Here is a 57,671-nt window from a genome sequence, read left to right on the forward strand (position 1 = left end):
AAAATCCCCCGTGTTTGGGGGTTTCCCTTCTATCCACCCCGGGGGGGGGCCGTTTGTGTTGCGGGGGGGTGGTCTTTTTTTGTGGTTGGGTTTGTTGGTTTGCCGGGCCCCCCCCCCGGGGGGGGCCCGGAGTTCTCAGTCAGGGGAGGTAAACCTAGTTCATCGGGCCCTTGTCTCCGGGCCTGCCGGGAAGCTCTTCGGGGAACAGTTCGTATTTGGCCTGCTTGTCGGCAGCGACAAAGACCCGCTCGCGGACGATCGAATCCTCGGCCCAGTTGAACATGAAGATCGGCGTGCCCTGCGGGATGTTGGAGAAGCGTTTGTTGATGATCAGCGCGCCGGGATATTCCGTCAGGCCGACATTGTAGACGTGCTCGGTCGAGATCTTCTGGAAATCTCTCATCAGGCTGGCGCGCTCGTCATTGTCCGCGGACGAGACAAATTTGTTGACGATGTCGACGAGGTCCTTCTCGAAAGGCAACATATCGACCTCGCCGTTTTCCGGCGCACGATGGTCCCAGCTGGTTCGTGGACCGACCGGGGCCAGTTGATCGGTATTCTGGACGACGGAAGTCAGCTCCTGATCGTTGCGCCGTACCAGCCAGTCGAAGCGGCCGGAGTATTGCGAGGCATCGCGCTGGGTGCCGTTGAGTCCGTTCAGCACGATCCGCAGCCCTAGCTTTTCCATCTGGGCGACTACACCTTCGGCAAGGCTCTTGTCGGTGGTGTAGTCGTTGTTGACGAGCATCACGATCTCGACATTCTTGCCGCCGGCGGTACCTGCAGGAAAATTGACGAAGCCGTCGCCGTCCGTGTCCTTCAGGCCTGCCTTGGCGAGTTCCGCCTTGGCGCCTTCGAGATCGAAGGGGTAGTAGACCGTCGACTTCCGGTCGTAGAAGCTCGTGCCCGAGGATAAGCCGCCCGGATAGATGGCAGTGAACGGACCCTTGACCAGCGAGTCGCCGAGCGCCTTGCGGTTGAGCGCCATGGTGACGCCTTTGCGGAAGTCCTCGTTGCGGTTCAGCTCGCGTATCGCCTGTCCGCGCTCGTCGGGGTTGCCCCAGCCATTGGCTGAGAAATTCATGCGCAGATTATAGCCGATCAGCCGCGCGCCGAACGCAAGCCGTGCCGGTGCGTCCTTTTGCGCCGCGCGCTTCAGCGAGGCGACGAAGTTCTCCGGCTGCTCCAGATTGGAGAAGTCGCCGGCTCCCGCGACGGCCTGAACGTCGCGGTCGGCCCAGGTCGACAATTTGTAGTGCAGTTCATTGAGATACGGCAGTTGGTTGCCCTTCTCGTCGACCTTCCAATAGTACGGATTGCGACGCATGACGATGATGTCGTCGGGGCGGTATGCCACCGGCACCCAGGCGCCCATCACCGGCATGTTCATATATTCCGGCGGGAACGCGTTCTTGAACTGCTCGTAGGTGTTCTTCGAATATTTCGGATGCTGCGGCTTGAGGATATGCGACGGGCCCGGACAGAAGGTGCCGTAAGCCATGGCGTAAAGGTATTGTTTCGGAAAGGCGTCCTTGAACGTCCACTCGACGGTGTAGTCGTCGATTTTCTTCAACGTCGTGCCGACGCCGAAGGTCTCCTGCGTCGCGCCGTTCAGCGGCGACACATTAGGGTCGATCACCTCGTCGTCCCAGTAGAACATCACATCGTCGGCGTTGAACGGAACGCCGTCCGACCATTTCGCGCCCTCGACCAGATGCATCGTCAGCGTGTGGCCGTCCTTGGACCAGTCCCAGCTCCTGGCGAGGTTAGGCAGCGGCTCCGTGTCCTTGGCCTCGACCTGGAACAGCGGCGCGGTGCGCGTCAGGCATTCGGAAAGGCCGATGTCGATACCGCCCCAGCCTTGCGTCTGGCCCGCGCCGTAGTTCCAGCCCTCCGGCCGGCCGCCGATGACATGACGCATCGTATCGCCGTAGACACCGGCGCCGTCCGGCATATTGCCGGTCTTGAAGACCAGCGGCTCCTTCGGCAGCCGGTCCTTGACCGGCGGCAGCTTGCCTGCCTTGACGTATTTGTCGGTGACCCAATCGGGTTCGTGGTATTCCGGAAGTGCCTTGAACTCCAGGATGGAGTCGCGCGCGACGTATTTGATCTTTCCCTCGGCGGGAAATTGCGCGGGCACCGGCGGCACGGTCGGCTCGGATGCATACGCATTCAGCGCCGAGGCTGAGACGCTAAGCGCCAGCCCGGCGAGAATGCCAATGTTTCGAAAATTCCTCATCGTCTCTCCTCCCTGTTGTTCAGGAGCGCGTTGACGCCGCTCCATTTCTCCTCGAACAATGTACAGACGGGTGCGGAAAATCCTCCCGAAAGCTCGCCGCGATCCGTCCTGGCGAAATTCAGACGGCCTGCTTGAGAGCCGTTTTTTCCGCACGCAATTCCTCGATCGAACGGACGTCGCGCCTTGCCGCACCGGCCCATTCGCGGGTCTTGATCCTGGATTTCGAAAGCCGTTCCTTCGCGGCCGGCACCGCATCGGCATATTGCGGCAGCCAGCGAGCCTGGGCGACGACCATTTCGTCCACCATTTGCCAAACCTCTTCCGGCGTCGAAACCGCGCCGACCAGCGGGTCGTGCAGGACCGCGAGCTTCAGCAGGTCGATATCGCCGGAGATCGCCGCATGAACCGACATGCGCTGGACGTTGATGGAGGAAATGCAAGTGGCGGCGCAGGCCTCCGGCAGCGTGATGCCAGAGGCCATGTTGATGCCGAAGCGGTCGACGAAGCCGGGCGACTCGACGATCGCGTCCTGCGGCAGGTTGGTGATGATGCCGTTGTTCTTGACGTTGAAATGGCCGCGATAAACGCGGTTCGTCTCCAGCGCCTCGAGAATGTGGCTGGCGTGCTCGTTGGAGCGCTTGGCGGGGTCGATCGGCCTCGCGGCGGACTCCAGAAATTGCGGGAATTCTGTTTCGAACCAGTTGCGTGTTTCGGTCGAATAACGAAGGTAGCCGCCGGTCTCGCCGTGGATCCAGTCGGACATGTCGATCCAGCGGGTGATTTCGTCCGGCCGCTTGCGATACCAGGGCAGGTATTCGGAAAGATGGCCGTTGCTTTCGGTCGAATAGACGCCGAAGCGCTTCAGGACATCGATGCGCAGCTTTTCCTGCTGCGAATAGACCGGATGCGCCTCGAAGGCGGCAACCAGCTCGTCCTTACCGATCTTGCGGCCGTTGAGACGCAGGTCGATGAACCAGGTCTGGTGATTGATGCCGGAGCAGACGTAGTCGAGCTCGGTGCGCGACTTGGCGCCGAGCACTTCGGCGATCTGGTCGGCGCCATGCTGGACGCCGTGGCAGAGGCCGACGGTATCGACCCTGCCATATTCGATCGCCGCCCAGGTGTTCATAGCCATCGGATTGGCGTAGTTCAGGAATTTCGCCCCAGGCTCGGCGACTTCGAGAATATCCTTGCAGAAATCGAGGATTACCGGAATGTTGCGCTGGCCATAGAGGATGCCGCCGGCGCAGATCGTGTCGCCGACGCACTGGTCGATGCCATACTTCAAGGGAATTCGGATGTCGTCCGCATAGGCTTCGAGACCGCCGACGCGAACGCAGCTGATGATGTAGCGGGCGCCCTCGAGGGCAGCACGGCGGTCTGTCGTTGCCGTAACCTTGGTCGGCAGCCTGTTGAATTCGACGACCCTGTCGAGGATCGACTTGATCATCTGGAGGTTGCGCTCGCTGAGATCGGTCAATGCGAATTCGACATCCCTGAATTCAGGAACGCACAAAATGTCGGTGAAGAGCTTCTTGGTGAACCCGACGCTTCCCGCACCGATGATAGCGATCTTGAAACTCATCAGCCTCACCTCGACCTGATCGAACGCTAGGGCAAAGGCGGCGAAAAGAGGCCTGGCCCGCCTGCCACGCTATGCAGGCTGGAATCCAGCACTTCCTCCCATCCGCTCTTTGACCGCGGTTTCTTTTGCTTTTCTCGAGGGATTATGCGCCTTATTCGGCACGCGACCAGAGAAGGATTATGCTTTTAGGGGTAATTTTGTGCTGCGGAACTTGATCGACATCGGGCCGGCGGGCAGGACGGTATCGCTGCCGCGCGGGCGCCAGCGCCTACACACCATGCCGACAAGCACCGGCTATGAAGTGCGCGAGAACGAGGTCTACGACTGGGATGGGCGCAAGCGCGGCCTGACGCCGTTTACCGTGCTCCAGCATACCATCAGCGGCACTGGCCGATTGCGCTACGAGAACCGGAACTACCGCCTGCAAAAGGGCGACACTTTGCTGGTTCTCGTGCCGCACAACCACCGTTACTGGCTGGCCAAGGGCGAACGCTGGGAGTTCTTCTGGATATCGATGAACGGCGAGGAGGCACTGCGCATCCACAAGTCGATCCTTGCCGCCGTCGGTCCGGTGCTGCGGCTGCAGCCCTCGACGATCGATCATCTGGCTGATTGCAGTGTGCGCCTGATCACGGGCGCGGTCTCGCCGGGAGCCGCCTCGGCCGTCGCCTATGAAGCAGCCATGGCGCTCTACGACGATGTCTTCGGCTCGCATGCCGTCACCGACGACAAGAGCGCCATGCAGCCGGTCATCGATCACATCAGGGCCAATCTCGACAGGCCGCTCCGCGTTGCCGATCTCGCTGAGATCAGCGGCCTGAGCCGCGCGCATTTCTCGCGCTGCTTCGCCGAGAGTGAAGGTCTTCCGCCCGCCGAATTCGTGCTGCAGCAGCGACTGCAGCGCGCGGCGAAGTTGCTGACGAAGGCCGATTTCCTGCCGGTCAAGGAAGTCGCCATCATGTGCGGCTTTGAGGATGCCAATTATTTTTCGAAGGTCTTCCGCCGCCTCTACGGCATCAACCCGACGCAGTTCCGCACCAACGGGATGTATGCCAGCCTTGGAACCGCCCGATAGCCCGATAGATTGCACCGCGCTTGGCATCGGGTGCGGGAACGCTTTTGCTTCCCCTCGGTTTAGGACAAGAGAGCCTGCTCGCCGCTCCCGCACCCCCGCTCCGGCGGAGATCAGGCCACAAATGTTAGGGGAGTGATCGATGAACAACCCCGATCCGAACAACCCGAATCCACTGCCGGACAATCCCAATCCGGAGCCGGCCCGGCCGCCTGCCCCGCCGGAGACTCCGCCGGGAGAACCTCCAGGCGTACCCCCGCCCTCGCCGGATCCAATTCCGACGCCGGACCAGGAGCCGATCGGAGTTCCTCCCGGCACGCCTTCCGAAATTCCTTCGGAACCGACCTTTCCCGGGCCGACCGCCTGAAGGGCGGTCGGGTGGAGGATGGCAAGGGTGATTTCGGCGAAGCGCTCGAAACGGGTCTTGCCATGGAACGTTTTGCGCTGGCGCTCATTCACCCTTCCATCATGGAACCGGCGGCGGGCCCTGCAACCAAGGGAGGTTAAAATGAAAGTTGGCAACTGCATGACAAAGGACGTCGAGATCGCCAGTCCGCAGCAAACCCTGCGCGATGCGGCAGAAATGATGGGTCGCCTCGACGCCGGCGCAATGCCGGTGGGCGAGAACGATCGGCTTGTCGGCATGGTAACCGATCGCGACATCGCAATCCGCGGCGTCGCCCAAGGCAAGACACCTGACGCCAAGGTACGGGAAGTGATGAGCACCGAGGTCAGGTATTGCTTCGAAGACGAAGACGCGGAGGATGTTCTGCGCAACATGGCTGACCTGAAAGTGCGCCGCTTGCCGGTGCTGAACCGCGACAAGCGCCTGGTCGGCATCGTTTCGCTGGGCGACCTCGCCACCAACAGCGAGACGGCGACAGCAGGTGAAGCGCTGAGCGGCATCTCGCAACCCGGCGGCGAGCATTCGCAAACGATACACTGACGGCGCACCACCGGCCGGCCTTTGCTACGACCGAACCGCCGGCTGGATAGACGCCGGCCTGCCGGCGAAACTGTTCAGAGCGAACTGGACTGCAACCCGACGAGGAGCAAGCCATGATTACGATGAAGGCCGTCCGTATCCACGATTTTGGTGGACCGGAGGTTCTTTCGCTGGACGCGGTTCCGTTGCCTCAGCCGCATGACGACGAGGTCACGCTCAAGGTCTACGCGGCAAGCGTCAATCCCGTCGACTACAAGGTTCGCGAGGGCTCTTCGGGCGCGGATCTGCCCGTCACGCTCGGCCGCGACGTATCCGGCGTGGTGGAACTGTGCGGCACGCGGGCCCATACGCTGAAGAAGGGCGATCCGCTATATGCCATGCTCGGCAACGACCGCGGCGGCAACGCCGAATATGTCGTCGTCAAGGCAACGGAGGCGGCGGCGAAGCCGCAACGCTTAAGCCACGCCGAAGCCGCCGCCGTGCCACTTGCGGGCCTTACCGCGTGGCAAGGCCTTTTCGATCACGGCGGCCTCAAATCCGGGCAGCGGGTCCTTATCCATGGCGGCGCCGGCGGCGTCGGTCATCTGGCGGTGCAGTTCGCAAAGGCCGCGGGCGCGTTTGTCGCGACGACCGTGTCCGCGCAGGATTTCGATTTCGTCCGCGCGCTTGGCGCCGACCAGGCGGTCGATTACAAGAACCAGCGCTTCGAGGAGCTTGTCGAGGACGTCGACCTCGTCTTCGACCTGGTAGCGGGTGAAACACAGGACCGCTCGTGGGACGTGCTCAAGCCCGGCGGGACGCTCGTCTCAACGCTTTCCGAACCGTCGGCGGAGAAGGCCCGCCTGCATCGGGCTCGCGGCGTTTCCTATTTGACCAAGCCGAACGCGGCGCAGCTTGCCGAGATCAGCCGCCTCATCGACGCCGGGAAGGTCAGGCCATTCGTGCAGACAATCTATCCTCTTGAGGAAGTCGCCAGGGCCGAGGAACAGCTCGAGAAGCAGCACACGCGCGGCAAGATTGTGCTTCAGGTAGCTGCCTGAGCACCCGCCGAACAACAGGCCGCAGGGCAGTTTGCGGAGTGCTCGGACAGGCCGTTTTCTGCTGTCCAGAAGCCCGGCGGCCGAGAGTTTGACACAGGACGGCCCGCCGGGCCTGGCCGGCTTAGGCAGGTGCCGGCTGAAGCAGCATGCGCCGGGTTTGCCGGGATGCGCAAATCAAACAAATCAAGGAGATGCAACGGATTGTGAGGCACGTCGCGACGACACCGTCGCACGGCCGCCGTCAGTTAACTGCGAAGCGAAGGGCACAGCGTTTACCGACAGGCGGGCTAGCTTCCTACCGGCCGCAAGCCGCAAAAACCGCTTCAAACTGTCGGAAACCGGCGATAGGTTCGAACCATGTCCCAACCCGCCAATCCGATCTCCATTGCCCGTCGCGATCAGATGTTTCCAGTGCTGGCTGAGGCGGACCTGGACCGCATGGGCCGTTTCGGCGAAGCCGTGTCCTATGCTGCAGGCGAACAGATCGTCAAAGCCGGCGAGCTGGCGCCCGGTTTGATCGTGGTCCTGTCCGGCAAGGTGGATATCATCCAGGGCGGCAGCTTCGGCCGGCGCGAAACCATCGTCACGCACGGTGCAGGCAATTTCGTCGGCGAGTTGGCGCAGCTTTCAGCCCGACCCTCGCTGGTGGATGTGGAGGCGGTCGAGCCGGTCGAGGCGCTCGTCATCCCCTCGCAAAGGCTGCGGGACCTGATGGTGCAGGAAGCAAACCTCGGCGAGCGCATCATGCGGGCGCTGATCCTGCGCCGTGTCGGCCTGCTCGAGAGCGGCACAGCCGGCCCGATCATTGTCGGACCGGTCGACAGCGGCGACGTTTTGAGGCTGCAAGGTTTTCTGGCTCGCAGCGGTCAGCCGCATCGCGTTCTCGATTCGGCTGCCGATCCCTGCGCCAGGACCCTGATCGAACGCTTCCATGTCGATATCCACCATTTGCCGATCGTGCTCTGTCCGAACGGCAAGCTGCTGCTCAATCCTGGAGAGAACGAGCTTGCCCGCTGCATCGGCCTGGTGAGGCCGATCGACGCCGGCAAGCTGTACGACGTGGCCATTGTCGGCGCCGGACCGGCCGGCCTCGCGGCGGCCGTCTACGCGGCTTCCGAAGGGTTGTCGACGATCGTGCTCGATTGCCGTGCCTTCGGCGGACAGGCGGGTGCCTCCTCGCGCATCGAGAACTACCTCGGTTTTCCGACCGGCATTTCGGGAATGGCGCTGATGGCGCGCGCTTACAACCAGGCGCAGAAATTCGGCGTCGAGATGGTGATACCGGACGAGGCGAAGCTGCTGGGCAGCGCAAGCGACACGTCCGGTGCCCACTACACGCTCGCCGTCGGCGGCGGGGAGACCGTGCGGGCACGGTCGGTGGTGATCGCCGGCGGAGCGCGCTATCGCCGCCTCGACATGGCAAACCTGGCGCAATTCGAGGGAACCTCCGTGCATTACTGGGCTTCGCCGATCGAAGCGCGGCTTTGCGCCGGGCAAGAGGTAGCCCTGGTCGGCGCCGGCAATTCGGCTGGTCAGGCTGCCGTCTACCTGGCGGCGCATGTGAAGAAGGTATGGCTGCTGGCGCGCGGCAGCAGCCTCGATGCGAGCATGTCGCGCTATCTGGTGGAGCGCGTCAGGGCACAGCCGAACATCGAAGTGCTGGCTGAGACGCAGATTGCGGCACTGGAAGGCGACGACGGCAATCTTGGCAAAGTGCGCTGGCGCAACCGCGACACCGAGACAGCACGTCCGATCCGCCACCTCTTCCTGTTCATCGGCGCCGATCCGAACACCGACTGGCTGGCGCAATGCGGCGTGGCGTTGGACGCGAAGGGCTTCGTTCGCACCGGGCCTGACATTGGCCAGGAACGTGGTGCGCTGGAGACGAACCGCGGCGGGGTGTTCGCCATCGGCGACGTGCGCTCCGGCTCGATCAAGCGCGTCGCCGCTGCCGTCGGCGAAGGCGCCCAGGTGGTTGCAGCGCTGCATGCATATCTCGCGCGAAACGGCAGTCTCGCCGTGGCGCCACAACTGGTCAGGAGCGTATGATGGCAGACGAATGCAGGCACGCCGGGGACATTCGCGACGTGACACCGAGCGCGCTCGGCTGCGAGGAATGCCTGAAGAGCGGTTCGCAGTGGGTGCATCTGCGGCTCTGCCGCACATGCGGCCATGTCGGCTGCTGCGACGACTCGCCCAACCGTCATGCCACCAAGCATTTTCGGGCAACCGGCCATCCTGTCATCGAAGGCTACGATCCGCCGGAAGGTTGGGGATGGTGCTACATCGACGAAATCTTCCTCGACCTCGGCGACCGCACCACGCCGCAAAACGGTCCGATACCGCGCTTCATTTGAGCTTTTTGCGAGCGGGCCGTTTCCGTGAAACGATGAACCGTTCTAAAGCATGTCGCGCAAAAGTGTGCAGCGGTTTTGCGATAACGACATGTATAAAACAAGAATCTAAAGCGCGTTGCATGAGGCCGATCGAACGCGACGCGCTTTAGTCCAAGGCTGCTTCGGCTTGAGCGGGCGCATCGCGTCCCTCTGGTGGTGCCGATGACCGCTCGCGCATATGCCTGACCGTCTGGAGGACACGATCGGCAAGAAATGCAAGCGCGCCCTGTGCCGTGCGCGTCCCGATGACGGATTCCAGCGTAACCGCCTGCGTTGAGAATTTGTGTTTGAACGACTCTGCGCCACAGAGGAAATCGACCATGCTCAAACCGTGATCGATCGACCACTGCACGTAATCCATCAACAGGATCACACCCGGCGACGCCCGGCCGAAATCCGGATCGAACGTCGTCACGAAGGCCATCATCACGTCGTGCTGGACGAAATTGATCGACACCGCGACCATCACGCCATTGCATTCGAGGACGAAGATATGCAGCACGCCGGCGCGCGCCAACGCATCGACGAGCGCGGCGAGTACCGGCACGCCCTCTTCGAACAGGTCTGACTCACGCATGCGCTCGGTCAGCCATTTCCGCTTCAAGGCCGCGAGGCGCTCCAGTACCGGTTGCAGCGGCTCGTCGGGGGCAAGCAGGCGAAATCTCACCTCTCCGGTTTCTTCCAGCGCTTTGATGCCGCGCCGATAGTTCTGGCGCGTCTTTTTCGACTGGCCCGCGAACCATGCCGCTCCGCTTTCCCATTGTCCGGCAACGCGATAGCTGACTTCCGTTCGGTGAAACGGACGAAGCCTGATGCCGCCGGAAGCTCCCGGCGTGAAAATTTTGCGGGCCGCCGCATCCGGTGAGAGACGATTGATCAAGGCAAGGTCGAAGCCGCCGGCGTCGCACAGTTGGGCCCATAGCTCCTGCAGCGCCGATATCGAGCATTCCGGAGCAACGAGAATATCCCCATAGTCGGTATAGCTGCCGGCCGCCCATTCGAGAAACCGCAGCCCCCTGCGCCTGCCGATCGCCAGCGGAACGACAGCAACGAGTCTCTCGCCCTTCCAGACCAGGCCGATCCGCAACGCGCGCTGGTCACGGCGTTGTACGGTACTCCACCATGCCGAAATCCAGGCATGGCTTTGAAAGATCAGCCCGTCGGTACGATGCCAAAGCTCCATCCAAGCGGCTTCGACCGCAACCAGGCGATCCGCCGAACGGACGATTTCCAGGCGCTCCGCGCCTAGGACGTCGATGGAAACAGCGGTGTTCATGAAGGAGAACTGTCCTGTGGCTGCGCGACCACATTGGGCCGTCTGTGAAACAGTCGCATGACATGCCTTGCCATCTTCTTGAGCGGCAGGATGTAGAGCCCAAAGAGCGACTGGTAATCGCGCACATCGCGATCGACCAGGCCAAATTTCAGGTCTTCATCCGGCTCCGGGACAAATTGCGTTCCGAACAGACGATCCCAGAACGAAAAAAGCAGGCCGAAATTCTTGTCATAATGACGAGGGTCGATGCTGTGATGCACCTGGTGCCAGTGCGGACACAGGATGATGTTGTTCAACGGGCCGAACGATATCTTGAGATGCGTATGGCGAACAAAGTCCATCATCAGGATGTTGCGGATGACGTAGACGTTGATGCCGAAGATAGCGACCTCTACCGGATCGAGTGCGATCAGGCTCCAGATCCCGAAGCAGATGCCCGGGATGACGCCATCCCACATACGGTTCATCAGATCGTCCAGCGGATGAACCCGGTCCTTGGTGATCCCCACCATCACCTCGGCCGAATGATGTACCTTGTGCAATTCCCACAGGAACGGGAAACGGTGCTGGGCGACGTGGTAGAGGTAGTATGAAATATCATAGGCGACCAGCATGGTTGCGGTGAAGATGACGATCGTCACCGGTCCCGCCGGGCCGCCGAGAAGCGGCGCGTGGATGTTAAGGAGCCAGCCAATTGCCTCGCGTGTGCCATAGCCCACCGCGACGACGAAGGTGACGCCGGCAGGAATAAGCAGGAAAGGCATCATCGCCCGTTTCGTGATCCAGAACAGGGCGTCGGCTCGCGCCGACGGGTGCAGGATGACTTCCTGTGGGAAGGCGAAGTCGAAAAAGTCCCTGAGGGACTTATGTTCGGCAGTTCGCCAGTAGGCGATCACCGCGCTGCCCAGTGCGGTGAGGAGAAGCAGGCCGAGCGTGGTCAGATTGACGTTCGAAAGCTTTTCCACAATCGCTCTGGCAAATTCGGAAAACATTAATGCAGCGGCTCCTGGTCGTAAGAAGGCAGTCTGGGGTCGTAAGAAGGCGATCTGGCGAATAGCAAAGCACAAAATTCCCGCCAAACTCGCTACGCCGCCTGCAACCAGTGGCTGTTGCGGGCGCAGCGGGCAAAGCAGGCTGGATGGTGCGAGACTAGCAGATCAACGGTAACGAAACCGCTAAATGTCCAAACGTAATTAATGTCGAATACGGCTGGAACTCGCCCGGCAACTCTACGTTGGCACCGGTTTTTGCTGTTGCGGCGGGTGAATTGGGGCAAGATGGATATCGATCCCGGCTTCGCCCACTTCACCGTGCCAGGCGAGGCGTTCGGCTTGCTGCCTGCTGCCAAAACGCAGTGAAACCCAACCGCCTTGGCCCGGCATGTCACCGCCGGCGCCGATATCGAGAGCAGCATCAGGAAAGCGGATGGCCAACAGTACCTCGTCGCCGCGCAATACCGTGACCGTATCTTCGTGCCGGTCGGCATGGAGGCCGGCGGCCAGTTGGAAGACGATCTCGGACTGGCGCCTGCCGCCGAGCAGTTGGTCGGTGATGAGGATGCCATCGGCCTGGCGCGCCAAAGTGCGCTGATGCACGACGCCGAAGCGGCTTCTATAGCCGTCATGCCGGGCGCTCAGCCTCCAGTGCGGTCCCGGCTCGCTCTCCACCAGCGCTGCGACTGCCTTGTGCGACCAGTTGAAATTTCCAGCGATGGTGCTTTGGCTCTCGCCCTCGATGTTGAGCGTGTTGTGTGCCGGTGTGGAGCGGAACCAGTCGCGCCATGCGCCTCCCGAACCGTAGAGCCAGGTGCCGGGATCGACCAGCACCGGCTCACCGTCGATGCACAGGGTGAGCGACAGCGCGTCGGCATGGCCGTGCGCCGCTATCGAGAGATAGCCGAGCGGTCCATGGTCGAACGTCAGTTCGACATTGCGGCCATTCATTGCTCCGCGCCAGACGGAGAGCCCGCCTTGCGTGAATGTCTGCAAGCCATGCACCGCGGGCGCCGGGCCTGACGGTGCACCAAAGAAAAGCGAACGAAAATCGTCAGGCTCCGGCGCGTTGCCCGGCGTCCCCAGTAAGCCGTGGATGGCGGCCGCGACGGATCGGATATAGTTCGGCTCGTCGCCCAGCTTCAGCACATGGCCCTCATCGTCGTCGCCGAAGCGGGCGGCTTTCTGTGGCAGCCAGCCGACGAAATTGGCGAAGGCGCCCAGACGCGCTTCGACGGCCGAGGGAAACGGCGTTCCCGCCTGGCGCGCCGCGGTGGCGCACAGCAAGATGAGTTCGGCGCTGAAGGCTGCATAGGTCGGCGTTTGCTCGGCACCGGCGCCGTCGGCAAGAATCTGCTTGTGCGTCTCATTTAAGAGGGCGCTGCGGGCAATTTCGGATTCGGCCCCGAGCGCCAGGCCAACCAGATATTCGCCAGCCAACTCTGCGACGAGATGGTTGTTGGCGGAGGAATATCGCGACGGAAACCGCGGCAGCCAATAGGCGCTTGCCGCGAGTATCTCACCAGCTTTCCGCAGCGTCGCCGGGTCAAGCCGGTCACCGATAAGGTCCAGGGTGACGATCACGCTGATGGCTCGCAGCGCTACTTCGATGCCGGAAGCCCAGCCAATGCCTCGGAACGGCGGATTGGCGGAATGCCAACTGCCGATTGCCGCCTCAATGGCACTCCGGGATCGATTGTCCTCGCTGAGGAGCAGGTGTGCAGCCAGTACTGGCAATTGCTGCAGCCGGTTGACCTCCCAGACACATTTTATATCGCCAAGGTCGCCGCCATCGCGAAAATCGATATCGAAAGTATGAGCCTCGGCGCCAGGCCAAAGCCTGCCGGTTACCGGATCAAGACGCCAAAGCTCAGCAGGAAACAAAAGATCGGGCTCACGCTTTGGCCATGTCCGCCCGAGTGCCGAAAACCGGCCATGAAGTGCCTCTTGCGCGGCCGCCGCTATGGCCTGCCGTTGAGCGTCGGTCGCTGCCAGCGCAGCATGGCGAAATCCGGGCAGCACTGGGTGCAACTGCGGCGATGGATAGCGCTCCCACCCATCATCGCGGCGGCGCGACGCGATCCTTCGACGTTGCTCGCCCAGCCGGTGCAACACCTCGGCCGGTCCCATGCTGCGCAATCGGTTGATGTACCAGCCGATTCTCATGCACGCCCCGTCAACGTTTCGGTCCTTGTATACCATGCCGTCGAAAAGCTGCGGGCCGGCAATCTTCTTTCCCGTTCGTTGCGGTTAATATCTCCCGCGAGCATGCGGAGGGAGCGATGCGAAAAGCGGTGTATGTTGTTGCCTGGGTGCTCGCCTTGCTTGTGGCGGCCGAGGCAGAGCCCATCCCTCTCAAGCGCGGCGTTGGCGTGCATCAGTGGCTCAACTGGTCGCCGGTGGCGAAAGACGGAACCTACGTTTGGCCGCCCTATCGCAGCGAAAAGGAGTGGCTTGCGGAAAGCAGGCCGCTCACCGACTGGCCGGCCGGGGAGGTGTTTGCCCACATCCGATCGATGGGCTTCGACTTCGTCCGGCTGAGCGTCGATCCCGGCCCGCTGCTTGCCAGCGGGGACGCCAAGCGGCAGCAGGCGCTGGACATACTTGCCGCCGCCGTCGAGCGGATCACGTCGACCGGCCTCAAGGTGGTTTTCGACCTGCATGGCGTCACTCAGGTTCCCGACTACAGCATGGAGATGATCTATGGCGGCGCCGACAGCGAGGGCGTTGCCCGCTATCGTCAAATGGTTGTGGCGGTCGCCGTCATGCTGGTCAAGATAGGCACCGACAAAGTCGCCCTCGAACCTTACAACGAGCCCGCATACTACCCTTGCGATGCGAGCGGCAGCGATCACTGGCAGCGGATCATGGCAGGGACCGTCCACGACATTCGAGCGGTCAGCAGCGAACTTACCATCGTTGCAACCGGCGCCTGCGGCGGCAGCATTGCCGGATTGGTCAACCTCAGCCCCAGCTTTGATGACCCAAACCTCTATTACAGCTTCCATATGTATGAGCCGCACAGCTTCACCCACCAGCGGCCCGATGACACGATCAGCTTTGCTTCGGGACTTCCCTGGCCGGCCGACAGCAGTACACCCGAAGTGGTGACCGAAACCCTTAGAGCGCGGATGGAAGCTGCCGGCTTGAGCAGGGTCGAGCAGGTCATGAACATGGCCACCGCGCGCCAAGCAATCGCGAACTATTTCGAGCAGAACTCGGGCCAGAGCCAACTGGAGGCGAGCTTTCGCCAGGCTGTCGACTGGGCTGAAGGCCATGGCATTCCCAGCCGGCGGCTCTTCATGGGCGAATTCGGCGCTATCCTCATGTCCGCGGACGGCCGCATGGGCGCCTTTGAGGCCGACCGTTCGCGCTATCTCAAGGCAGTGCGCCGAGAGGCCGAACGCTTCGCGATCCCATGGTCTGTCTGGGAGTTCTCCAATCCCTATGGGATGAGCCTCATCCCGCCCGATGGTCCCCCGGTTCCCGACCCGGAGATGCTGCAGGCATTGGGCCTGCCATAGGTGCCGTCACTCGCCCTCACCAGCGAACAACCGGTGGCAACCCCTGACCGCCAGGCTCGATCGAGGAACGGCCCGTGGCAGCTTTCTCCCGGTTGGGTTGTATTGGCACGAAGTGTTTAACACATTTGTTGTACTGAAGTGAGGAATGCGCGCGCCTAGGGGGAACAATGTGTGGAATTGCCGGATGGATCGGTCGAAGGGCTAAAAATCCACAAGAGCGGGCCGCCAGAATGTCAAACGCATTGCGGCATCGCGGTCCCGATGCCGAAGGCACCGAGATATTGGACCTGAATACCGGCGAACAGCAATTGGCATTGGTCCATCGCCGCCTGGCGATCATTGACTTGGCGCCTGAGTCAAATCAGCCGATGCAGATTGAGGACGGCCGTCTCAAAATAATTTTCAACGGAGAGATATATAACTACATCGAGTTGCGCCAGGAACTGATCGGCCTTGGCCATCATTTTCGAACGCGCTCCGACACCGAGGTGCTGCTCCGAGCCTACGATCAGTGGCACTTGTCCATGTTCGACCGGCTGAGCGGCATGTTCGCCTTTGCACTCTGGGATGCTCAGAGGCAGGAATTGATCCTCGGCCGGGATTCCTTCGGGGAAAAGCCGCTTTATCTCATGCAAAGCGAAAGATTGCTGCTGTTTGCCTCGGAGATCAACGCATTGTTGTCGGCGCAGCAAGATGCGCAGCAACTCGATCTGGATGCGGTGGACGAGTATCTGAACTGGCGTTATGTGCCGGGACCACGCACGCTTTTTAAACAGATCCGCAAGCTCAATCCCGGAAGCTATGCTGTCTGGTCGCAAGGGGTGGTCAAGGAAACGCGCTACTATACGCCTCCGGATCAGGCGGCCCTGACCGAGCGGATCGACGGAAAAACCGCCAAGAAGCGATTTCTGGAACTGCTCGACCATTCCGTCGAGATCAGGATGCGCAGCGATGCACCTTTTGGGGCCTTTCTCTCCGGAGGACTCGACTCCTCGGCTATCGTCGCCCTGATGGCCAGGCATAGCGCCACGCCCATTCGCACGTTTTCCGTCGGGTTCGACGACGCAGCCTATAGCGAACTTGGATTCGCCCGGCGCGTTGCCGATCATTTCAAGACCGATCATTGCGAACTTGTCATCCAGCCAGGCGATCTGATGGATCACCTGCCCGCGATGGTTCGCCAACGCGGGGGACCTGTTTCGCAAAGCAGCGATATTCCAATTTACCTGATGTCGGAGCGCGCCTCGCAGGACGTCAAGATGGTGCTCACCGGAGAAGGAGCCGACGAGATTCTCGGCGGCTATCCCAAGCATCGCGCGGAATCACTGGCCGGGATCTACCAGTCGCTTGTTCCAGCCTCGCTGCACGATAACGTCCTTTCCCCTTTGGTACGCGCCATGCCGGGCGCGTCGGCCAAGGTCGATACGTTTGCCCGCACCGCGGGCGAAAGGGACTTTGCCGCCCGGATGGTCTCCTGGTTTGGAGCCGTTTCGGCGCAGCAGCGCGCTTGCCTGATCGGCGCGTCCGCAAATCGCCGTTATGAGCGCAACGACTTTCCGTTCTCGTCAAGCGCTGCGGCTTCCCATCTTCGCCGCGTGCTGTTTTTCGATCAGACATCGTGGCTGCCTGACAATCTCCTGGAACGAGGCGACCACATGATGATGGCCGGTTCAATCGAAGGAAGAATGCCGTTCCTCGATCGAGACCTGGTTTCATTCGTCAGCAAATTGCCCGATCGCCACAGGCTGGGTTGGTTGCACAGCAAGCAGATCCTGCGCGACAGCATGGCCAATATCCTCCCGGAGGAAATTCTCCGCCGCCGCAAGGTCGGGTTCAAGGTACCGGTCGCCGAATGGTTTCGCGGATCGATGAGGAACTACGTGCATGACCATCTTTGCTCGCCTCACTCCGTCATCCGCAGCTATTTGAGCCCGAAACAGCTTGATAAAATCGTCTCCGAACACACCACGCGCGCCGCCGACCACGAAAAGCTGATATGGGCGCTGTTGAATTTGGAGATATTCCACCGCGAATTCAGGCTCGACGCGCCGCCGCGATCGTCGGCCTCAGCGCTTGACCGGTTGACGGCTTGACGCGGCCGACCGCCAGACATCGCAGATTGCGCCGACAAACGGGGCGAGCTCAAGCCGTTCCCGATGCACGGCCATGGCACCGGCACCAAGCTTTGCCCGCAGTGCCGGGTTCTCCACGAGGCGGCTCAGCGCCTCGGTCAACGCTGTAACATCGCCTGGCGGCACCAGCAGCCCGGATTGCCCGTCGGTGATTATGTCTTCGACGGCGCCAACCGGGGTCGCCACCACCGCCAAACCGGCTGCCATGCCTTCGATCACCGACATCGGCAGATTTTCGGCGAAGGATGGAAGAACCAGAATATCGGCCGAAGAAATCAGCGATGCGACATCGTCCGGTCCCACCCAACCCGGAAAGGCGATCCGGTCTGCAATCCCCAGCGCGGCCGATTTTGCCCGTGCCGCCTCGACTTCGCCATCGCCGGCAATCGTGGCGCGCCAATTCTTGACAGGGCTCATGCGGTGCAGTGCCTCGAGCAATTGCGGTACGCCCTTGCGGTCGCCGATGCGGCCCAGGAACAGGATATGCACATGGTCGCCGCCGCCGACATGCGCCAGCGACGGGACTTCGGTCGCATTGGGCACGATCACGATATTGCCGGCTGCGCCCGGCGCCCGGCTGGCGACGAAATCGCGCCAAAGCCTGCCCAAAACGATCACCCGATCGGCATGCTCGAACAGAGCTTTGATATGGCGGCTTATGAAACCGCGGTCGGCTTTCCAGAATGTCTGATACTGCGCCCCGTGCAAATGCAGGACATAGGGTATCGACAGCAGCCGTGCGCAGGCGGCGATCACCATCTTGCGGTAGGTGCTGCCGGAAACTGAGATGTTGATATGAATGACATCGGCGCGTCCAGCCAGACGCGCTTTAAGCATCCGTAAGCAAAAACCGAGCATATAGAAGATCGAAAGTCCGACATGCCCCGGGCCACGACTGGCAAGGAAGCACACATCGATGTCGGCGATTTCTTGCCGTTCGAACTCCTGCTTCAGCGCCCCCATGATGCGGTCGATGCCGCCCTGCCCCGAAACGCCCGAGGGCGTCGCGACCAGGACATGTATTTTTCGATCGGATATGAGGCGCTGCAACATGATGGTACTCTAAATAACACAGACCAGGTAACTGCAAAGCAAACGTTCCCGATAAGGTTTACGGCAAATCTTTTAGTTCAAACTGAATCTGTTCACCCTTCGGCGCCATCGGGCTGGATTTTCCGCCAGTCGGCGGCTAGTCGAAGGTGAGTTTTCCAGGGACACGCCCTTGCTGCTCCGTTCCACGCTCATTTATGCTCCGGCGATCCTGCTGACGCGAATTTCGGCGCTGCTCCTGCTGGTCGTCGTGACGCGTTTGATCGACCAGACCGAGTATGGCCTGCTCACCCTGGTGGTGACCGTCGGCGAAATGACCGACATTGCCGTCACCAACTGGCTGCGCATCGCCTTGCTCAGGCTTGGCGGCAAGGGCGAAGTCAGCCGCGGCAGCCTGATGCTGGCCGGGCAGGTGTTGCTTGCCACCACGGCACTGGCGCTGGTCATATCGATAGGCGCGTCGGCGGTGATCGTGCCTGAACGCTGGGTCGAGTTCGCGATCGCAGTCTGCGGCTATCTGGTCGCCGGGTCCATCAGCCGCTTCGCGTTGACGGTGCTGCAGATGCAGCAGCGCCATTCGGTCTATTCGATGCTCGAAGCCCTGCGTGCCCTGCTGCAACTCGCACTGCCGATCGGCGCCATCCTTATCTTCCAGGATAGCTTTCTGACGGTATCGCTCGGCTCGAGTTTCGGCGCCTTGATTGCCGGCATCGTGGCGGGCATCATGGCATCGCGACGGCTCGTTGCCGGTCCGCCGCGCTTCACCCACAGGGACTTCTTTGCGCTCGGTGTGCCGCTGATCATCATGGCGCTGGTTGGCTTCGGGCTCAACAGCGCGGAGCGTCTTTTCCTCAAGTTCTATTACGATGCCAGCGCCGTGGCGATCTTCGCGGCAGCCTATGCGCTGGCCCGCCAGCCGATCGATATGGTCGCCAACGCCATCAACATGGGCGCCTTTCCCGAGGTGGTTAGCCGGTTCGACGAGGATGGGCCCGCGGCATCGGGTCGGTTGCTGTCGCAGTTAATGGCCTTGATGATGCGGCTTTGCCTGCCGATTGCAGCGATGCTGGTCGCGCTCAGCAGCGATATCACCGAGCTCATGCTGCCCTCGCAATATCACGGCCGCTTCGGCCTGCTGTTTCCGATCATTGCCTTCAGCGTGCTGTGCGCCAACCTCACCAGCTTCGTCTATGGCGTCGTGGTGCACGCGCACAAGCGGCCGTGGCTGCTGATCATCGCCAATCTCTTCGGCTCTGTGGCAACAATCGCATTGTCTCTGCTGTTGATCCCTCCGATGGCAGAGATCGGCGCTGCTTTGGCGCTGGCGGGGGGCTCGGTGGTGGGCTCCATAACCTGCATTATCATCAGCGAGCGGCTCACGCCGGTGCCGGTGCCGTGGCGCGACATCGGTGTTTCGGTAGTCATCTCGCTCAGCACAGGGGTGGCCGCCAAACTTGCCAGCATGGTTGCCGGCGACGTGCCGGCGATCTTCTCGCTTGTCGCCGGCGGCACTGCCGGTGCTGCGGTTTTCTTCGGGCTGACCTCGTTGTTCCACCCTGTGGCAGCGACGCAATTCGTCGCGCAGCTGCGGGCGCGGCTGCGGATCGCGTAAAGCGAAGTCCAGGGTCAACGCCTGTTTTGTGGGGGAACGCGAAACTATAAACCGGCGCTTCGGCGCCAGCGACGCTCCCAGAACTCCCGGCACAGCAGTCCCGCATAGGCAGTGTTGGTGTCGTAGTAGCGGCGCCACAAGCGTCGCGGCTCCTGGACGACGCGGAACAGCCACTCCAGGCCGGCCGCCTGTATCAGCTTCGGCGCGCGGGCAACCTTGCCCCCATAGACGTCGAAACTGCCGCCCACGCCCATCACGAAGCTTGAGGCGAGTTCATCGCGGTAGCGTTTGAGAAAGCGTTCCTTGCGCGGTGTCGGCATGGCCACCAGCAGGCAGTCGGCGCCCGAGGCGTTGATCGCCGCGACGATCCCAGCCTCGTCCTCCGGCTTGAAATAACCGTTGCGCATCCCCGCTATGACCAGGCTCGGATGGTCCTTGGCAAGTCTCGCTACAACCGCGTCGAGAACGTGCTGTTCGGCCCCCAGCAGATACGGCCTGAATCCACGCTTCGCGCAGAGGCTCAGCAGATTGATCATGATGTCGACGCCCGCCACCCGCTCGGGCAGCGCGACGCCGCACAGACGTGCACCCCAAAGCACGCCGATGCCGTCGACATTGACCACGTCCGCCCCGGCCACGTCCTCGCGCAGCTCGGCATTCTGGCGCATGGTAACCAGCTTGGCGACGTTCACGACCACATGATGCAGCGGCCGCCCCAGGGTCATCGCCTCGTCGGCGATGGCCAGTGTCTCGGCCATGGTCAGCGCATGGATCGGTGCGCCAAGGAACTCCCGGCGCCGTGATGCCAACAGGGAATGCTGCGCCCATGCCGGGGCGTGCGCGTTCATGCGGCCTGCTCCCTTGCAAGCGTCACTTGTGCGACCTCTGGTTTCTTGCCTTCGATGCGGGCGTCGGGCTTGCGTGCCTTGCGCCACGTCCACAGACCCCTCGTATCGACGAGCTTCTTGTCCTTGAGCGCTTCGGGATCGACCAGATTGAACTGCCGATGGTCGACCAGGAGGACGACGATATCGGACTTGTCGATGGCCGAAAGTGCGTCGGTGAACACGATGCCCCTGCCTTCGAGCTCATGCGGCAGCGCATTTGTGTTGGGTTCAGCCGCAATGATCTTCACATTGGGGATATCGGACAGAAGTTTCACCACCTCGACGGCCGGGCTCTCGCGCAAATCGTCGATGTTGGCTTTGAAGCTGAGGCCAAGACAGGCGATCGTCTGTTTGCGTGAGGGGTCGAGCAAGGCCTCGATATCCCTGACCACCGACATGGGCCGTTCGGAATTGATCCGGCGTGCCGAAGCCATCAGCCGCGTGCTGTTGGGTGCGGCGTCGATGATAAAATATGGATCGACCGCAATGCAGTGACCGCCGACGCCCGGGCTCGGCTGGAGGATGTTCACGCGAGGGTGTCGATTGGCGAGATCGATCACTTCCCATACATTGAGCGACAGATCCTGACACACGGCGGCAAGCTCGTTGGCAAAGGCGATGTTGACGTCGCGGAACGCGTTCTCCGTCAGTTTCACCAGCTCAGCACTTTCGGCCGTTGTCATGAACAGGTCGCCGGTGACGAAGGTCGAATAGAGTGCCGCGGTCCGCTCCGACGATTTGCGGGACAATCCGCCGATCGAGCGATCGTTGTTGATCAGCTCGGTCAGCACCTTTCCCGGCAGCACACGCTCGGGCGAATAGGCGACCAGCACATCGGCGTCTTCGCCATGCTGGACAGGAAATTTGAGATCAGGCCGCAACTCGGCAAGCAGCCCGGTCATGATACGCGTGGTTCCAACCGGCGATGTCGATTCCAATACCACAAGGTCTCCCCGCTTCAGCACGGGGGCGATGCTTCGTGCCGCCGCGAGCACGTAGGTCACGTCCGGCTTATGATCGTGGGTCATCGGGGTCGGCACGGCGATGATATAGGCGTCCGCCGGCTGCGGCGTGCTGTAGGCCATGAGCTTGCCGTTCGCCACGACCTTCTGGATCAGACCGTCAAGGTCCGGCTCGACGATGTGGATTTCGCCGCGATTGACCTTCTCGACCACCGCTCCGTTGACATCGACGCCAATGACGTTGAGCCCGCGGCTGGCGAAAATGGCGCAGGTCGGCAGGCCGATATATCCCATGCCGATTACGGAAACGGTTTTGATTTCAGCCATGATGCAGCAGTTCCTCAACAATCCGGTTACTGGCCCGGCCATCGCCATATGGGTTGTGTCGTTCCGCCATGCCGCGATAGGCAGCCTGATCGTCGAGCAGGCGATTGGCGTTGAACAGGATTTTCTCGACATCGGTGCCGACAAGGCGGGCGGTGCCGGCCACGATCCCCTCGGGTCGCTCGGTATTTTCGCGCATCACCAGTACCGGCTTGCCGAGCGAAGGCGCTTCTTCCTGCACGCCGCCGCTATCGGTAAGCACCAGATAGCTCTGCTTCTGCAGGTACAGGAACGGCAGATAGTCCTGCGGCTCGACCAGATGGATGTTCGGCACGCCTTCCAGCTCTGCGTTGACCACCGAGCGCACATTGGGGTTTGGATGGACAGGGTAGACGATCTGCACGTCTCCGCGCGCCGCCAATCCCTTCAACGCCGTACAGATGCGCTGGATGCCGCCGTCGAAATTCTCGCGGCGATGTCCGGTGACGAGGATCATCTTCTTGGAAGGGTCGAGGAAGGGGAAGCTGGCAGCGAGCTTCGCGTTCATCAGCCTGTCGGCATCGATCGCGCTTGAAAAATGCAACAGCGTGTCGATCACCGTGTTGCCGGTCACGAAGATGGTGCTTTCGGCCTTTCCTTCGGCGATGAGATTGTCGCGCGCTTGAACGGTCGGCGCAAAATGCCAGGTGGCGATGTCGCCGGCAATCTTGCGGTTCAGTTCTTCAGGAAACGGCGAGTTGATGTTGTGGCTGCGCAATCCTGCTTCGACATGAGCGACGGGGATACGCTTGTAGAAGGCAGCCAGAGCTGCGGCCATTGCCGTGGTGGTGTCGCCCTGTACCATGACGATATCGGGCTTCGCCTTGTCCAGCACCTCGGCCATGCCCAGGAGCACGCGCGAGGTCACATCGAACAGCGACTGGCCGGGTTGCATGATGTTGAGATCGTGGTGCACAGGCAAGCCGGTCAGCTCGACAACCTGGTCGACCATTTCACGATGCTGGGCGGTTATGCATATTTCGGTGATGAAGCCTGGATGAGCGAGGGCGGCACGCGCCACTGGAAAGCATTTGAGTGCCTCCGGCCTAGTGCCGAACACGATCAACAGTTTCTGCCTGGATGGCAGTTTTGGACGTGAAAGGACGTTCATCGCTGATCCTGGTCGCCTGCAGCCTTCGGGACATGCCGACTATTGCCCGCAAGAGTCATAATAGCGCCGGAAAGCGCCTTCGTGATCTCAATTCTTAATATATGATTAACAACCAAGGCCGCGTTCTCCCGGTTTAACTCTTGTGAAAGGTTGGGCTGACAAGTAGTCTATGGCAGTAGTCTTGAAAAAGAATATATTGGATTGACTAATATTTTAATCATCGGCCACGCCGACACATCCCGGCGCTGGGAAAATGAGCTTCTGGCGCGGTTGAGTGCGGCTGGACATGCGGTTTCGAGTTGCCGCGCGCCGACGCCTGAACCCAATGCGCGCACGATGGATAATGTGCTGGCGCTCGAGGGCCGGCGCTTCGGCCCCTCACTGGCAAGCCGTTCCCGGCCGTTGCCGTCCGGCGACACCGGCCCAGTCGATCTTATAGTCGATCTCACGGCTACCGCCGCACGACGCGGCACGCCTGTCCTGACGCTCGAATTTTGCGGCCAAAGCAGCTTTGCCGCAGGCATGACCGAGATGCTGGCGAGCGGGCGGCTGCCCGAACTCACCGCGCGCCTCGACGGCGTTGCCGTCGCCAGGGCGCGGCCGATGATCAGCGACCGGTTGTGGCTGTCCCGAACCAGCAACGACCTGCTCGCCGGCGCCATCTCCCTGATTGCCCAATGTGTCGCCCGCTTTTCCGCGGGCAAACTTGCGCCGATTGCCGAGAGCCCGGCGCCGCCCCTGCAGAAAGGCGGATTTATCGGGCACTATCTGCCCTTTTTCGGCAGGGGGTTAGTCGACCGCGCCGTGCAAAAACTGCGACGTGGTCGGCGCCCCTTCTATTGGCAGGTTGCTTATCGGCTGATCGACGGTCCAGGCGTCGCCGAAACCGGACAGCTGGATGGTAAGCCCTTCACCGTGCTTGCCGATGACGGGCAGCGCTTCTACGCCGATCCGTTCGTTCTCGAGCGCGACGGCTGTCATTTTCTGTTTGTCGAGGAGTTTCCCTACTCCACCGGCCGCGGGGTGATTTCTGTCGCTGAACTTGGCACCGATGGCACTTTCGGCGTGCCGAAAGTGGTGCTGGAGGAAGCGCATCACCTGTCATATCCGCAGGTGTTCGCTCACTCCGGCGAGATTTTCATGATCCCTGAAAGCGCTACGGCGCGAGAACTGGTGCTCTACCGTGCCGTGCAGTTTCCGGATCGCTGGGTACGCGACACCGTGCTGATGACGGACAGGGACTTCAACGACGCCACGCTGCTCGAATCCGACGGCCGCTTCTGGCTGTTGGGGACTGAGCGGTTCGGTCACGGTAGCGCGTCCGACACGATGGCGGTCTACTCCGCCCCTGCGCTGCGTGGGCCTTGGGTCGCGCATGCGCTCAATCCCATCGCCGTCGATCACTCGGCCACTCGGCCGGGCGGCGCTTTCATCCGCCAGGGCGACGCTTTGCTGCTGCCCGTGCAAAACGGGTCTAGAGCCTATGGCGGCGGCCTGGGGTTGATGCGGTTGGATCGCCTTGACGACTTCGATGTCCTGTTTGCGCCGCCCCACCCGATCGGCCCAGGACCGGCATGGGCGCGGGCGGGCATCCACACGCTCAATCGCGCAGGCAATGTCGAGGTTGTGGATAGCGCCGGCTGATGCGTCTGGAGCCTGCGCTTATCCAAGCCGATCCAGTTTCGGCTCGGATGCGACAGCGGTCGAAGACGTGCTCTTCGGCTGGTCTCTATACGGCACGTTTCTATAAGCAAGCAGCAACACCACGATAGTCGTAATATCCGGCGCTTTTGACGAGAGCGCGTTGTTTGACAGCGCAGCAAGCAGGAATGTCATGGTGCCGATCCATGCCGGCAGCGGCGCCGCGCGCAGCAGCCGAAAAATGAACCAGAATACCAGCACTATGAAGAGCACGGCTATCGGCAAGCCGAAGAGCATGGTGATGACCACCGGAGCGCTCTCGATATAGGGCAGATGCAGCTTCTCTTTGACGATCGCCAGGAGGTCGTCGACGTTCATGCCAAACAGGATGTCTTTCCAGCTAACAAGTCCGAATATCTGGTAGATCGTCACCCGCGCCATGAAATTCTCGTCAAAGATCGTGTTGCCGAATCGATTCAGCAGCCCGCCCGAGAATAGTATGGCCACCAGCACTGCGCCGCTCACCAGGGCGAACAGCAGCACCACGGACTTGGCCTGCCGCTGGTGCTTGAGAGTCAGGCGCGGCCAAGGCACGAACAGCAGCAGAATGAGGGTTTCTCCCGCAGCGAGCATCAGGGCGGCGCGGGCGCCTGACGCAGCACAACCGACGAGCAACACGAGAATCGATGCCACCCGCACCCATATGCGCCAGCGCGTCAGCGGCACGAATCCGATGGCTGTGGCGCAGAGCGCGCCTAGCGCCAGCGGGTGCGCCGATAGGCCAATTGGCCTGAACTGCAGTTCGTTGAGACCGTAAGGCATAAATCGATGTTGAGTCACCGCTTCGATCGTGCCGAGCACAGCGCTGAGGATCACCATTCCAAGCACGACGTCGCCCAACGCCCGCCGCACTTCCGCGTTCAAGGCCAGCATCAACAGGCCTGCGGCGCCGGCCACCAGATAAGAATCGATGATGAACCCGGAGGAGCCCGCACGGCCGGTGACGAACAGATAGGGCACCAGCGCGAACATCAGCACCGAAAAGCGAATCAACGCTTTGAATATCCCAATTTCGTCGCCCTGCAGCAGAAACGGTCGGCTGAAAAGAACGACGGCAAGGACCAGGAAGATCGCATAGGTGCCGAAATGCAGCTTCTCGTAGAACGAGCCCCCCTGGGCCGTATAGTCGACGACCATGTTCATCACCTGCGGCGACACCGTAAAGCGAAGCAGGAGCGCGAAGGCGGCGCATAGGAAAAACAGCAGCGACAGCGCGTTCTCACGGCGCGCTCGACTGGGCAACAATCGTTCCGATGCGGCAGCGGGATAGCTCATGGCCCATCCAGGTGAAGGTATTCAAACAGCATTCCGGGCAACGAGACCCCTTCAACGTCCGCCGGACGGACAGCGTGAGCGGTAAAATGGGCCAACTTGGAAAATAAGATGTTAACGATGTTTCTGTAGAGCAGGCCAAGCGTAATGATTTAACAAGGGTTGTCACCATGTCTGCCGGTTCCGGCACACCCCCTATCTCCGCGACGGCTTCCAATAACAGTGCATTCGAGCGTATCGCCAATGCACGGCGCAGGGCATTGCTGCAACAGCATGGCCCAGTCGCGGGGCTAAGCTCCGCGCCGGTGACGCCGCAACCTCCAGAGCCTGTCGCAACGGTGACCCTGGACAAGATCGGCGATTTCCTTGAGCTCGATTTTCGGCGCCTGTTCGTCTGGCTGCGGGCCGGCCTCGCCCTGGCCTTCATGCTGGCGGTAGTCGGCGGCATTGTCGGCGGCGCCTATGCACTGCTGAGCAAGCAGCGTTACACCGTCACGACCGAGGTCCTCATCAACCCATCCAATTTGCAGGTTGTGGAAAACGACCTCTACTCGCAACCGGGCCAGGTCGATAGCCAGCTGCTCAGCACGCGCAGCAAGCAGCGCATCCTGACCTCGGGCAACGTGCTTTCCCGTGTGGTGGACGAACTGAACCTGACTCACGATCCGGAGTTTTTCGATCCGGACCGGAGCACATCCTCGTCCGGCGCTGTGGCGAAGCCCGACCCGAGGCTCATCGCCTTGAAGAACCTGGCGGACCGGGTAGACGCCATCGCGGATCCGACCTCGTTTGTCACAACCCTCTCGGTATCTGCGGAAACCACCGCCAAGGCGATCCTGATCTCGCAGGCCATAGTCAAAAACTTCCAGGAAGAACTGGCTAAGGCCGAAGCTGCCGGCGCCAGCCGTGCCGCGGCTGCCCTTGACAGCCGGCTTGGCCAACTCAAGAGCGACGTGCAGGCAGCCGAAGAGAAGGTCGAGAGCTACAGGCGCAGCCACAACCTGTCGTCCAGCAATGGCCAGCTCGTCAGTTCGCAGACGCTGACGCAGCTCAATGGCGAAATCGTCGATGCGCAATCGCGTGTCATCGCCGCGCAGGCAAGCTACGACGCCCTGGTTGCCTCCGGTATCAACGGGGCCAATCCCGACCCCACGGTTTCGGAAGCGCTCGCTGCGCTGCGCGACAGGTCAAACAGCCTGCGGCAGCAGATCGACTCACAGTCGATGACCTTCGGTCCGCGCCACCCGACGATTGTCAGGCTCAGGACGGAACTCGAGACCGTCAACTCGCAACTCCGGGCCGAGTTCTCCCGCACCGTCGGCACGGCAAAGGCCAGCCTGGACAAGGCCCGGGCCTCGTTGGCTTCTCTCAACGCCAGGATGAACGATCTGAAGGGCAATGTATTCACCGACAGCGAATCCGAAGTCGCCCTGCGTGAACTTGAACGCGATGCCGCGTCCAAGAGAGCGGTCTATGAGAGCTTCCTGTCACGTGCGCGCCAAATCAGCGAGCGCGAGCAGATCGACACCACAAACGTACAGGTGATTTCGACCGCGGTGCCCCCGCCCGCGCGCTCATGGCCCCCGCGCACTGCCCTGGTAGCAGGCGCCGGAGCGTTCGCAGGCTTTGCCCTGGGGATGCTGCTGGCCATCGGCATGGGCATCATCCGCGACATGCGCCGGCCGCCGAACCGATCAGGCCTTGCCGCCAGCCGAGCCTGAAGCAAGGCATGGCGAAGCGCATCGTTTTCCACATCGCCAGCCTGAGGGGCGGCGGCGCCGAACGTGTTTTCGTCCTGATGGCAAATGAACTGGCGTCGCGTGGCCACGAGGTCACGCTTTTTACCTGGAACGCGGAAGGTCCTAACGCCGCGCTGCGTTCCGCTGCCGTGCATCTGGTCGACTTCGGCCTTCTCTTGCGCGGCGAGGGTTACGCCAAGTCGGCGACGCTGAAAGGCATCGTGCGAAGCGCAAATTTGTTCCGCCGCCTTGATCCTGATGCGGTCTATAGCGCCCCGGAATTCGCCAATCTGGTGATGGCGCTGTCACTCATGTTGGCCAGAAGCCGGGCAAAATTCTTTCCAAGCTTCCATGCCGCCGCATCGCTGCCTGCCAGCGGCCTCGGCGCGAGGCTGGCGATCTGGCTTTCCGCGCTGGTTGCAGCGCGCGCAACCAAAGCCATCGCCGTTTCCGCAGGTGTCGGCCGTGACATCATCGCCCGTGGCATCCCCGAATCGAAGGTCGTCGTGATCAATAACCCGCTGCCGCCGGCTGAAGCACCGCCGGGGACTTCCTATGCCTGGCAGGCAGCGTTGGCGGCGATGGGCGATGCGCCGGTCATTGCCACCGCCGGGCGCCTGGTGCCGGTCAAGGACCACCGGACTTTGCTGCGGGCCTTCGCTGCCTTGCGCGCCGGCCGCCCCGCCCGGCTTGTTATCTTCGGCGAAGGTCCGCTGGCTGCCGAATTGCACGCCTATGCCGAAGAGACCGGCATTGGCCAGGACGTACTCTTTGCCGGCTACGTCAACGATCCCGCAGCCTGTTACGCCGCAGCCGATCTGTTCGTCCTTACATCCACGAGCGAAGGCTTTGGCAACGTCTTGGTCGAGGCCATGGCCGCCGGTGTCCCCGTAATCTCCACCGATGCTCCGCATGGCCCGCGCGAAATACTCGGTGACGGCCGCTTCGGCACCTTGGTGCCGGTCGGTGACGCCGCGGCCCTGGCGAAGGCGATGGCCGAGATGCTGGACCACCCCACCCCTGCTGCCGTGCTGAAAAACAGGGCGGCGGATTTCACAGTCGACAAGATTGGCGATCAATACGAAGCGGTGCTCTAGTCGTTACGCACTGCCAGTAGATCGCGGTTGGATGCGGTCGACGTGGTCGGGCTTTGATTGCGATAATCTCTTCACGGGCTGGGGCGCAACGAATTCATCGTGAGGCATTCCCTCGTTCCTTGAGTTGTTGGGCGAGGAAATCCTTGACCGAATCGAGAACCGCGTCCCGTTCATGAGATATGCCTGGCAGCAAATCGAAGCGCACGCGCGCCGCCGCCTCCTCGAACGATCGACACAATGCCATGAGGCGTTCCGGCCGTGTTCGCCCCGCATCGTTGGCGCCCGGCATCCAATGGATGCTGCCTTGGACATGAGTGATTTCCCAAGTCTCCAGGTCAGCGTCGCCGACGATCATCTGGAAAGGCACTTTTGCCAGCGCTGCGGCATCGAAGGTGATGCCGAACTTCTCGGGCAGATCGCGAATGCCCACCCACCAGTCACGCGTCGGATCGAGCAAGGTCACCGAGCCTGGCGCGCCGATTGAGGCCGCCCAGAGCCTGTCGGGATGCAGGATAGCAAAACGATGCGTGAAATGCCCGCCGCCGGAAAATCCGAACATGGCAAAGCCGCTCCAATCCTGACTGTATTTGGCGCTGACCTCCTCAACCATGGCGAGCAGCACCTGATCGTAGCGTATGTTGCCCTCGAGCAAATATTTGTATCCGCTGCGGGCATCATCCCCGAGAACGCCGATTGGAAACAGCGGACACAAAACGGCGCAGCCGTTCCAGCGTCCGAACTCGGAAAACGCGTCGCGGAATCCAAGAAAAGAGGTGCGGCCGGTGCCATGGACAGCGACCATCAGATCGACTTTGGCCCCTTCCCCAACCGCGGGAGGCACATACAGGCAATAGTGAAAGCGCGGGTCTGATTTGGAAGCAAAGATGGCGGTCGCGCCAAGGTCATAGGTAGCGCGACCGCGATCCGCGACAGGCCCCTTAGCAACGCTTGTCAAATCGATAACTCCTTAATAGGCCCGGCATTCCGACAACAATACACCGGTCGGCCGACCTCGTGAACTGGAGGCGCCTCCAGGCAGCCGCGAGGAGGACCTCGTCGTGCATCGGAAGCAGGGCGCCGGCGGGACGATCGGAGGCAAAAAGAATGCCTCCGCCAACGCCTCGGGAAGCCGCCATTAACTTTTCGTTAACCATGCCGGGCTAGCCTTAACCAATCAGTAAGGACTCGCCTCTGTGACCTGCGTCGCTCCCATCCAAAACAAGTCCATACGCTTTCGAGCGCGCTCGTTTGTATCCTTCACCCTCACCCCTGAGGCTCCGCTAGGGGAATGGCTGCAAAGCCTCGATCACTGGACCGAAAACTCTCCCGGCTTCTTTGCCGGCCGCCCGGTCGTGCTCGATCTGAATATACTCAAGCCCGAGGTGGGCGAGATGCGGGATCTGGTCTTACAACTCGCGGAGCGCGGGATTCGCATTTACGCGATCGAGGCCGATGGCAATGTTGCTCTCGGTGCCGATCTGCCGCCGCTCCTCGTTGGCGCCAAGGAGGCCACCGCTGATGCGCTTTACGTGCAGCCGGACCCGAAGGCCGCCGCTGAGGCCAAGACGGAAGAACCGCAGGCGCCGAACTCATTGATGATCAAGGCACCGATCCGCTCCGGCCAGTCGATCTTTCACCCCGATGGCGATGTGGTCATTGTCGGCTCCGTCAGTTCCGGATCCGAGATCGTCGCCGGAGGATCGATCCACGTCTACGGCACGCTGCGTGGACGTGCGTTCGCCGGCGCCACGGGAAATTCCGCGGCTCGCATCTTTTGCCGGAAAAACGAAGCCGAACTTCTGGCGGTGGACGGCTGGTACCGCACTGCCGAGGAGATGGACGCCTCCTCGCGAGGAAGGCCGGTACAGGCCTTTCTCGAGGACGGCGCACTTTGCGTCGCACCGCTCAACTAACAACATTGGAGGCACAAATATGGGCAAGGTAGTGGTTGTCACATCCGGCAAAGGGGGTGTCGGCAAGACGACCTCGACGGCCGCTCTCGGCGCCGCGGTCGCGAAAACCGGCAAGCGGGTGGCTCTCGTCGATTTCGACGTCGGCCTGCGCAACCTCGATCTGATCATGGGTGCCGAGCGGCGCGTTGTTTTCGATATCGTCAACGTCATTCAGGGAACCGCCAAGCTTTCGCAGGCGCTGATCCGTGACAAGCGACTCGAAACGCTGTTCCTGCTGCCGGCCTCGCAAACGCGCGACAAGGATGCTCTCACCGAGGAAGGCGTCGCCGATGTCATCGACAAGCTGCGATCGGTTTTCGACTACGTCTTCTGCGACAGCCCAGCCGGCATAGAGCGGGGCGCGCAACTTGCCATGCGCTTTGCCGACGAGGCGGTAATCGTCACCAACCCGGAAGTGAGCTCGGTCCGCGATTCCGATCGCATCATCGGCCTGCTCGACTCTAGAACGATGAAAGCCGAGCAAGGTGAATCGATTGTCAAACACGTCCTCGTCACGCGCTACGATGCTGCGCGCGCTGCCCGCGGCGAGATGCTGAGCATCGATGACGTGCTCGAGATCCTGTCGACGCCCTTGCTGGGAATAATTCCCGAGAGCCAGGACGTGCTGCGCGCATCCAATGTGGGCGCGCCGGTTACGCTCAGCGAAAACACTAACCCCGCCGCACGCGCCTATATCGACGCGGCAAGAAGACTCGAGGGCGAGGACCTGCCGGTCATTCTGCCTTTCGAGCGGAGGGGCCTCCTCGACCGGCTGTTGGGAAGGAGGGCAGCATGAACCTGCTCGATATCTTCAAGCGCCGCGGCAGCGCGCCGGTGGCGCGCGAGCGCTTGCAACTGCTGTTGGCTTACGAGCGTCGAAGCCGCAACCAGCCCGATCTCGTCTCGGTGTTGCGCGAGGAGATCATGGCGGTGATCGCCCGGCATGTTCAGGTCGACCAGGATTTCCTGCAGGTGAGCATGGATCACGGCGAAACGACGTCGAGATTGGAGATCGACATCCAGATCCCCAACAAGGTCGCAATGCCCATGGCCGCGGCGTTCTAACCGAATCCTCCGGCCAGGGCTTGCGTCGGCTGCTGCCGAGGTTGCGGCGCCGTGGTTGGCGTGCTTGAGCCGGTTGCCACCGGCAAGTCTCGCAATTCGAGGACAATAATCACTGCCTCACCAAAAACCCGCGGCCGTTTCCAGCCGCGGGAGCCTTGGGAGGGCCTTTCGAAACCGGTGGTCAGATGTTGGCGAGCAATTCGTTGACGCGGCTTTCCATGTCGGCAAGGGCGGTGTCGACGTCCTTCTGGCCACTGATTGCTGCACTCATCTCTTCGCCGATAATGTCCTGGATCGCAAACTGACGCTGTACGGCGGACGGCAGCGGCTTGCCGAGATCAGCGACCGCAGAGATCGTGTTGCGATGCGGCAGGGCCTTGAAGACGTCCGAGGTGATGACGGCCTTATAGGCCGGCAGGTGACCGGTGCGTGACCATTCGAAGTCGTTGTCGGCGAAGAACTTCAGGAATTTACCGATGGCCGCGATCTGTTCAGGCGTGCGGTCTTTCTGCGAAACGGCCCAGGTGTGGCCGTCGGCATATTGGGCGTGGGCGCCGCCAAACAGCTGCGGATACGGATAGACCGCATAGCCGCCCTTGTTGAGCGCCGTACCCTTGGTCTCGGACTGGGCGTTGTAATCGCCGACCACCCAGGTGCCGTTAAGGTGGACGCCACCCTCGCCGGCAAGGAAGGCGTTGATCGAGCCGCCATAATCGAGATCCTTGGTGGTGTAGCCCTTCTCGAAGATCGCCTTGTACATCTCGACGACCTTCTTGGCTTCCGGCGTATTCAACTTCACATGCTTCGGATCGGCGAAGAAATCGGAATCCTGCTGGAAAAGATAGGTGTAGAGGTTGCGTGTGTAGAGTGCAGTCTCATTGGTCAGGTTCTGGACGAAATAAGGCTTGCCCGTCTTCTGCTTGAACTGTTCGGCCTGGGCGAGCAGTTCCTCGGGCGACTTTGGAAAAATCGGCGTGCCGTCGGCATTGACGAGGCCGGCTTGTTTGAAAAGATCCATGTTGACGTGATAGAGCATCGTCCAGCTGTCGATCGGCAGGCCATAGACCTTGCCGTCTTTGGTGGCGCCATTGCGTGCCGCGTCGGTGAAGGCGTCGGGTGTCACGCCGACCGACTTCAAGAGATCGTCGAGCGGCATCAACAGGCCCTTCGACTGATAATCCGACAGTACGGATTCATGGATCGTGACGATGTCCGGAGCGTCGCCTGAAGCGAACTGCGCGGTCAGTTGATCATAGCCGGGCCATTCCACGGTGGTGACGTTGACGTGGACATCGGGATTGTCGGCGTTGAACTTGTTGATTAGCGAGGTGATGATGCCGCATTCGCCAACGGCCTTGGTGGCATCGGTGTTGGTGCCGAAATCGGCATCGCAGGCGCCGAAAAAGCGCTGCACGCTCAGCTCCGTGGCCGCGAAGCTTGGACTTGCGAGCATCATTGCGCCCGCAGAGACTGCGGCAAACAGTATTTTCTTCAGTTTCATATCAGTTCCTCCTACTGAGTTTCCGCCGCTCCACCCTGGATTGGCTTTCGTGCTTCAATCGCTGCGCATTCCCCCGGCCGTCAGGCAATCTTCGTTATCTCACCGCAGCGCCGGAGACCGCCGTGACGATGTATTTCTGGAAGAACAGGTAGACGATCAGGATCGGGGCACCGGCGAACACCGCCTGCGCCATCAGGAAGCCGATGCCTTCGGACTGGGCGAAGTTGGTCTGGGTCGAGGCCATGCCGACCGTCAGCGTGAACATGTCCTTCTTCGTCGCCGAAATCAGCGGCCAGAAGTAGTCGTTCCAGGCGCCGAGAAAGGTGAAGATGCCGAGCGTCGCCTGCGCAGGAAGCGTGAGCGGCAGAAGCACCTTCCAGAAAATTCTGAGCCGGCCGGCGTTATCGAGCATGGCGGCTTCGTCCAGCTCCTTCGGGATGGCCTTGAAATACTGGGTCATCAGGAAGACACCGAACGGAGCTGAAAGGCCCGGCAGAATGAGCCCTTGATAGGTGTTGTGGAACTTCAGCATGCTGAAAATCTGGTGACGGGCGACAAGCACGGCCTGTTCCGGGACCGCCAGGCCGAACAGCACGATCACGAACAGCACGTCTCGGCCGGGGAAATTCAGCCGTGCAAAACCGTAGCCGGCGAGCGACGACAGGATCAACGTGCCGAGCGTCAATCCGCCCGAGACGATGATGCTGTTGCGCACCCAGATGAACACGGACGAGGTGCCGACGGTGTTGATGTAGTTCTTCAGCGTATAGGGTGCGTGAAACACCGAATTCGGATCGGCCATCAGCTCCGTATTGTCCTTGAGTGACAGGCCGATGACCCACAGAACCGGCGCGATCATGACGATCGAAAGCAGGATGACCAGGGCCAATAACAAATGGTCGCCAAATGCCCGGCCCTTGATGGAAGCTGCTGTGGCGCTCATGCCTGGTCTCCCCTGCTGCGTGTCACCAGGTACTGGGCCATGGCCGCGACCAGGATGAGGATGAACAGGATTTCCGATGCAGCGGCGCCCAGGCCGAGATCCCAGCGTCGGAATGCGGTATCGTAGATATAGAGCACGATCGGCTTGGTCAGATTGTTCGGACCGCCGCGCGTCATCAGCCAGGCCTGGCCGAACAGCTGGAATTGCAGCACGATCTGGATGATGATCACCAGGATGAAGGTTCGCTTGATCGACGGCAGCGTGATCGACCGTAGCGTCTGCCAGCGATTGGCATTGTCCAGCGCTGCCGCCTCGTAAATGTCCTGCGGGATCTGCTGGAGTGCTGAGAGAAAGAGCATCATCGGCAGGCCGATGCACCACCAGATGGTGGCAATGGCGATGCCGACCATCGCCAGGCTGGGATCGGAAATGAAGGCCGGAGCCGTTGCGCCGAACCATCCGTAGATCGTCGACAACAGGCCGACATTCGGAATGAAGACGATGCGCCAGATCAGCGTGACGATGGTGACCGACAGCACCGACGAGGAAAAGAACAGCGTCCGCAAAACCGCGGCAGTGCGCGTGCGGCGGTTGAGGCAAAGCGCCAGGAAAAGGCCGATCAGCGCCAGCGTCGGCACCGTCAGAAGCACGAAATAGAAGGTGTTCCAGATCGATTGCAGGAAGACCTTGTCGTGATACAGCCTGGCGTAATTGCCGAGACCGACAAAATTTCCGGACGAGAACGTGTCGGCCTTGTGGAAACTCAGCCACATCCCCCAGAGCAGCGGGAAGAGCAGCAGCGTGGTGAAGAAGAACAAGAATGGCGCAACGAAAATGACGTTTCGCCATTGCGGCGCATAGATGTCGGCGGTAGGGGCTCTGACGCCGACAGCAAGCGTCGCGGTCGGGGACATCGCCAGCCGGTCAGCCATCTCAGGCCTCTCTCGCATGCCAGGCGCGGCCGGTCTCGTTGAACAGATGCGATTTCTGGCCGTCAAAGGCAAGCCCGATTCTGTCGCCGACGGCGACGCGGCTGTTGCCGGCATCCGAGCCGACGATCTGCTGGCCATCGCCCAGCCGCGCGTAGATCAGGGTGCGTTCGCCGAGGCGCTCGAGCACATCGACGACGCCGTCGGCATTGCCCTGTCCGGCCGCAACGATGCGCACGTCTTCCGAGCGGATACCGAAAGTATACTTGCCATCGGTCAATTGGCTGGCGGCGATCTCGGTCTGCACCGATATGCCGTCCGCAAATCTGGCCGTGGCGTTCTTGCCCGATCTGTCAAGCGTCGCATCGACGAAGTTCATCGCCGGCGCGCCGACGAAACCCGCGACGAATTTGGTCGCCGGGCGTTCGTAGATCTCCATCGGGGTACCGATCTGGTCGATCTTGCGATTGTTCATGACGACGATGCGGTCGGCCAGCGTCATTGCCTCGACCTGGTCATGAGTGACGAAGATCATCGTCGATTGCAGCCGCTGGTGAAGCTGGGCAAGCTCGATGCGGGTGCGGGTGCGCAACGCCGCATCGAGATTGGAAAGCGGCTCGTCGAACAGAAAGGCCTTCGGCTCCTTGACGATCGCACGGCCGATGGCGACGCGCTGGCGCTGGCCGCCGGAGAGCTGGCCCGGCTTGCGATCGAGCAGATGCGGCATTTCGAGGATGCGGGCGGCTTCGTTGATGCGCGCCTCGATGACCTTGCCTGGTACGCCGATATTCGCAAGCCCGAAGGCCATGTTGTCGCGCACCGTCATATGCGGATAAAGCGCATAGGACTGGAACACCATGGCAATGCCGCGCTTGCCCGGTGGCAGATGATCGATGCGCTCGTTGTTGATGGCAATCTCGCCGCTATCGACAGCTTCGAGCCCGGCAATCATTCGAAGAAGCGTCGATTTTCCGCAGCCGGACGGGCCCAGGAACACGATGAATTCGCGTGCCCTTATGGAGAGCGACAGATGATCCAGCACCGTCATGGCACCGAACTGCTTGCTCACGTTCCTGATCTCGATATCGGCCGTCACGTCGACGCTCCTCCTCAGCGTTTGCGCTTTCTCGATGATCCGCCTGAACTCAGAGCCTCAGGCGTATGACCTGGTAGGAATAGGCCGGCAGTGACAGGCTCAGCTTGCCGCCGGCGAGCGAGGCGCCCTCACCCTTCCTGAGGCCGACATTGCCAGGGTTTTCGGCCGAATTGACGGCTTTCAGATCGGCGTGTGCCATCACCTGGTGATCGACGATCTCCGCCGCGCCGAAGCCGGTGAGGTCGACCACTGTTTCGATTGCCTCGCTCGAATGGCGGTTGACGGCGAAGAAGGTGACGTGGCCGGTTTGCCTGTCGTGCACGCCGGCAACATCGACATAGGCGACGTCGCCCGCAACGCTGGATTTGTAGGTCGGGCTTTCCACCTTGAGATCCAGCGCATTGCCGCGACCATAGTTAGAAGCAAACAGATAGGGATAAAAAATCGTCTGTCGCCATGCCGGGCCATTCGGAACGGTCATGATCGGCGCGATGACATTGACCAGTTGTGCCAGGCAGGCGATCTTGACGACATCGGAACGGCGGATGAAGGTGTTGAGGATCAGGCCGACCTGCAGCACATCCTCGAAATTATAGATGTCTTCGAGCAACGGCGGGGCGAACGGCCAGCCGTTGCTGCCGCCGAGTATCTTCCTGTCCTGCTCCTTGGAATGGTACCAGACGTTCCATTCGTCGAACGAGATGTAGACCTGCTTGTTGGAGCGCTTCTTGGCCTTGATATACTCGATGACGCCGGCGACCGAGACAATGTAGTCGTCGAGCTTTTCGCTCATGGCGAGATAGTTCGGAGCGTCGTTGGCTTCGTTGTCGAAATACATGTGCAGCGAGATGTAGTCGACCTCGTTGTAGGTATGGTCGAGAACCGTCGCTTCCCATTCAGGGTAGGTCGGCATCTTGGCATTCGAAGAGCCGCAGACCACCAGCTCGAGTGACTTGGAGAAGGCGCGCATGGCCTTGGCCGTCTCATGCGCCAGCCGGCCATACTCGTCCGCGGTCTTGTGGCCGATCTGCCAAGGGCCATCCATTTCATTGCCGAGGCACCAGAGCTTGACGTCGAACGGCTCCTTGCGGCCGTTGGCGATGCGCCTGTCGCTCCATTTGCTGCCGCCGGGATGGTTGGCGTACTCCAGCAGGTTGCGGGCTTCATCGAGGCCGCGCGAGCCGAGATTGACGGCAAGCATCATCTCGGTGTTGGCGGAGCTGCACCAATCGGCAAATTCATGCAGGCCGACTTCGTTGCTTTCCGATGTGTGCCAGGCGAGGTCGAGGCGCACTGGGCGCTGTTCCTTGGGGCCAATGCCGTCTTCCCAATTGTAGGCCGAGACGAAATTGCCGCCGGGATAGCGGACGATCGGAACATTGAGTTCCCTGACGAGATCGATGACGTCTTGACGCATGCCGTTGGCATCCGCTGTCGGATGGCCGGGCTCATAGATGCCGGTGTAAACTGCCCGCCCCAGATGCTCGATGAAGGATCCGTAGAGCCTCGGATCGATTTCCGAGACGACATAATGCGGATGAGCCGTAACGGCTGCCTTCATGCATTCCTCCCATCGATATCACAAACGATGATTTAAATCATCTTGCCCGATATCAAAGAGGAATTGGTAGCCCTTCGTCAAGCCAAAATACCCAAATGTAGGACAATTAGACGAACGCTTTGGCACAGCAGAAAGCCAGATAGTTGAAATTGCTGCGTTATCTTCAGAACCCGGTTTCATGATATCAACCGGTTTTGATCCTGAGCAGGATGTCCTGATCGTAATTTCCAAAGCCCTTGCCGAAAATATTGATCCCGCCGGGGCGCTTGGCGTCGTCCTTGACGCCGATACGGACGCGGATTGAATGATGGCTCTTCAGATCGAGTGCGGCGAGGCCGGTTTCGGAAATCCTGAGGCCGTCGACATGGGTGCCGTCATTGGCAATTCGCCAGTTCTTCAGCTTACCGTATTGCGAGCCCTTGAGCTTCCACCAGGAGGGCGTGAAGACGCCGCGCTTGTCGCCGAAATCCCCCGGCGACGTCCAGGTGCCGACATCGACGCCATTGATCGTCAGCGTGATGTCCGAGGGCCAATCGGCGCTGGTACCCGGCACTTCCGAAGACAGCTCTATCGCAACTTCGAGTCCGGTGATCTCGGCATTGGCGAGCTTGGCATTGTTGGGGAACTGGTATTCGACAAAACCGCGCGTGAACCATAGCAGACCAGCTTTCATGCGGTCCGGATCGAGGAAAGTGTTGGGAACATCGAGCAGACCGATGATGCCGTCTGGCGAACAAAGGCCGCAGGGCGCGGTAACCTCGAAGCCGGTATAAAGCCCGATCGGCATCGACACTTCGATCGCGTCGTTCTTGACCGCACGATATTCGCTCTTGAACACGACGAGCACTTCTTCGGCCATCGGATAACAGATTTTCTGACTGCCTTTCTTCGCCTTCAGGTTCTCGGTGCGGATCAACCCCGCATCCTCCAGCACCTGGATGTTGGTCGAGACGGTCGACTGCGGAAGCGACAGCACGGCGGCGATTTCGTTGACATTCATCGGCCCCTTCTCATGCAGCAGTTTCAGCATCGAGATCCGCGCCGAGGAGGCAAGCCCCTTGAGCACGGCAATGCCTTCCTCAGGTTCAATCACCAGAAAATTGCGACTCATGAAATTGTCCGGCCCATGTAAAATCTATATCCGAAATTACCCTGTATATCGGGATATCTGATTTAATCAACATGCAGGCGGAACGCCGGGCAATTTGTTGAATCCGGCAGGGCGAGGGTCGCGCGGTGGCCCTGCACAGAATTTGTGCAGGAGCCATATGCAGAGTGGACACCTGAACGCCGATCGCCCAATCTAGTCCGGAGCCGAGCCCGGTGATGGCGGCTTGCACATAAAGTGGTTGGACGGGTCGTGACCAAAGGGTGGAAATTATACGATCAGCGACTGGCCTGGGTTCTCGTCGCGCCTGTGCTTTTACTGCTTACCCTGCTTCTGCTGCTGCCGATCGCGATGATGACGGTCTACACGTTTTTCACCTTCGTCACCGCGGGGGTGGAGTCGGCGGTGCTGACCTTCGACAACTGGAAGGAATTCCTCACCGACAGCTACTATCACGGTTTTCTTTGGAAGACCGTTCGCGTCGGCGCCATCACCGCTGTGATCTGCGCGATCCTTGGCTATTTCCCCGCCTATTTCATCTGGGCCACGACCTTCAGGCACAAATGGCTGTTGTTGCTGCTGCTCATCGTGCCGTTCTGGATCAGCTTCACCATCCGGACATTCTCGTGGATCCATATTCTCGGCGAACAGGGGCTGATCAACGTCGTGCTCATCAGGCTGGGGGTTATCAACGAACCGTTGCCAATGCTCTACACCGAGGGCGCCGTCATCATGGGGCTGCTGCATTTTCTGCTGCCCTATATGATCCTGAACGTCTATGTCAGCCTGGAAAGCATCGACCGCACGCTGATCGCCGCCGCCCGCTCGATGGGCTGTACCAGCGCGCAGGCGTTTCGCGAAGTGACCCTGCCGCTATCGATGCCGGGGCTGGGCGCCGGGCTGCTGCTCTGCTTCGTGCTGGCGGCCGGCTCCTATGTGACGCCGCAGCTGCTCGGCGGCAGCCGCGATGCGCTGTTCGGCAACTTGATCTACGACACCATCATGGGGCAGCTCAATTGGCCGATGGGCGCCACGCTTTCCATCGTCCTGTTCGTTCTGCTCGGCGCGGCCGCGGCCGCCTACAGCCGCTATATGGGCCTATCGCAGATCATGAAGGGCCTCAGTGCATGAGAGCGGATCATCCCGATCGCGAAGGCAGATGGGCGTGGCGGCTGACCGGCGCGATCACGGTGTGCGTCTACGTCTTCATGTTTGCGCCGATCCTCGCCACGGTCGTGCTTTCCTTCAACGCCTCGATGTTCGGCGGCTTTCCCCTCACCGGCTTCAGCCTGCGATGGTACGAAAAGCTGCTCACCAACGAGCCGGTTCTCGACGCCTTCCGGACATCGATGTGGATTGCCCTGGTGACGGCAACGGTGACGACGCTGCTCGGCATCATGGCGGCATTGGCGCTGGTGCGCTTCGAGTTCCGTGGCAAGCAGGCGATCAACACGCTTGTCATTCTTCCCGCGCTGGTCCCCGAAACGATACTCGGCGTCGGCCTGCTGGTCATGATCAAAGCCGTCGACCAGCCGCGCAGCATGACGCTGCTGGTGCTCGGCCACATTCTGCTCACGCTCCCCTACGTGGTGCTGATCGTCCAGGCGCGCATGATCGGCATAAAGCGTTCCTATGAGGAGGCGGCGCTTTCGCTCGGGGCGCCGCGTGTGTCGACATTCCGCGAAATCACGCTGCCGCTGCTCATTCCCGCAGTGCTTGCCAGTGTTCTGCTCGCTTTCACCATTTCGTTCGACAACACCTCGGCCAGCCTGTTCTGGCGGCCGGCGGGCGTCGAGACCATGCCGACGCAAATCCTTTCGATGCTGAAGATCTCGATCAGCCCTGAGGTGAACGCGCTCGGAACCGTCATGATCCTTTTGACGGTCGGCATTCCCTTGGCTGGCGGGCTCATCCTGCAAAGCCTCACCTGGTTCAAGGCAGGCAAGTGAAGATGAAAATGGGAGAATGGAAATGAAACTGACAACCGCCAAACGACTGGAACGGCTCAACGAACGCTATGCCAATGGCGACATCAGCCGGCGATCATTCCTGACGCTGACGGCCGCCGCTGCCGCCGCCACCGGGCTTTCCATGCCCTGGATGGGACGGGCGCTGGCCGCGGTTTCGGAAGTGCGCTTCGACGGATGGGGCGGCGTGGTGCAGGAGGCGATCGATAAGTACGCGTTCCAGCCTTACACCGCCAAGTCCAAGGTCAAGGTCGTCCAGGGCACCTTTGGCGACGAGAACGAGATCATCACCAAGATCAAGACGTCGAAACCAGGCGACTTCCAGATCGTCCATTCTTCCGGCGTCAACTACTACATCAAATACGTCAATGGCGGTTTCAATTCGGAGATCAATGAGGCGAACATTCCGAACATGGCGAATGTGCTGACCGCCATGATCGAGCCGTTCCGCAAGATCACGCCGAAGCTGTCGGCAGTGCCATATGATTACGGCACCACCGGCATCGCCTACAACAACAAGGTCATCTCGCCGCAGGAAGCCAAGGAAAAGGGCGCCAACCTGCTTACCGACAAGAAATATGCCGGCAAGATCGGCGGCTACGCCGATATGACGACGCGCGTCTGGTATGCGGCGCTGCAGACGAAACAGGACCCCAACAACATCCAGGACATGGACGTCGTCTGGGCCAAGGTTCGCGAGACCCGCGACCTGGCCAAGAAGTTCTGGAGTTCCGGCGCGGAACTCATGGACCTCCTGTCGCGAAACGAGATCGTCGTCACTGACGCCTGGTCAGGACGTGTCGCCGCCCTGCAGCAGCAGGGCCAGCCGATCGGCTATCTCGATCCTGCCGGCTCATACGCATGGATGGAGGACATGCTAGTGCTCAAGGGATCGCCCATGGCCGAATGCGAGGAGCTGATCAACTTCATGCTGGATCCGGCCACCTCGATCGCCGTCGCCGAGGGCCAGAACTATCCGCCGTCGCTTGACCCGACCAAGGTGAAGCTGACCGACAGGATCGCGGCGCTTCCGGCCTTCGACCCGACCGGATCGATGAAATCGCTGACCTTCGCCGATCCGCTCTACTGGGCGAAGAACGAAGACGCCTGGACCAAGCAATGGGACAGGGTGTCGAAAGGTGCATGACGACAACAGCCACGACCAGCAGCCCCGGCCGGCTTCGGCCGGGGCTGATGGCGACCCGCTCGCCCAGAGCGAGAGGCAGCAACCTATAGAAAAGCCTGCGGTCGAGTTTCGCGACATCGATATTTTTTACGGCAAGTTCGCCGCTGTGCGCGATTTTTCACTGGCGATCCGCAAGGGTAGTTTCGTCACCTTGCTGGGGCCGTCCGGGTGCGGCAAGACGACGATCCTGCGATCGATCGCGGGCCTGGTCGACATCTCCGGTGGCCAGATCTCGATCGGCGGAAAGCGGGTCGACGACATCCCGATCTATAAGCGCAACATTGGTCTGGTGTTCCAGAACTACGCGCTCTTTCCGCACAAGAACGTCTTCGACAACGTCGCATTCGGCCTGAAATACCGAAACGTGCCGAAACCGGAAATCGTGCGCCGGGTCAAGAAGGCGCTGGATATGGTGCGGCTGCCCGGCAGTGAGACAAAGCTGCCGTCGCAGCTCTCGGGCGGCCAGCAGCAACGCATCGCACTGGCCCGCGCCATCGTCTTCGAGCCGGAAGTGCTGCTGCTGGACGAGCCCTTGTCGGCGCTCGACGCCAATATGCGCGAGGACATGCGCGTCGAGATCAAGAAAATCCAGAGGGAGACGGGCATCACCGCTATCTTCGTGACGCACGACCAGGAAGAAGCCTTGTCGATGTCCGACCACATTGTCGTGATGAACGCCGGCCTGATCGAGCAGATCGGCTCTCCCGCGCAGGTCTATGACCAGCCGGCCACCGCATTCGTCGCCAATTTCCTGGGCAAGGCCAACATGCTGCCCGGCAGCGTGACAGTGATGGACGGCAAGATGGCGACGATCGCGCTGGCCAGCGGCCATGTCGTAAAGGCGGCCGCGCCGAAGGCGCTCGCGACCGGCAGCGCGGTCACCGTCGTCGTTCGCCCGCAGAAGCTTACCGTCGGTACCGCCGGTGCTACCAACAGGCTGGCGGGACGGATCGTCTCGACCTCCTATCTCGGCGGCAATGCGGTCTACGAGATCGACATCGGCGCCGGCACGCTGGTGCGCGCCAACACGTTGATCGACGGCCAGCCGCTGCGTGAAGGCGAAGCGGTCGATGTCTGCTTCGACCCGCTGGGCTGCGTGCTTCTCGACGCGCAAGGCTTGCGCATCGCCTAGCGAGGCGGAACTGAGCCGTTCAGTCTTTCGCGTCACCCTTTGGCCCGAGAAACCGCGCAAAGACCTCGCCGACAATACCGCGCCGGAAAACCAGCACGCAGACCATGAAGGTCAGGCCGGTGGCGATGGTCACCGGAAAGTTCGAGGTGGCGAGCGTGTTTTCCAGGCCGACGACCAGACTGGCGCCGATGATCGGCCCGGCCATGGTGCCGATGCCGCCGAGGAGCGTCATCAGGATCACCTCGCCCGACATCTGCCAGGTGACGTCGGTGAGCGTGACAAACTGAAAAACGATCGCCTTGAGCGCGCCGGCCAGCCCGGCCAATGTTGCCGACATGACGAAAGCCGCCAGCTTGTAGTTGGCGACGGAATAGCCCAGCGAAATGGCCCAGCTCTCGTTTTCCCGGATGGAACGCAGGATCATGCCGAAAGGCGAGTTGATGATGCGCCAGATGGCGAACACGCCGATCAGGAAGACCGCCAGCACGAAATAATAGATGTTCATCGAGACGTTCAGGTCGAGCATTCCAAGCAGCCTGCCGCGCGGCATGCCCTGGATGCCGTCCTCACCTCCGGTGAACGGCGCCTGCACGCAAAAGAAGAAGAACATCTGCGACAGCGCCAGCGTGATCATGGCGAAATAGATGCCTTGCCGGCGGATGGCAAAGAAGCCCATCACAAGGCCGAGCAGCGCAGCTCCCAGGACACCGAGCAGGATGCCCGCTTCCGGCGGCCAGCCCCAGACCTTGACCGCGTATGCGGTGAAATAGGCCGCCCCGCCGAAGAATGTCGCATGGCCGAAGGACAACAGCCCGGTGTAGCCGAGCAGAAGGTTGAACGCGCAGGCAAACATCGCAAAGCACAGCATCTTCATCAGGAAGATCGGATAGACGAAGAAAGGCGCCACCAGCAGCGCCAGGATGCCGAGCCCGACCAGCGCCCATTCAAGCCGTGCCGAATTCTTGGCACGCGTCTCGCGAAGTGTCAGTTCGGCCATCTCAGGCATCCCTTCCGAACAGGCCGGCTGGCCGGACCAGAAGCACGATTGCCATGATGACGAAGACCACCAGATTGGAGGCTTCGGGATAGAAGACCTTGGTCAGGCCTTCGGCGAGGCCAAGCATGTAACCGGTGACGATCGCCCCGAGGATCGATCCCATGCCGCCGACCACGACGACGGCGAAGACGACGATGATGAGGTCAGATCCCATCAGCGGGCTCACCTGATAGATCGGCGCGGCGAGAACCCCCGCAAGCCCGGCAAGAGCGGCGCCGAGGCCGTAGGTAAGGGTCAGCAGCAACGGCACGTTGACGCCGAAAGCCTGCACCAGGCCGGGGTTCTCCGTCGCCGCGCGCAGATAGGAGCCCAGCCTGGTCTTCTCGATCAGCGCCCAGGTGCCGAAACAGACGATCATCGAGGCGACCACCACCCAGCCGCGGTAATTAGGCAGGAACATGAAGCCGAGATTGGTTCCCCCGGAGAGCAGCGGCGGCACGGAATAAGGACTTCCCGATACGCCATAGTAGTAACGGAACACCCCTTCGAGCACGAGCGCGAGGCCAAAGGTGAAAAGCAGCCCGTAGAGCGGGTCGATGTCGTAAAGCCTCGACAGCGCCAGGCGCTCGACCACGACGCTGAAGCCGCCGACGATCAGCGGCGACAGGATCAGAGCCGGCCAGTAGCCGATGCCAAACCGGGTGAGAAGCAGGTACCCGACGAAGGCGCCGAGCATATAGAGCGCGCCGTGGGCAAAATTGATGACGCGCATCAGGCCGAATATGACAGCCAGGCCCAGGCTCAACATTGCGTAGAACGAGCCGTTGATGAGGCCGACCAGCAATTGGCCGAGGAACGCCTGAACGGGTATTCCGAAGATCATCGTCATAGCGTCGGATCGTGCGGCGTCCAGATCGGCCTCTATTCTCGCCGAAGCGACGATTACGGCTGAACGGTCCTGATCCGATATCGCTGAACGAGAATTCCCTCGTCAACCGCCGGCTGGATGATGGCAAGCAACCAGGCGGCCCTCGCCAATGCTTTGGAGAAGCGGACGGTCGCTGCGGCAGATCGGGGTGGCAGCTGGGCAACGGGTGTGGAACCGGCACCCTGAGGGTGGGCTCATCGGGCTGGGCAGGTCACCCTTGAGCACCAGCCGGCCGCGCCGCGCCCGGTCGATGCTGGGTATCGGCACGGCGGAACGCAGCGCCGCGGTGTAATGATGTCTGGGCGCCGCAAAGACCTCGTCGGTCGGTCCGCTCTCCACGATCGATCCCAGATACATCACCGCCACACGGCTCGAGATCTGACGCACCACGGAAAGGTCGTGAGCGATGAACACATAAGTCAGGTTGTACTCCTCGCGCAGGTCGGCGAGCAGATTGACGATCTGCGCCTGGATCGACACGTCGAGCGCCGAGACCGGCTCGTCGGCCACGATCAGCCGTGGCCGCAGCGCCAGCGCGCGGGCGATGCCGATACGCTGGCGCTGGCCGCCGGAGAATTCGTGCGGGTAGCGCGATGCGTGCTGGGGCGACAAGTCGACCCGGCGCAGGAGCTCGGCCACGCGGTCCGCCATTTCCGATGCCGAGAGGCGTTCATGGATGCGGAACGGATCGGCCAGCAGATCGCCGACCCGCCGGCGCGGATTGAGCGAAGCGCTGGGATCCTGAAAGACCATCTGCATCTGCCGCCGCAACGGACGAAGCTGGCGCTGGGAGGCGTCGCTGATGTCGCGGCCCTCGAATTCCAGCGACCCCGAGCTGATTTCGGTCAGACGCACCAGACACCGGCCAAGCGTGGATTTGCCGCAACCGGACTCGCCGACGATGCCGAGGGTCTCCCCGGGCCAGATGTCGAGCGACACCGTATCAACCGCATGCACGGTCCGGCGCTGCGCCGGGAAGATCGAGCGGCCGACGCTATAGCGCTTCGACAGGTCGCCGGCACGAAGCAGCGGACGTTCGCGTGGCATGGCATTCATCGTTGCATCTCCACCACGCCGCCAGGCCTCTGGGCAGCGAATTGTCTGCGCGTAGGCTCCGGCAACAGGCACGCGGCGCGATGCCTCTCGCCTTGCATGATCGGCAGTTGAACCAAACAGGCGTCATGGCGAAAGGCGCAGCGGGGGCTGAAGGCGCAGCCTTTCGGCAGGTTGGAGAGCGACGGCGGAATTCCCGGAATGGCAGCGAGCCGGGCTGAACGTGGTCCCTCCATCGGCGGGATCGAGCCGAACAAGCCCCATGTGTAGGGATGCAGCGGCGCCCGGAACACGCTGCTCTTGCCGCCCTCCTCGACAAAGCGTCCGCCATACATCACCAGTACCCGGTCCGCGACTTCGGCGACGACGCCAAGATCGTGCGTGACCAGGATCACAGCGGAACCGAACTGGTCGCGCAATCGTCCGATCAGTTCGAGGATCTGCGCCTGCACGGTAACATCGAGGGCTGTAGTCGGTTCATCCGCGACGAGCAGCGCCGGGTTGCACGAGAGCGCCATGGCAATCACCGCGCGCTGGCGCATACCTCCGGAAAGCTGGTGCGGGTAGCTGTCGATGACCCGATCCGGATTTGCGATGCCGACCGCATCCAGCAATTGCACGGCCCTCGCCCGTGCCGCTTTCGCCGACACTTTTTCATGCGCGCGGACCTGCTCGCCGATCTGGTTGCCGATCGTATGCACCGGGGTGAGCGCAGACATCGGATCCTGGAAGATCATCGCGATCTGGCGGCCGCGAATGGCATCGAGCGCACGCCGCTTGAGCCCGATCAGCTCCTGTCCCATGAAACGGATGGAACCGGAGACGATAGCGTTGGGGCTGTCGATCAACCCCATAATGGCGAGCAAGGTCTGGCTTTTGCCCGAACCGGATTCGCCGACCACACCGACGATCTCGCGCTGCTCGACGGAGAACGAAACACCTCCCACCGCGCGCACCAGGCCCTCGTCGCTGCGGAAGGAGACGGTGAGGTCCTTGACCACCAGAAGAGGAGCATCAGCCGACATCGCGAGCCCTCGGGTCGATGAAGACGAAGACCACGTCGACGACGAAGTTTGCCATCACCACGAAGAAGGCGGCGTAGATCACCGTGGCAAGGATCATCGGCAGATCGAGCGTCTGCAGCGCCTCGTAGGTCAGTTTTCCGACGCCCTGCAGTCCGAAGACCACTTCGGTCAGCAGCGCGCCGCCACCGACCAGGGCACCGAAGTCGAGGCCGAACATGGTAACAAATGCGACCAGCGAGGTCCTGAGGCCATGATGCAGCACCACCCGCCGCTCGCCGATCCCCTTGGCTCGGGCGGTGCGGATGAAATCCTCCTGCATCATCTCGATCAGGCTTGCCCGCAGCACCCGGCCGTAGAGGCCGACATAAAGGGTTGCCAGCGTGAACCACGGAATGACGAGCGCCTTGAACCAGCCCCAGGGATTCTCGGTCAGGGGGATGTAGCCGAGCGGAGGAACCCAGGAAAACAGCCAGCTGTCGTGCCAGCGGCTTTGCGTCAGCAGGTTGGCGACCTCGCCCAGCCAGAAGACCGGGATCGACACGCCTACCAGGCTCAGGATCATCAGCGCGCGATCAATGAATGTACCGCGCGTTGCGCCTGCGATCACACCGACGATCAATCCGCCGAGCACCCACAGCACTGCCGCGCCGCCGACCAGCGACAGCGTCACGGGAATGGCGCTTATCACGGTCGGGATGACGCGCTGCCCGCGATTGACGAAGGAGGTGAGATCGCGGCTGACGAAAAGCCGGTTCATCATCAGCCCATATTGCACCGGCAATGGCCGGTCGAGACCGAAATCGTGGCGCACCTGGATCAGCGTCTCTTGCGAAGCATTGCGGCCGGCAATGCGCGCCGATGGATCAGCGCCAGGCGTCGCAAAGAAGATCAGGAAAGCGACGACGCTGATACCGAACATAACCAGCACCATCTGGCCAAGCCGGAAGCCGAGCGCGGCAACCACTAGACGCCCCTCGGCGAGGATTTCGGATCGAGCGCGTCGCGCACGCCGTCGCCCAGAATGTTTAGGGCCAGCACCGTGATCACAATGGCTAGCCCCGGCGCCAGTGCCACGACCGGCCGCGAATAGAGCAGGCCCTGGCCGTCCTGGATGATCGTGCCCCAGCTGGCATCCGGCGGCTGCACGCCGATCGACAGGAACGACAGCGAGGATTCCGTCATCATGTTGAGCGCCAGGATCAACGGCACGAAAACGATGATGCGGGTCACCACATTGGGCATGATGTCGCGCAAAAGGATGCGCCAGGGCGATGCGCCAAGGCCGATCGCAGCGGTGACGAATTCGGCATGCATTAAGGTCAGGACATGGCCGCGGATCGGCCGCGCCACATAGGGCACATAGACGATGCCGATGATGAAGACCGGTAGCCACAGGCTGCCGGAGCGGATTTCGAACGGACCGATCTGGATACTCTGCGCAATCAGCACGATCGACAACGAAATCGCCAACAGGAAAATCGGAAAAGCCCAGAGCACGTCGAGAATGCGCGACAGGCCGATGTCGACGATGCCGCCGAAGAAGCCGGAAACGACCCCCAGGAATGTCGCGAGGACAAGGCACAGCACGGCTGCAGCACCCGAGATCAACAGCGAATCCCGTCCGCCGTAGAGCAGCCGCGCCGCGACGTCACGGCCCTGGTTGTCGGCACCGAGCATATAGGGGCCGATGCGCCAGGTCGGCCCGACCGGCGTCATGCCGAGGCCAAGGCCTTCGGTGGAGGGCTGCAGCACCGGCTGGGTCACCCCATCGACGACGATCTCGCCATTGAGATTGGTCACAAATGGATCGGTGCCGGAGACGTATCGCGCATAAAGCGGCGCCGCGAGCGAGGCGATCACGATGACGACGAGCACGGCGAAGGCAGATATTGCCGAACGATCGCCTTTCAGCTTGCGCCAAGCGGTGCGCCACGGGCCATCGGTGGCCCGGCGAACCGGGATGGCAGGCTGGTCCGCAATGACATTGACCATGAACAGGATTGCCTGGGAAAAATCGCGGCCTGGAAGATGTGCTGATCCGCCGGAAAAGGAAATGCGACGGAGAGCCAGCGGCACTCCGTCGCATTGGCTCCGGTCGGCTATTCCACCCAGGACTGGCTGACAATCCAGTAGAATTGCGGGCTGAAGGTGAAGTTCTTCAGCCTGGAAGAGATCACATCGACGCGCTTTGGCGTGAACAGGACAGCGACCGGAGCCTTGTCCGTCACAGCCTTGTCGATGGCGGTCCAGAGTGTCGCGCCCTTGGCCGGATCGGCGATGGTGGCTGCCTCTGCCTCGTCCATCGATGCGTCGATCGACTTGTCGCAGAACCCCGAAATATTGACCGAGGCGTCGGAGCCCGGCGTAAACGAGGCACAGCTGAACAAGACCTGCAGGAAATTCGATGGCGCCGGGTAATCCTGGAACCATTGCGAGATCGAAATCTGCACCTTGTTATTGGTGTTCTGGATGTAGGTGAACTGTATGTTCTGCGAGATCGGCTTGACCGACGTCTTGTAGCCAAGCTGGTTGAGCACATCCTGCAGGTAGACGCCGATCGCCTTGGAGACCGTGGTGTCCTCGGTGATGATCGTCACCTCCTGACCTGCGGTTCCCGATTCCGCGACCAATTGCTTGGCCTTGTCCATATCCGGCGCCGACCACTTCTCACCTGGATTGGCGGTGAAAGGGCAATAGGCTGCGAATGACGGGAAGCCCGGCGGCAGGATCTGACAGGCCGGCTGCGCCAGATTGCTGCCGCCGAACAGCTTGACGATCGCGGCGCGGTCGATCGCGAAGTTCACGGCTTGGCGAACGCGGATGTCGTTGAACGGCGCCAGATTGGTGTTCATCGGCGCATACCACATTGCCGTCAGCGGGTGAACCGTGACCTGCGCGGCATATTTGGTGCCGAGTTCGGCGAGACGGTCGGACGGCGGTGGGTCGAACATCCAGTCCGCCTGGCCATTCTCGACCGCCGTCACCGCCGCCTCGTCGGTAAGGCCGAATTCATAGTCGATCTCGTCCGGATATCCGGCCGGCTGCGCTTCCTTGCTCCATTCCTTGAAGTGAGGATTGCGCACAATCTTCATTAGCTTGTTGGGGTCGTAGCTGGCGATCATGTACGATCCGGTACCCGGGATCGGATCGGTGCCGGCGTCCTTCAGCGGCGCGCTCGCCGGCAGGATCGACGCGTGTGGAACGGCCAGCTTCTGCAGGAACTCGGCATCCGGCTGGACCAGGTTGAAGGTAATGCTTCCGGCCGCATCGTCGACCGACAGGCCACCTTCGAGGGTGCATGCAGCGGGGACCTTCAAGCATGCATCCGCGCCGACGATGCCTTTGTAGAAGGTCCCGGCCGTCGGCCCGCTGATCTTGAAGATGCGTTGGAACGAAGCCACCACGTCCTTCGTGGTGACATCCGAGCCATCCGCGAATTTGATGCCCTTGCGCAGCTTGAAGACGTAGGTCTTGCCGCCGTTCTCGACCTGCGGGAGGCTTTCCGCCAGGTCCGCGACGACTTCGAAGCCGGTCTTGTCCCCGGCCTTCTTGTAGGTCACCAGGCCATCGTAGAGGACATAATTGATCTGGAAATACTGCAGCGTGTAGTTGATGTGCGGATCGGCGGTACCTGCCGCGGCATTGGCCAGCAGTCGGAGTGTGCCGCCTGGCTTGCCCTCGGTGGCCAAGGCACTGCTTGCCGGCGACATCATGGTCACGCCGAGCAGAGCCAGGCAGGGTATCAACGCTGCAAATGCTTTTTGGGGTCGCATATTTGTTCCCTCATGGAGGCGTGTCGGCTTTTGCCGCGCTGAACCCGGTCGATCGACCATTGCGCGACTGAAACAGTCTGGGTTTGCGAACGGTGTCCGCTACTTGGCCCAATCGCAAAAGACTACGGCGAGCGAAGCCGGACGGGATAGCTATTAAGATAGATAGGGTCGGACAGGCTTATCCCCGCCTATTTGTTGAGCAGCCGGCCGACATGGCTATTTGACAAGCAATCATCAGCGGGTAAGCTTGCCCGATGCAAAGCCTTCCAGGCGATCTAGAGAGCCGGTTCCAAACCGGAATGAGCATCGACGCTGCCATGGCGGTGGCAACGGAGGTGCTGGAGCCCATCGGTTTCACCGCATTCATCTACGACTATACGCCCGTGCCGGTCAGTCACAAGGGCGAGCTGATCACGCCCTCGTTGATGGCTCTGCGCAACGTGCCGCGCGATATGCAGGATCTCTGGTGCAAGGGCGGATATTATCAGCTTGACCCGGTGCAGGAGGCCGCGCTCACCGTATCGAGACCGTTTCTCTGGTCGCACAGCGGCGTTCAGAGCACCGTCATGCAGCGCGTGCTCCAGTCCAAGCACGATCCTGTGGTCAGCTATTTGCTTGACACCAGGATGACCTGCGGCGTCACCGTACCCATTCGCCTTGCCGGCGGCGATCTCGCCACCTTCACCGCGATCCGTGCCGATCCGGAGGCCGGGTTCGAGCTCCAAGCCAGACCCTTGATCGCCGAGATCGGAGATCTGGGTCATCTGCTGCATGACTCCGCCTACGCCGGTTTCGACGCCGGAATCCGCACCTGCCAACATGTCCATCTGACGTCGCGCGAACGTCAGTGCCTGCGCCTGGCCGCTGCCGGACTGACGGCCAAGCAGGTCGCGCGTGAGATTGGCCGCGCGGTGCCTACCGCAACGCTGCACCTCAACGCGGCGACGCGAAAGCTTGGCGCGCGCAACCGCTTCCATGCCATCGCGCTCGCCGCCCATTACCGGCTGCTCGAACCGGAGCATTGAGGCTCGCGACCTGCGGGCGATCGGCCTTGCCTCGGGCGAACCCATAACCGGCGAACCTATAAATAGTGCTAGCTGTAAATGCGCTGGGCCGCTTAGTACCGTCGGCCGCAAACAAGGCTTGGGAGGGGTGCACCAAAGTGGCTCCTGCCGCGCCATGATGCGGAGCTTGGACTGTGACGGCACATGCGATCACCGAAGGATTTAGCGACTACAAGGGCTATCGCACCTGGTACCGTGTGACCGGGGACATCGTGTCGGGCAAGCTGCCCCTGGTCGTCGCTCATGGTGGACCGGGCTGCACCCACGACTATGTGGACTCATTCAAGGAGCTTGCCGGAACCGGGCGAGCCGTCATCCACTACGATCAGATCGGCAACGGCAAATCGACCCATCTGCCGGACAAGGGCGGCGACTTCTGGACCGTCGATTTCTTCCTGGGCGAACTCGATGCGTTGCTCGCCCATCTCAGCATTGCCGGCCATTATGCACTGCTCGGCCAGTCCTGGGGCGGCATACTCTCGGCCGAGCACGCCGTGCGCCGCCCTGAGGGGCTCAAGGCATTGATCCTGGCCAATTCGCTGGCCTCGATGGCGCTGTGGGTGGAAGGAGCCCGGCAATTGCGCGCCGAGTTGCCAGCCGATGTGCAAAGTGCGCTCGACCGGCACGAAGCGGCGGGAACCACCGATCACCCCGAATATGTTGCGGCGACGAAGGCTTTCTACGACCGTCATGTCTGTCGCGTCGTTCCGATGCCGCCAGAGGTCGCCCGGACATTTGCGGCAATCGAGGAAGATCCGACCGTCTATCACACCATGAACGGTCCCAATGAGTTCCACGTCATCGGCACGATGCGGAACTGGACCATCGTCGACCGCCTGCATCGGATCGAGGCGCCGACCCTGGTTTTCCGCGGCTTCTACGACGAAGCGACCGAGGCCTGCGTCCAGCCCTTTCTGGATCTTATCCCGTACGTTGAAGGCCTGGTCTTCCCGAATTCCAGCCACATGCCGCATGTGGAGGAAAAGCACGACTGCCTCAGCGCCGTCGGGCGCTTCCTGGCCAAATACGATTGACGTTCCAGCACCAGGCCTTCTGTTCCAACGGATCGTCGACACGACGCAGTCGTCGTGAGGCAGGTTCAGAAAACCTCGAACCGTCCCATTTCTCTGCCGACGCACATTGCTATGCCTCGGTGATGGCGACGCCGCGCTATGTGGATCTCCCGCAAAGGCCTGCAGGGTCGTCCATGAGGCCAAATCGCGGGCAGAATGCCAGATCACGGACAGCATAAAGGAGCCCATTCGAGCGCCTTTTCCATTGCCCGCGGAGGCGGGGGCCTAACGTTGCGGCGCAGATTGGCATGTCGCCGGCATGGCCGCAATCAGCCTGCCTTCCCCTGAACTGGCATCCCGTCGCTGAAAAACCTGACGGATACGGAGGACCAAGTTGCCGGTGGGTACGGAAAGTATCGGACCCAAAGTGTCGCCAAGTAGTTGCAACCGAATTCATTAGCCGGCGTTAAAGTGCGGGTGATCTAGCGGGGCATGGGGAGGCTTTCATGCAGACGTATCTCGTCGAGCGTATGGACGGCGACGATGTTATCTCGGTGCGCGTTGTCAACGCGCCGAGTCCGTTCAGAGCCGCAGCTATGATGACGGGCGGGCGTATTACCTTCCGAACGTGGGAAAAGGATTGGATCCGCGTGACCGACGAAAATCGGGGACAGATCTATGCCTATTGTTTCGTCCCCGGCAGCTATTCCGACACCGAAGCATCGCCGGTATCGTCCGGAAGAACCACCGAATAGGCAATATGCCTGAATAGCGGCAATTCCATCTTCGACCCCACCTTGGTCTTCGAGCCCGCCTTGGTATGTGTCCGTGTCATGCGCACCACAACAGCCAGCGAGCCCGGCATGATTGGCTCGGCCGGCGGCTTGCGAAACAGGCGAAGCGACTAACCAAGCGTCCTTGAGGGAAGATCAGGGCATCATCAGAATGATCGATGAAAAGATTGGGGCGGGGGGCGATAAGTGACCCTAATCTTAGCGTAGGCAACTCATGTCTTCGGCATATTTGGGATCAGAAGTCGCGGATCAGGATCTAGCGGTGGATTGTCAGACAACGACCTCCGATAATTGGTCAAGTGTCCCACAATACGCACTGGATCAGGGTGGTCCCGTACTGCGCCCATTTCAAAGATTGGGCGTCGATTTTACCAACATTGCGGCCTTCGATCACCTGAGAAATGTCGTCCGCCAGTACCCCGACAAGCTTGCAATCAGCGACGGCGCCAATCGTCTGACCTATTCCCAGCTCCTCCGGTCAGTCGAGACGCTGTCCCACCAGATCGCGGCGGCCGTCCCAGACGGACAGGCGATAGGGATTCTTCAGGCCAACTCGGCCTGGTATCCCATTGCCATGCTGGCAAGCATGACGGCTGGGCGGCCTTCGGTGCCACTCAACGCGCGAGATCCTAGCTCGCGTATCCTTGAAATCGTGGCCGGGGCGCGGCTCTCAGCTGTCCTGGGCGAGGGCAATGTCCGACCCGATGGTTTGCCTCACCTGGTCAGTTGGATCGATGTGTCGACCAGTGCGGCCTCGCAGACTGGGCAAGTGCCTCGTTCTTATTCCGTCTCGGTCGATGCGCCCGCCATCGTGCTTTATACGTCAGGGAGTACGGGCCGGCCCAAAGGCATCGTTAACAGCCAGCGCAGCTTGCTGTGCCGGGTCCAGCAATATGTCGATGCGTGCCACATCAACTCGGATGATGTTTTCCTGCCATTGACAGGACCCGCCACAATCGCCGGGTGCCGGGAGATTCTTGCTGCTCTTCTCACCGGCGCCACCTTGCATCTGGTCGAAGTCGAAGCGGTCGGCTTGCGCGCCGTTCAACGCCTGGTGCGATCCGAAGACGTGACAATCACCTATCTGGTGCCGGCACTGCTTCGCGCGCTTATGGCAGACGGACCTGCGGAAGCGTTCCATTCACTCAGAGTCGCCCGGATCGGTGGCGAGAAGGTGCCCTGGACCGACATCGCCCTGCTGCGCAAGGCCGTCTCCGATACGTGCCTTATCCAGATCGGTTACTCGTCAACCGAGACCACCGGCTCGCAATGGTTCCTGCCGCGAGACTGGCCAGAGCATGGAGATTCGGTTCCAGTTGGCTGGCTGCTGCCTGGAATCACCTTCGCAATTGTCGACGAAGCGGGCCGCCGCGTTCAACCGGGCCGCAGCGGAGAGCTTCTGATCAGGAGCCCGTATGTCTTGCTTGGCCATTGGGAGGACGGGGCGGTTGTGCCGGCAACATCAGACCCGCACGATCCAGGCCTTCGGATTTTCGCGACAGGTGACCTCGTTCGACTTGATGATCAAGGCCTACTGCACATCGTCGGTCGCAAGGGGCGCCAGGTAAAAATCAACGGTCGACGCGTCGAGCCAGCCGAACTCGAACGGGTGCTGCGTTGTGCATCCTCTGTCGCGGATGCCGTGGCAATCGTGACGGCCGCGAATGAGCTTGTCGCCTTTGCTGTTCCTCGGCGCTCGGCCGAAGCGACCTTTTCGGACGAGCTTCGCCAGCTTGTCAGGACCAATCTGCCGCCGCCGCTGCGTCCCTTGCGGTTGCACACGATCGCCGAGATTCCGCGTCTGCCGAGCGGCAAAGTCGACATCACGACACTTGCAGAGATGGATCTTTCAGCCAGAGAGACAGCGGCGACCGCGCGTCCGCTCGAGCCGCGAGGCAAGCTGACCGCGCAGCAGGTTGTCCAGCGGGCATGGACCAGCATTCTCAATACGCGCGTGGCGGCAGGACGCTGGGATGACGCCGGAGGAGATTCGCTGAAGCTGCTGCACTGCGTCATGGAAATCGAAAGCGCCATCGGGCAGGAACTCGGCCTTGAGGCCTTCACCGTCGGGATGAGCCTGGAGCAAATGGTCAAGGCGGTCGTGTCCGCCCAGGCAGGCGATCAAAGCGCGCGCGCCCAGAAGCACGACCCTCCCATTCTTTTTCTGTTCCCGGGGTCCGTCGGCTATGGCCCGAGCCTTGCTGCCTTTGCAGCAGCGATGGGCAAGGTGACCCGTGTTGCCCCGATCAGGTATCCGGCCCTGGCTATGATACTGCGCGGACAAGACAGCCTCGCCGATATGGCCGACGCCGCCGTCGACCAGATCCGCCGCGCCCAACCCTCGGGCCATGTACGACTTCTCGGCCATTCGCTCGGCGGCGCTGTTGCCTTCGAAGTTGCGGCGCGGCTGCTGGCAGCGGGGCGAACCGTAAAGTTCCTCGGCATCCTCGACACCAGCCTCGTCGGGGAGCGAAGCGCCCGCTGGGAGACGTTTACGCGCACAGTCAATCGAATCCGAACCAACCGCGTGTCCGCTTACCGGATGGCTTGCCGCGCCCTCGCGAAAGTCGCCGTGGCAATGAAGCGCGAGGCACAACTGGTCCAGTTTCTCGACCGCTTCGCTCAAGGACAGTTCAACGCGACGAGCTTTAGAACCAAACTGGAACTGCAAGAGGTTTTGCGCGCGCAAGCCTTCTTCCAGTGGGTGGCCGAGCCAAAGCCGGCGCTGCCGATCACAGGCACCCTGTTCCGCTGTGCTCGACCCGGAATGCCTCTGGCAATCGGCTGGGATAGCGTCTTCGCCCATCTCGACGTGATTCCGATCGTCGGCAGCCACATCGATCTGGTTGTAGAGCCTCACCTCGCCACCAATCGTCCCCTTATCGAGAAAGCGGTGGCGAAAACCTATTCGCCAATCGAGTCTCGCAAACTGGAGTACAAGCCATCGACCTGATCTCAACATTCGGCAAAGACGCCCTGGTGCTCGACGCTGGCGCGGAAGTCGATCGCATCGTCCAGATCTTGCGCCAGCAGGTCTTCGGCACGCTGCGACGTCGAGGGGTGGTTGTCGGCCTCTCAGGCGGCATCGACAGCTCCGTCGTTGCGGCGTTGTGTGTTCGCGCCTTTGGGAAAGGCAAGGTCCTCGGGATATTCATGCCGGAGCGCCATTCCTCCGGCGACTCACTGAGGCTCGGCCGCATTGTCGCCGCACACCTTGGTATCGAAACGATCCTGGAGGATATAACGCCGGCCCTGGAAGCGATCGGCGCCTATAGACGGCAGACCGAAGCAATCCAGACCGTCGTTCCCGAATATGGGGGCGGCTGGAAATGCAAGCTGGTGCTCGCCTCGGTTCTCGAGAGCAACGGTCTCAACATCACGCGCCTCACGGTTCAGGACCCCGAGGGCAGGACCGACACGGTGCGCCTGCCGTCGGCAGCCTATCTGCAGATCGTCGCTGCAACCAACTACAAGCAGCGCCTGCGCAAGATGACCGAATACTACCATGCCGACCGCCTCAACTACGCGGTAGCGGGCACGCCGAACCGCCTGGAGTACGACCAGGGCTTCTTCGTCAAGCAGGGCGAC

The 57,671-nt window shown here is 61.3% G+C and carries 47 protein-coding genes (1 of these 47 running past the window's edge); 23 read left to right on the plus strand and 24 right to left on the minus strand.

Going from position 1 to position 57,671, the window contains the following annotated elements:
* Window positions 1-154: 154 nt before the first annotated feature.
* Together NKJ20_RS19400 and NKJ20_RS19405 are read right to left on the minus strand one after the other, a co-directional pair.
* Window positions 155-2,239, minus strand: coding sequence for an ABC transporter substrate-binding protein (locus NKJ20_RS19400; RefSeq protein ID WP_352746118.1), 2,085 nt, complete (start codon window positions 2,237-2,239; stop codon window positions 155-157).
* A gap of 118 nt (window positions 2,240-2,357) precedes the next feature.
* The gene (locus NKJ20_RS19405; RefSeq protein ID WP_352449637.1) at window positions 2,358-3,824 is read right to left on the minus strand and encodes an alpha-glucosidase/alpha-galactosidase; all 1,467 of its coding nucleotides are present in this window, start codon (window positions 3,822-3,824) and stop codon (window positions 2,358-2,360) included.
* A gap of 199 nt (window positions 3,825-4,023) precedes the next feature.
* On the opposite strand from NKJ20_RS19405, the gene NKJ20_RS19410 reads away from it, so the two are divergent.
* From NKJ20_RS19410 to NKJ20_RS19430, 5 genes are all read left to right on the plus strand, one after another.
* Entirely contained in the window at window positions 4,024-4,899 is an 876-nt protein-coding gene (locus NKJ20_RS19410; protein ID WP_031211896.1) for an AraC family transcriptional regulator, read from the plus strand.
* Window positions 4,900-5,404: 505 nt separating this feature from the next.
* Window positions 5,405-5,842, plus strand: a complete 438-nt coding sequence (locus tag NKJ20_RS19415; RefSeq protein ID WP_352472517.1) for a CBS domain-containing protein — start codon at window positions 5,405-5,407, stop codon at window positions 5,840-5,842.
* Window positions 5,843-5,955: 113 nt separating this feature from the next.
* On the plus strand, window positions 5,956-6,882 hold the full coding sequence (locus NKJ20_RS19420) for an NADP-dependent oxidoreductase (RefSeq protein WP_352746121.1): 927 nt from the start codon (window positions 5,956-5,958) through the stop codon (window positions 6,880-6,882).
* 357 nt (window positions 6,883-7,239) lie between these two features.
* Window positions 7,240-8,931, plus strand: coding sequence for an FAD-dependent oxidoreductase (locus NKJ20_RS19425; RefSeq protein WP_352746124.1), 1,692 nt, complete (start codon window positions 7,240-7,242; stop codon window positions 8,929-8,931).
* Window positions 8,928-9,239: a UBP-type zinc finger domain-containing protein gene (locus NKJ20_RS19430; protein ID WP_036238601.1), complete on the plus strand. Its 312-nt coding sequence runs from the start codon at window positions 8,928-8,930 to the stop codon at window positions 9,237-9,239. Before NKJ20_RS19425 ends, NKJ20_RS19430 begins: the two co-directional genes overlap by 4 nt.
* Before the next feature lie 145 nt (window positions 9,240-9,384).
* Here NKJ20_RS19430 and NKJ20_RS19435 read toward each other — a convergent pair whose 3' ends face one another.
* The 3 genes from NKJ20_RS19435 to NKJ20_RS19445 form a co-directional block, all read right to left on the minus strand.
* Window positions 9,385-10,554 carry a GNAT family N-acetyltransferase gene (locus tag NKJ20_RS19435; protein ID WP_352746127.1) on the minus strand — a complete coding sequence of 390 codons (1,170 nt, stop codon included), beginning with the start codon at window positions 10,552-10,554 and terminating at the stop codon, window positions 9,385-9,387.
* Entirely contained in the window at window positions 10,551-11,546 is a 996-nt protein-coding gene (locus NKJ20_RS19440; protein ID WP_352746130.1) for a sterol desaturase family protein, read from the minus strand. The genes NKJ20_RS19435 and NKJ20_RS19440 overlap by 4 nt, the downstream gene beginning before the upstream one ends.
* Before the next feature lie 237 nt (window positions 11,547-11,783).
* Complete coding sequence (locus NKJ20_RS19445; RefSeq protein WP_352746132.1) at window positions 11,784-13,712, minus strand: heparinase II/III family protein; 1,929 nt, start codon at window positions 13,710-13,712, stop codon at window positions 11,784-11,786.
* A gap of 116 nt (window positions 13,713-13,828) precedes the next feature.
* On the opposite strand from NKJ20_RS19445, the gene NKJ20_RS19450 reads away from it, so the two are divergent.
* A complete protein-coding gene (locus tag NKJ20_RS19450) occupies window positions 13,829-15,070 on the plus strand; it encodes a glycoside hydrolase family 5 protein (protein ID WP_352746135.1) in 1,242 nt (413 codons plus the stop codon).
* A 167-nt stretch (window positions 15,071-15,237) separates the two neighbouring features.
* Complete coding sequence (gene asnB, locus NKJ20_RS19455) at window positions 15,238-17,163, plus strand: asparagine synthase (glutamine-hydrolyzing) (protein ID WP_352746137.1); 1,926 nt, start codon at window positions 15,238-15,240, stop codon at window positions 17,161-17,163.
* Here asnB and NKJ20_RS19460 read toward each other — a convergent pair.
* Complete coding sequence (locus NKJ20_RS19460; RefSeq protein ID WP_352746139.1) at window positions 17,137-18,255, minus strand: glycosyltransferase family 4 protein; 1,119 nt, start codon at window positions 18,253-18,255, stop codon at window positions 17,137-17,139. The two genes, asnB and NKJ20_RS19460, sit on opposite strands and share 27 nt — an antisense overlap.
* 169 nt (window positions 18,256-18,424) lie before the next feature.
* Between NKJ20_RS19460 and NKJ20_RS19465 the strand changes: the two genes are divergently transcribed.
* Window positions 18,425-19,864: a lipopolysaccharide biosynthesis protein gene (locus NKJ20_RS19465; RefSeq protein WP_352746142.1), complete on the plus strand. Its 1,440-nt coding sequence runs from the start codon at window positions 18,425-18,427 to the stop codon at window positions 19,862-19,864.
* 44 nt (window positions 19,865-19,908) lie between these two features.
* Here the strand turns inward: NKJ20_RS19465 and NKJ20_RS19470 are convergent, their stop codons facing one another.
* Genes NKJ20_RS19470 through wecB form a run of 3 tightly spaced genes read right to left on the minus strand, consistent with a single transcriptional unit; the run spans window position 19,909 to window position 23,187 of the window.
* The gene (locus NKJ20_RS19470) at window positions 19,909-20,712 is read right to left on the minus strand and encodes a WecB/TagA/CpsF family glycosyltransferase (protein ID WP_352746144.1); all 804 of its coding nucleotides are present in this window, start codon (window positions 20,710-20,712) and stop codon (window positions 19,909-19,911) included.
* Window positions 20,709-22,040 (minus strand): UDP-N-acetyl-D-mannosamine dehydrogenase, encoded by a 1,332-nt coding sequence (gene wecC / locus NKJ20_RS19475; RefSeq protein ID WP_352541698.1) that lies wholly within the window; start codon window positions 22,038-22,040, stop codon window positions 20,709-20,711. The genes NKJ20_RS19470 and wecC overlap by 4 nt, the downstream gene beginning before the upstream one ends.
* The gene (gene wecB, locus NKJ20_RS19480) at window positions 22,033-23,187 is read right to left on the minus strand and encodes a non-hydrolyzing UDP-N-acetylglucosamine 2-epimerase (protein ID WP_352541699.1); all 1,155 of its coding nucleotides are present in this window, start codon (window positions 23,185-23,187) and stop codon (window positions 22,033-22,035) included. The genes wecC and wecB overlap by 8 nt, the downstream gene beginning before the upstream one ends.
* A gap of 201 nt (window positions 23,188-23,388) precedes the next feature.
* Between wecB and NKJ20_RS19485 the strand changes: the two genes are divergently transcribed.
* Entirely contained in the window at window positions 23,389-24,831 is a 1,443-nt protein-coding gene (locus tag NKJ20_RS19485) for a glucosamine inositolphosphorylceramide transferase family protein (RefSeq protein ID WP_352746146.1), read from the plus strand.
* A gap of 18 nt (window positions 24,832-24,849) precedes the next feature.
* On the opposite strand, the gene NKJ20_RS19490 is transcribed toward NKJ20_RS19485, so the two are convergent.
* Window positions 24,850-26,163: a VpsF family polysaccharide biosynthesis protein gene (locus tag NKJ20_RS19490; protein ID WP_352746149.1), complete on the minus strand. Its 1,314-nt coding sequence runs from the start codon at window positions 26,161-26,163 to the stop codon at window positions 24,850-24,852.
* A 167-nt stretch (window positions 26,164-26,330) separates the two neighbouring features.
* Between NKJ20_RS19490 and NKJ20_RS19495 the strand changes: the two genes are divergently transcribed.
* Complete coding sequence (locus tag NKJ20_RS19495; RefSeq protein WP_352746150.1) at window positions 26,331-27,881, plus strand: GumC family protein; 1,551 nt, start codon at window positions 26,331-26,333, stop codon at window positions 27,879-27,881.
* A gap of 8 nt (window positions 27,882-27,889) precedes the next feature.
* The gene (locus tag NKJ20_RS19500) at window positions 27,890-28,996 is read left to right on the plus strand and encodes a glycosyltransferase (protein ID WP_352746152.1); all 1,107 of its coding nucleotides are present in this window, start codon (window positions 27,890-27,892) and stop codon (window positions 28,994-28,996) included.
* 94 nt (window positions 28,997-29,090) lie between these two features.
* Here the strand turns inward: NKJ20_RS19500 and NKJ20_RS19505 are convergent, their stop codons facing one another.
* Window positions 29,091-29,951, minus strand: a complete 861-nt coding sequence (locus NKJ20_RS19505) for an alpha/beta hydrolase (protein ID WP_352746155.1) — start codon at window positions 29,949-29,951, stop codon at window positions 29,091-29,093.
* Window positions 29,952-30,189: 238 nt separating this feature from the next.
* On the opposite strand from NKJ20_RS19505, the gene minC reads away from it, so the two are divergent.
* From minC to minE, 3 genes are read left to right on the plus strand one after another with little or no spacing between them, the layout of a single operon-like run.
* Window positions 30,190-30,909: a septum site-determining protein MinC gene (gene minC / locus NKJ20_RS19510; RefSeq protein WP_352746156.1), complete on the plus strand. Its 720-nt coding sequence runs from the start codon at window positions 30,190-30,192 to the stop codon at window positions 30,907-30,909.
* Between the two features lie 19 nt (window positions 30,910-30,928).
* On the plus strand, window positions 30,929-31,744 hold the full coding sequence (gene minD, locus NKJ20_RS19515; protein ID WP_023677152.1) for a septum site-determining protein MinD: 816 nt from the start codon (window positions 30,929-30,931) through the stop codon (window positions 31,742-31,744).
* The gene (gene minE / locus NKJ20_RS19520; RefSeq protein WP_023677151.1) at window positions 31,741-32,013 is read left to right on the plus strand and encodes a cell division topological specificity factor MinE; all 273 of its coding nucleotides are present in this window, start codon (window positions 31,741-31,743) and stop codon (window positions 32,011-32,013) included. The genes minD and minE overlap by 4 nt, the downstream gene beginning before the upstream one ends.
* Window positions 32,014-32,194: 181 nt before the next feature.
* Here minE and NKJ20_RS19525 read toward each other — a convergent pair whose 3' ends face one another.
* The 6 genes from NKJ20_RS19525 to NKJ20_RS19550 form a co-directional block, all read right to left on the minus strand.
* On the minus strand, window positions 32,195-33,514 hold the full coding sequence (locus tag NKJ20_RS19525; protein WP_352746159.1) for an ABC transporter substrate-binding protein: 1,320 nt from the start codon (window positions 33,512-33,514) through the stop codon (window positions 32,195-32,197).
* Between the two features lie 94 nt (window positions 33,515-33,608).
* Window positions 33,609-34,457, minus strand: coding sequence for a carbohydrate ABC transporter permease (locus NKJ20_RS19530; protein WP_352746162.1), 849 nt, complete (start codon window positions 34,455-34,457; stop codon window positions 33,609-33,611).
* A complete protein-coding gene (locus tag NKJ20_RS19535) occupies window positions 34,454-35,371 on the minus strand; it encodes a carbohydrate ABC transporter permease (protein WP_051406145.1) in 918 nt (305 codons plus the stop codon). The genes NKJ20_RS19530 and NKJ20_RS19535 overlap by 4 nt, the downstream gene beginning before the upstream one ends.
* Before the next feature lie 19 nt (window positions 35,372-35,390).
* Window positions 35,391-36,482 (minus strand): ABC transporter ATP-binding protein, encoded by a 1,092-nt coding sequence (locus NKJ20_RS19540; protein ID WP_352746165.1) that lies wholly within the window; start codon window positions 36,480-36,482, stop codon window positions 35,391-35,393.
* A gap of 49 nt (window positions 36,483-36,531) precedes the next feature.
* Window positions 36,532-38,043, minus strand: coding sequence for an arabinosylfuranosidase ArfA (gene arfA / locus NKJ20_RS19545; RefSeq protein WP_352746168.1), 1,512 nt, complete (start codon window positions 38,041-38,043; stop codon window positions 36,532-36,534).
* A 184-nt stretch (window positions 38,044-38,227) separates the two neighbouring features.
* Window positions 38,228-39,154 carry an ArsR/SmtB family transcription factor gene (locus NKJ20_RS19550; RefSeq protein WP_352449660.1) on the minus strand — a complete coding sequence of 309 codons (927 nt, stop codon included), beginning with the start codon at window positions 39,152-39,154 and terminating at the stop codon, window positions 38,228-38,230.
* Between the two features lie 249 nt (window positions 39,155-39,403).
* Between NKJ20_RS19550 and NKJ20_RS19555 the strand changes: the two genes are divergently transcribed.
* From NKJ20_RS19555 to NKJ20_RS19570, 4 genes are read left to right on the plus strand one after another with little or no spacing between them, the layout of a single operon-like run.
* A complete protein-coding gene (locus tag NKJ20_RS19555; RefSeq protein WP_023675645.1) occupies window positions 39,404-40,282 on the plus strand; it encodes an ABC transporter permease in 879 nt (292 codons plus the stop codon).
* On the plus strand, window positions 40,279-41,100 hold the full coding sequence (locus NKJ20_RS19560) for an ABC transporter permease (protein WP_352746172.1): 822 nt from the start codon (window positions 40,279-40,281) through the stop codon (window positions 41,098-41,100). The genes NKJ20_RS19555 and NKJ20_RS19560 overlap by 4 nt, the downstream gene beginning before the upstream one ends.
* Before the next feature lie 22 nt (window positions 41,101-41,122).
* A complete protein-coding gene (locus tag NKJ20_RS19565) occupies window positions 41,123-42,265 on the plus strand; it encodes an extracellular solute-binding protein (protein WP_352746173.1) in 1,143 nt (380 codons plus the stop codon).
* Window positions 42,258-43,436, plus strand: coding sequence for an ABC transporter ATP-binding protein (locus tag NKJ20_RS19570; RefSeq protein ID WP_352746176.1), 1,179 nt, complete (start codon window positions 42,258-42,260; stop codon window positions 43,434-43,436). The genes NKJ20_RS19565 and NKJ20_RS19570 overlap by 8 nt, the downstream gene beginning before the upstream one ends.
* A gap of 19 nt (window positions 43,437-43,455) precedes the next feature.
* Here the strand turns inward: NKJ20_RS19570 and NKJ20_RS19575 are convergent, their stop codons facing one another.
* The 7 genes from NKJ20_RS19575 to NKJ20_RS19605 form a co-directional block, all read right to left on the minus strand.
* Window positions 43,456-44,433, minus strand: a complete 978-nt coding sequence (locus tag NKJ20_RS19575) for a branched-chain amino acid ABC transporter permease (protein ID WP_352746178.1) — start codon at window positions 44,431-44,433, stop codon at window positions 43,456-43,458.
* Window position 44,434: 1 nt separating this feature from the next.
* Complete coding sequence (locus tag NKJ20_RS19580) at window positions 44,435-45,322, minus strand: branched-chain amino acid ABC transporter permease (protein ID WP_352746181.1); 888 nt, start codon at window positions 45,320-45,322, stop codon at window positions 44,435-44,437.
* Between the two features lie 102 nt (window positions 45,323-45,424).
* Entirely contained in the window at window positions 45,425-46,417 is a 993-nt protein-coding gene (locus tag NKJ20_RS19585) for an ABC transporter ATP-binding protein (protein ID WP_352449665.1), read from the minus strand.
* The gene (locus NKJ20_RS19590; protein WP_352449666.1) at window positions 46,414-47,439 is read right to left on the minus strand and encodes an ABC transporter ATP-binding protein; all 1,026 of its coding nucleotides are present in this window, start codon (window positions 47,437-47,439) and stop codon (window positions 46,414-46,416) included. Before NKJ20_RS19590 ends, NKJ20_RS19585 begins: the two co-directional genes overlap by 4 nt.
* A complete protein-coding gene (locus NKJ20_RS19595; RefSeq protein ID WP_023675638.1) occupies window positions 47,429-48,403 on the minus strand; it encodes an ABC transporter permease in 975 nt (324 codons plus the stop codon). The genes NKJ20_RS19590 and NKJ20_RS19595 overlap by 11 nt, the downstream gene beginning before the upstream one ends.
* Complete coding sequence (locus tag NKJ20_RS19600; RefSeq protein WP_352449667.1) at window positions 48,403-49,431, minus strand: ABC transporter permease; 1,029 nt, start codon at window positions 49,429-49,431, stop codon at window positions 48,403-48,405. Before NKJ20_RS19600 ends, NKJ20_RS19595 begins: the two co-directional genes overlap by 1 nt.
* Window positions 49,432-49,538: 107 nt before the next feature.
* Window positions 49,539-51,212, minus strand: a complete 1,674-nt coding sequence (locus NKJ20_RS19605) for an ABC transporter substrate-binding protein (RefSeq protein WP_352746189.1) — start codon at window positions 51,210-51,212, stop codon at window positions 49,539-49,541.
* 299 nt (window positions 51,213-51,511) lie between these two features.
* On the opposite strand from NKJ20_RS19605, the gene NKJ20_RS19610 reads away from it, so the two are divergent.
* From NKJ20_RS19610 to nadE, 5 genes are all read left to right on the plus strand, one after another.
* Window positions 51,512-52,237, plus strand: a complete 726-nt coding sequence (locus NKJ20_RS19610; RefSeq protein ID WP_352501376.1) for a LuxR family transcriptional regulator — start codon at window positions 51,512-51,514, stop codon at window positions 52,235-52,237.
* Window positions 52,238-52,410: 173 nt separating this feature from the next.
* On the plus strand, window positions 52,411-53,310 hold the full coding sequence (locus tag NKJ20_RS19615) for a proline iminopeptidase-family hydrolase (RefSeq protein ID WP_352746191.1): 900 nt from the start codon (window positions 52,411-52,413) through the stop codon (window positions 53,308-53,310).
* A 485-nt stretch (window positions 53,311-53,795) separates the two neighbouring features.
* Complete coding sequence (locus NKJ20_RS19620) at window positions 53,796-54,044, plus strand: hypothetical protein (protein ID WP_156937305.1); 249 nt, start codon at window positions 53,796-53,798, stop codon at window positions 54,042-54,044.
* Window positions 54,045-54,297: 253 nt separating this feature from the next.
* Window positions 54,298-57,036 carry an AMP-binding protein gene (locus NKJ20_RS19625; RefSeq protein WP_502902818.1) on the plus strand — a complete coding sequence of 913 codons (2,739 nt, stop codon included), beginning with the start codon at window positions 54,298-54,300 and terminating at the stop codon, window positions 57,034-57,036.
* Window positions 57,033-57,671 carry the 5' portion of an NAD(+) synthase gene (gene nadE, locus NKJ20_RS19630; protein ID WP_352743785.1) on the plus strand. 345 nt of this gene lie beyond the right edge of the window, so the window shows 639 of its 984 coding nt (coding positions 1-639); the start codon lies at window positions 57,033-57,035; the stop codon falls past the right edge of the window. The genes NKJ20_RS19625 and nadE overlap by 4 nt, the downstream gene beginning before the upstream one ends.

It is taken from the genome of Mesorhizobium sp. M0185 (genome assembly GCF_040322175.1).
Taxonomy (GTDB): domain Bacteria; phylum Pseudomonadota; class Alphaproteobacteria; order Rhizobiales; family Rhizobiaceae; genus Mesorhizobium.

Coding starts and splice junctions, on each gene's coding strand:
- NKJ20_RS19450 (WP_352746135.1), top strand. CDS start 13,829: ATGCGAAAAGCGGTGTATGTTGTTGCCTGGGTGCTCGCCTTGCTTGTG.
- NKJ20_RS19420 (WP_352746121.1), top strand. CDS start 5,956: ATGATTACGATGAAGGCCGTCCGTATCCACGATTTTGGTGGACCGGAG.
- NKJ20_RS19495 (WP_352746150.1), top strand. CDS start 26,331: ATGTCTGCCGGTTCCGGCACACCCCCTATCTCCGCGACGGCTTCCAAT.
- NKJ20_RS19415 (WP_352472517.1), top strand. CDS start 5,405: ATGAAAGTTGGCAACTGCATGACAAAGGACGTCGAGATCGCCAGTCCG.
- asnB (WP_352746137.1), top strand. CDS start 15,238: ATGTGTGGAATTGCCGGATGGATCGGTCGAAGGGCTAAAAATCCACAA.
- NKJ20_RS19500 (WP_352746152.1), top strand. CDS start 27,890: ATGGCGAAGCGCATCGTTTTCCACATCGCCAGCCTGAGGGGCGGCGGC.
- NKJ20_RS19435 (WP_352746127.1), bottom strand. CDS start 10,554: ATGAACACCGCTGTTTCCATCGACGTCCTAGGCGCGGAGCGCCTGGAA.
- NKJ20_RS19610 (WP_352501376.1), top strand. CDS start 51,512: ATGAGCATCGACGCTGCCATGGCGGTGGCAACGGAGGTGCTGGAGCCC.
- NKJ20_RS19600 (WP_352449667.1), bottom strand. CDS start 49,431: ATGGTCAATGTCATTGCGGACCAGCCTGCCATCCCGGTTCGCCGGGCC.
- NKJ20_RS19430 (WP_036238601.1), top strand. CDS start 8,928: ATGATGGCAGACGAATGCAGGCACGCCGGGGACATTCGCGACGTGACA.
- NKJ20_RS19530 (WP_352746162.1), bottom strand. CDS start 34,457: ATGAGCGCCACAGCAGCTTCCATCAAGGGCCGGGCATTTGGCGACCAT.
- NKJ20_RS19535 (WP_051406145.1), bottom strand. CDS start 35,371: ATGTCCCCGACCGCGACGCTTGCTGTCGGCGTCAGAGCCCCTACCGCC.
- NKJ20_RS19490 (WP_352746149.1), bottom strand. CDS start 26,163: ATGAGCTATCCCGCTGCCGCATCGGAACGATTGTTGCCCAGTCGAGCG.
- NKJ20_RS19575 (WP_352746178.1), bottom strand. CDS start 44,433: ATGGCCGAACTGACACTTCGCGAGACGCGTGCCAAGAATTCGGCACGG.
- NKJ20_RS19620 (WP_156937305.1), top strand. CDS start 53,796: ATGCAGACGTATCTCGTCGAGCGTATGGACGGCGACGATGTTATCTCG.
- wecC (WP_352541698.1), bottom strand. CDS start 22,040: ATGGCTGAAATCAAAACCGTTTCCGTAATCGGCATGGGATATATCGGC.
- NKJ20_RS19625 (WP_502902818.1), top strand. CDS start 54,298: ATGTCTTCGGCATATTTGGGATCAGAAGTCGCGGATCAGGATCTAGCG.
- NKJ20_RS19440 (WP_352746130.1), bottom strand. CDS start 11,546: ATGTTTTCCGAATTTGCCAGAGCGATTGTGGAAAAGCTTTCGAACGTC.
- NKJ20_RS19445 (WP_352746132.1), bottom strand. CDS start 13,712: ATGAGAATCGGCTGGTACATCAACCGATTGCGCAGCATGGGACCGGCC.
- NKJ20_RS19580 (WP_352746181.1), bottom strand. CDS start 45,322: ATGACGATGATCTTCGGAATACCCGTTCAGGCGTTCCTCGGCCAATTG.
- minD (WP_023677152.1), top strand. CDS start 30,929: ATGGGCAAGGTAGTGGTTGTCACATCCGGCAAAGGGGGTGTCGGCAAG.
- NKJ20_RS19560 (WP_352746172.1), top strand. CDS start 40,279: ATGAGAGCGGATCATCCCGATCGCGAAGGCAGATGGGCGTGGCGGCTG.
- minE (WP_023677151.1), top strand. CDS start 31,741: ATGAACCTGCTCGATATCTTCAAGCGCCGCGGCAGCGCGCCGGTGGCG.
- NKJ20_RS19405 (WP_352449637.1), bottom strand. CDS start 3,824: ATGAGTTTCAAGATCGCTATCATCGGTGCGGGAAGCGTCGGGTTCACC.
- NKJ20_RS19585 (WP_352449665.1), bottom strand. CDS start 46,417: ATGAATGCCATGCCACGCGAACGTCCGCTGCTTCGTGCCGGCGACCTG.
- NKJ20_RS19550 (WP_352449660.1), bottom strand. CDS start 39,154: ATGAGTCGCAATTTTCTGGTGATTGAACCTGAGGAAGGCATTGCCGTG.
- NKJ20_RS19400 (WP_352746118.1), bottom strand. CDS start 2,239: ATGAGGAATTTTCGAAACATTGGCATTCTCGCCGGGCTGGCGCTTAGC.
- NKJ20_RS19425 (WP_352746124.1), top strand. CDS start 7,240: ATGTCCCAACCCGCCAATCCGATCTCCATTGCCCGTCGCGATCAGATG.
- wecB (WP_352541699.1), bottom strand. CDS start 23,187: ATGAACGTCCTTTCACGTCCAAAACTGCCATCCAGGCAGAAACTGTTG.
- NKJ20_RS19605 (WP_352746189.1), bottom strand. CDS start 51,212: ATGCGACCCCAAAAAGCATTTGCAGCGTTGATACCCTGCCTGGCTCTG.
- NKJ20_RS19470 (WP_352746144.1), bottom strand. CDS start 20,712: ATGAACGCGCACGCCCCGGCATGGGCGCAGCATTCCCTGTTGGCATCA.
- NKJ20_RS19460 (WP_352746139.1), bottom strand. CDS start 18,255: ATGTTGCAGCGCCTCATATCCGATCGAAAAATACATGTCCTGGTCGCG.
- NKJ20_RS19565 (WP_352746173.1), top strand. CDS start 41,123: ATGAAACTGACAACCGCCAAACGACTGGAACGGCTCAACGAACGCTAT.
- arfA (WP_352746168.1), bottom strand. CDS start 38,043: ATGAAGGCAGCCGTTACGGCTCATCCGCATTATGTCGTCTCGGAAATC.
- NKJ20_RS19525 (WP_352746159.1), bottom strand. CDS start 33,514: ATGAAACTGAAGAAAATACTGTTTGCCGCAGTCTCTGCGGGCGCAATG.
- NKJ20_RS19590 (WP_352449666.1), bottom strand. CDS start 47,439: ATGTCGGCTGATGCTCCTCTTCTGGTGGTCAAGGACCTCACCGTCTCC.